Genomic DNA, 57,671 nt, shown 5'->3' on the forward strand with positions numbered 1-57,671 from the left:
ATGAAAGAAAAAACTAAAATTGTAACCCACAGCCACGGATGACTTTTTAAAACGAAAACACCTTCCATAAAATCTTGTTTGTAATCGATTTTTCTCTTTTCAATAGGTTTTACTTTTTTAAACTTTATCTCTCTTAAAAATAATAAACAAAAAAATGATAACAAATACGTTACTGCATCTAATCCAAACCCTATCCCAGCAGATGCAACTGAAACGATCAATCCTCCAAGAGCCGGTCCAATTAATCGAATACCTTGATTACTCATTTGTGTTAATGCATTAGCTGCGTTTCGAATTTCTGGTACAAATACTTTTGCTCTTACAGCTGAATACGCTGGCTGAAATATGCCTTCCATAAGCCCATATAATGCCACTAGTACGTATAGAAATGGAATTGTTAAAACATCCATAAATATAAGTGTTGCAAGTAATAGCATTAATATACAGCGGATTATGTCTGTAAATAACATTAATTTTATTCGGTCAATTCGATCTACAACTAAACCCGCAAACGGTAAAGCAAGAATATTTGGTAGCATGTACATTGCCATTGTCATCCCCATTACAACTGTTGAACCAGTCAATGAATAAACAACGACTGGCAAAATAACCATCGTTATAGAACTCCCTAAAATCGAAAGTAATTGCCCAATCCACAAAAACTTAAAATGTCGTGACGCTTTAACTGGCAACAATAATTTACCAACATACCCCAAAGCTTTTTCTCTTTGTACTTCCCCTTGCATTTCTCTCTCCTCTTTTCAAATGATTATAGACTTTATAATATTTTACTAAAAATTCCTAATATTCTTTTTCAATTATATAAGAAACCATTATGTTATGGTAAAATTATCAAAATAAATATAAAGGAGAATACATTATTATGCCTCAAAATTCTCATAACATCGAGCACCGCATCTATACAATGTGTATGATCCAGCGAAATAATGAAGTTTTACTTATAAAACGCCCCGATCATCGAGGTTTTCCTGGCTACATCGCTCCTGGCGGAAAAGTAGATTTCCCAGAAAGTATCGTTCAAGCTGCTAAACGAGAAGTACAAGAAGAAACTGGATTACTTGTTTCAAATTTAACTTTTAAAGGATTAGATGAATACGTAAATCCGAAAGAAAATGTTCGATATATGGTATTTAACTATTGGACAGATTCATTTGAAGGTGAACTCCTTTTGAATCCTCCTGAAGGCGAATTATTATGGGTGCCAATTGATACAGCATTAAATCTTCCTATGCAAGATTGGTTTAAAGAGAGATTCCCATTATTTTTTGAAATAGGTACGTTTGAAATTCAACGTGTTTGGGACCGAGACTTAGATAAACAAGTTGCTATGACAATTACGCATACGTAAAAAAAGCTTGGTATCTCTCCAAGCTTTTTTCACTTTCCTTCTCTTTTCTTAATCTCATAATCAATTTCTAAAAACTTAACTCCAAATATCCACATTCTATGGTTAGCTTCTAATATGTGATTCGTGTTCTCCTTTATAATAAAAGTCTCTGCTAACGGTAAACGAATTGTAAAGAAACGAGTATGTAAATAAATCCCCTCATCTCCTTTACCATTTCTTCTCAGCTTACTAGTAATGATTAAATCATTACTCTTATTACATAATTTTAAAACCCCCGTCATATTCGAATATGGTAAAGGTAATGCAATATTCATATATGTCTCGCTCTTATATGTGTGCTTTGAGTAAAGAGCTACAAAAATAGATTCTCCTGCTTCATTTTTTCTTAGCCAAGCCCTTACATTCTCCCTTCCATCTTTCTCATCTATTATCCCAACGATAGAGCCATGCATCGTTTCCCACTTACCGCTCATTCCTAAATGTATTTGTCCTACACGCTTACTCATTTTCTCATAGCAAAATGCAAGCGGGCGGAACCAACGATTCCATTTAATATGCGATTGTAACTCATACTCTTTTGTATTTTCATAAAATCGAATAATACTTAAAGGAATCTTCTTCGTGTCAAATACCTCACTATGAAAATCATTCATTTTATCAACTAAACCTTTGTATTCCTTGCTATCTAATAAATGTCTGTTATATAAAAACGCTTCACCAACTGTCGCATTTCCTCTTAACCTGCTCATTGGTTTCCCGTAATATTTATAATTCGGAGCATTCTTTTCAATCATCCAACCGACAAATGCTGGTAACGCTACTCCAATTCCATTGACAACACCGTGAATCCAAACCATTTGAGCAATTGTAATCGTCATTACATGTTTCAAATTCCCATACGAATATATAAGTGAAAACATAATTGTTACCATGAGTGTACTAGACGATATGATTAGGAGAATCTTTGCACTAATAGCATTAAATTTCGTACGCCAAACATAAATCCCATAACTATAAATAGCGCATACATATAGGAACACTGCAAAAAATTCAAATACTCTTGAGTACGTAATTCCGATTGCAACTGTCATAGGTGAAATGACGATGACAAACATAATAGCATCATATACTTTACTTCTCTTTTCTCTTTTCCTCCCAATTAAACCAGCTGATAACGGCAATAGAAATGCCGAATAATGAAAGTGTGCAGCTGTAAGCAAAACAATGTCGGAACTAAAGTGCATAATGGAAAGCTTTGCTACAGAAGCAAAAAACCAGAAACCACCTAAAAACAAATACATAAACGCACTATCGATAGCTGTCTCTTCTAACGGTTTCCATCCTCTTTCTAGCAATCTACTTATACCAAATAACGCAACAATTCCTGTATATACAAACCAAAGTAATGCAAAGAAATAATGATTTGTTACGAAAGCTAACATTGCACTAATTGCTGCAATTGGATATAACAGCAACACAAATTTATAAAAGAATACATACGATCCATTTCTTGTTTTCTTATCAATGATGCAAAATGACATCGGTATAAATAACAAAATAGATAATAAAATAATTGCTTCCACCGGGTTTATATTTGACCACTCACATATTAGAAAAATAATATAACAAGCAAACCTAACTATTATATTTTTCATATCATTTATTTCCTCTCTACAAATGTTCCCTTATATGAAAATAATGAACCAATTAACGGATTGCTTACTTGTACATGAATTCGAAAGCACTGTAGTGTTTCATCATAACTTTCTACAATATTGGCCTCTCCGTATAAAAACCTAGGTAACGGGACTTTCCTTCCAAACATGTAAAACCATTGTTTCTTTGAAGAAATATGCATTGCCCCCACCTCATCAATATGAAAATTCAATGTAGAAACAAGTATTTGCGGTTCACCAAAATAATCTAAAATTTCATTATTCTCTTCATCCATCTGCATAATGGCGTTAAAGTATCTTTTCTTATTATGAAAATAAAAAGTACGATTCCACCGCACAAATTCATTTCCATGTTCATCTCGCTCAGCGGTATTATGTATTGTAAATGGCACTTCCTTCCCCCGCTCAGAGAAAAACATTCTAAACTTCGATGCAATTTTTAATATTAATTTTACGAAAAAAGAACCTCCGTAAATTTCATCCATCTTTCCTTCTCCAGTAAAGCTATTTTCTTCTGTAATCTCATAGCGTTTCTGTAATTTTGGATGAAGTTTTTTATAAGAATCCCCTAATAGTCTTTCATACATATTAGCCATACATTATCCCTTTCTCTTCCTCTTGCAATTTTTTGAGCTTGGCAAATTCGTGCTATTTATATAACCGACAATTGATAACCCCATTAGTAAAACATTTAATGTAATTGGATTAAACGGCTCTGTAAAGCTTGCGACATTCGTAAATCCTGCCGCTATCGTTAAGGCTATTAACATAAAAATATGTACGACAAATACTTTTCGTTTTGGAAATGGCAACAGCCATAGGACACCAAAAATAATTTCTAATAATCCAATTATTTTAAGTACAAAAATACTATATTCCGTTGAACCAATTATCACAGATAGCATTTTTACTTCTTCTGAATGAGTAAACACTAGTTTCGGCACTATTCCTTGATACATCCATACAAAAGCAAATAAAAAACATACAAGCCAATATGTCATTGTTCTTCTAATTAGTAATCTCGGATGAAGTCCCTTTTCTAACCATAATTTTAAAGCATCAAAACTCCAAGCAGTCGCCCAGCCTAATAACGGACGAAACATATAGAAATCTATTACATTTCCTATACGACCAAACCTCGTATCGTAATCATATTGCGTCTCAAAATGAATGTGTTCTTTACGCGGTGTATACTTCCAATAACCACGCCCTATTTGAATAAGTGATAATTTATTATCTGTCCAAAATTTTAAAGAAGAAATCCGTTCACCCGTTTCTTTTCTTATTTCTCCTATCGATTCCCCTTCACCAGCTATTTCAAGTCCAAATCCAATTTTAGTTTTATATAAAAACTTCTGCGGTTCTCCTTCTTTTTTCTCTAAATACGAAATTTCAGTAAAGCGAGCATCCCACTCTGTATGTATATCTGGTTCCTGTGTATATCCCCATAATTTTTCCATTGTTGTGTTCATTTCTGCCGAAACATAAATAGGCTTTTTCCCCTTCATTCTTCCACCTCCTATGCGCTATAAGTTTAATGTACATGCAATAAATTTATTTTGCTACAGTTTTCACAAACTCCTTCAAGAAAAGAAAGAATTTTTAAAATTTATACAAAACACTTGATTCCCCGAAAAATTTAAATTATTATAAAACAAATGTTACCAACAACTTCATAAATCAAACACTCTCGCCTAAAACGTGAGATAGAGGTTGCGATACTTATGAGTATTCTAATGGAGACACAGAGATGTCTATGAACTTAGATGAAAGGGAGTATTGCCGAAATTGATAAATTTCTCTGCATTTATCAATTGGGGCTGTTTTCGAATAGAAACAGAACTGTCATATGTACAGACGTGTACGTATGAAGAGCTATCTACAAAAAAGAGATATCATTTTTTATGATATTCCTTTTTTGGCGGTTTTTTTATTAGCTCCGTTTTCTGTTTCCCTTTTCCTGTAACAGCACCATCCTCACTTATTTGAGATGGTGTTTTTTGTTTGTCTTTCTGGTAACTACAGGAGTATTGGGATTTATATATTTCCTAATCTATTCTTAAAAATAGACGAAAGAAGGAATTTGTAATGGAAACAATTGTTCAAAAATTTGGTGGCACTTCTGTCGGAAGCGTCGAACGCATTCAACATGTAGCAAATTTAATTATTGAAGAATATGAACGAGGTCATAGCATTGTCTCTGTCGTTTCAGCAATGGGAAAAAGCACGGATGAACTTGTCGCACTCGCTAACGCTATTACAGAAAATCCAAGTAAACGTGAAATGGATATGCTTCTATCTACAGGAGAACAAGTAACTATTTCATTATTAACGATGGCACTGCAAGCAAAAGGCTATCATGCAATTTCATTAACAGGATGGCAAGCTGGTATTACGACAGAATCTGTACATAGTAATGCACGGATTACTGACATTCATACAGATCGTATTCAATCTTATCTTGCTGAAGGCACGATTGTTATTATAGCTGGGTTCCAAGGCGTTAGTGAAAATCATGAAATTACAACGCTTGGACGCGGTGGTTCTGATACAACTGCTGTTGCATTAGCTGCTGCACTGAAAGCAAAAAAATGTGATATTTACACGGATGTGACCGGCGTATATACGACCGACCCACGAGTTGTAAAAAATGCTTATAAATTAGATGAAATTTCTTATGATGAAATGTTAGAACTTGCAAACCTCGGTGCTGGTGTATTACATCCGCGTGCTGTTGAATTTGCTAAAAATCATAATGTCGTTTTAGAAGTTCGCTCAAGTATGGAACAAGAAAATGGAACAATTGTAAAAGGAGAATGTAACATGGAACAACAATCAATCGTTAAAGGTATTGCATTTGAAGATAATATTACACGCGTCACAATGAAAGGATTGGAACAAGGTGCACTTTCAACAGTTTTCTCTACATTAGCAGCGGCACATATTAATGTAGATATCATCATTCAAAGTATTACAAATGAAGGAACTGTTCACCTCTCCTTCTCAATCCACTCTAATGATTTAAGAGAAACTTTAGGGGTATTGGAACAAAATCAAGAAACACTACACTATGAATCTGTAGAATATGAAAATCATTTAGCAAAAGTATCCATTGTAGGATCAGGTATGGTATCTAACCCAGGTGTCGCTGCGAATATGTTCACTACTTTAAAAGAAGAAAATATTCATATTAAAATGGTAAGTACATCAGAAATTAAAGTGTCTGTCGTTATTGACCGCCTTCATTTAGTAACAGGTGTGGAGGCACTGCATCAATCATTTATGGCGAAAATTGAGCCTTTGGTTCAGATGAGTTAATTTTACATTTGGATTACAGCTTACAAACCCATATTAATCTATTTCCTTCCTATATAAATAGAAAGCTGTTTGCTTTGTATAGAGTGACAAGAAAGTTATTTACAACAATCGAGCCATTTAATAGCGTACAGGATAGGAATATTTTGTGGGAAACTCGAAGTTATTTTATCGAATAGCAACTACATTATCAAATTCTTGAAATGATAGCATTCACGAAATAAAGTTCGCGCATATTTCAATAGTAGAGGATTTAGGAAGTGTTGTTCGTTAACAAGGTGTTATATACTATACCCGAAAACACTTTGTCACATTTTCCTACACTGTGACAAGGTGTTTTTTGTTTAGAAGAGATTTTAGTATAATTATAAGGATAATTAGATAATAAATTTATACATATAAGGAGATAAAGACTATGACAAACAACAGATTACTACGAATGGACAATGTCAGCATCGTTGTAGAATCCCTTGATAACGCAATCTCTTTCTTCGAGGAGATTGGCTTGAATCTCGAAGGGCGAGCTACTGTTGAAGGTGAATGGGCTGGTCGCGTAACAGGACTCGGTTCCCAGTGCGTAGAGATTGCTATGATGGTTACGCCAGATGGTCACAGCCGAATTGAACTTTCGCGATTTCTCACCCCACCTACTATAGCAGATCACCGGGCAGCTCCTGTAAACGCCCTCGGTTATCTGCGCGTCATGTTCACCGTTGAAGACATTGATGAAATGGTATCCAGACTTACTAAGCATGGTGCAGAGCTCGTTGGCGAAGTAGTTCAGTATGAGAACTCGTATCGACTCTGCTACATTCGTGGAACCGAAGGAATTTTAATCGGTTTAGCGGAAGAACTCGGTAACAAATAAGTAGGTGATGTTTTATAAAAAACCTTTACTGAAGTGAAAATATTTGAAAGAACTTTACGCTTAATAAAACTTAGATTTTGAACCCCGTCCTAGCTTTAGAGCGGGGTTATGCTTGTTTGAACTTTTTAACATACTATCAACATCCCAAAATCATTATAAAACAATTCAATTACTTGTTATACTCTTTCCTAGGAAATATAACGGACTCTTCTCACTTCTTATCATATATATCTTTTCTTTTAAAAAACGATCTGAACTCATTCAAAATAACTTTCTTCACGTCAGAGTAAAAAACCATCATGAATAGTGCAATTCCTAATAAAATCTCTTGCATTCCTTCATAATCAATGAAAGCACTCACAATTAGCAAACCAAACCCAATATAAAAACCAAACTCATTCTCTTTCTCAAAATCCTCATCTTCATCAATATGTATTTTCTCTTTTAAATTTCGGTTCCCTTTTATTAACTCATCGAGCGTAACATTATACATTTCGCTCAATAAAATTAAATTTTCAATATCAGGGCAACTTTTATCATTTTCCCACTTATACACTGCTTGCCTCGTTATACCAATCTTTTTAGCAACATCTTCCTGTGAAAACCCTTTTGACTCTCGTAATCTTTTAAGTTGTTGTCCTAAGCTCATAACGTCCCCTCCTTTAACAAATTATTACATAAAAGGATCCAAAAAAGAAAGAAACCATTAGTAAAACCCACTGTAAACCACTCGTTTACACTATAAAAAAGAGAGAATAACTTTTTGAGCTATCCTCTCTCTTCTATTAAAACAGATGAATGTTTTCTTTCTTGCAAGCTTCACGTAAATCGTCAGGCCATACAGAAGATTGAACTTCCCCAATATGTGCTTTTCGTAAGAAGTACATGCACATTCTTGATTGTCCAATACCACCCCCAATTGTTAATGGTAGTACGTCTTCTAAAATACCTTTATGGAAATCATACTCACGTTTGAAGTCTTCACCTGTTTTCGTTAACTGCTCATCAAGTGATTTACTATCAACACGAATTCCCATTGATGATAATTCGAATGAAGATTGTAATACTGGGTGCCAGAATAAAATGTCACCGTTTAATTTCCAATCATCGTAATCAGCTGCGCGTCCGTCATGCTTTTCACCTGAACGAAGTGCATCACCAATCCCTATAATAAAGACTGCACCGTGTTCTTTTGCAATTGCATGTTCACGATCTTTCGGTGTCAATTCTGGATATTTATCTTCTAGTTCTTGGGAAGTGATGAAAACAACTTCTTCTGGTAAATACTTTCCAAGGAACGGATATTTTTCAAACAAGTGATCTTCTAAATCTTTGAATATTCCATAAATTGTTTGTACTGTTTCTTGCAAGTAGTCTACAGTGCGCCATTCTTTTTGAACAATTTTTTCCCAATCCCATTGGTCAACGTAAATGGAATGTGTTGCATCAAGTTCCTCATCACGACGAATTGCGTTCATGTTTGTATATAAACCTTCACCAGCTTCATATCCGTATTCATGTAATGCGAATCTTTTCCACTTCGCTAGTGAATGCACAATTTCTAATTCTTCTCCTGAATGTAACATATCAAATTCAATTGGACGTTCTACACCGTTTAAGTGATCATTTAATCCTGATTTTTTCGTTACGAATAATGGTGCAGATACGCGGAATAGTTCAAGGCGTTTTGCTAATTGATCCTCGAAAAATGTTTTAACTTCCTTAATTGCGATTTGAGTCTCTCTTACTGTCATTAATGATTGATACATGGTGGTTTCCTCCTAAAATGTTTGGATGTTGTGAAAAGAAGCCAACAAAAAAAGCCCTTCTTTCCCAAAAAACTGGGACGAAAGGCTTTGGTTCCGCGGTACCACCCAAATTAGCAACAGAGGTTGCTCACTTATACAGTACGGAGATGAAATATCTCGATACTGTTCTTCTTGTAACGGCGAAGTTCCCGGCTAAGTCTACTTTCCTATAAAGGATTTCGGTTAGCAACTCCAGGAGGTTCTTCATAATAGGCTTCGTATCAGGCTCGCACCACCCCTGACTCGCTTAGACTACATCCTACTACTACTCGTCCTTTCATAGTCGTTTTGTTGTCACATCTCTGAAACATTTTATTAATGATTATTCTATACAAAAAATAAAGAAAGTCAACAAAAAGTTTTAAAATATTTTTCAATTCTTTATTTTACGGCTTTATTGATTGTTTCCAATATACCCTCTTTACTTCTTTTGCCTTGTTAATCCCAAAAATGTTTCACTAACCGAGACTAACATATACACAACAAGTAATGTAATCGTTCGAAATATAGAATCCGCAGTATTTCGTATTATTTTCATTTTCTTTGTAATTCCTTTCAGTTTACTTGCAAATTCATGTTATACTATAGCATTCAAGCAGTTTATTTTTACTTAAAGTAATCATAGTCATTTATAAAGAGTATCTTCTAAATCATTGACTATTATCAAATAAGATTTTTATATAACGGAGTGATCATATGAGTAAAACGAAAGCAAAACCGAAAAAAGGTGTAGGACAAGGTACAGGAAGTAAAGGATGGAATCGTTGGCAATCAAGTGCAAAGAAAAAGGCAGCTGCAAAGCCATACAAAAGTAAAGGTACAAAGAAGTAAAATAAATAGTGTCTTATTTCTTTACTTTGTTCAAAACAAAATATTATTATTACAACAAAAAGCTATGCTCTCATAAATTTGAAAGCATAGCTTTTTCATATTAAATCATTAGAATATCTCGGATTTCTTCCTCCGTAATAGAAGATAATTTCTCTTCTCCCGGCTCAATCACTTCAGCGATTAAATTTTTCTTACCCTCTTGCAGTTCATGCATCTTTTCCTCAATTGTGCCGTGAGCCACTAATTTAATAACTTGTACCGTATTTTTTTGTCCCATTCGATATGCCCTATCTGCTGCTTGTTGTTCAACAGCTGGATTCCACCATAAATCGTATAATATAACCGTATCAGCACCCGTTAAGTTAAGACCAGTACCACCAGCTTTTAAAGAGATGAGAAATAGATCCCCTTCCCCTTCATTAAACCGATCACATAGCTCTACACGTTCTTGCGAAGGGGTATTTCCGTCTAAATAAAAGTATGGAATTGCTTGACGATTTAACTCACGGCCAATAATGGAAAGCATCTTCGTGAATTGAGAAAAGATAAGAATTCTCTTCCCTGTACTTCTACATTCCTCTAAAATCTCTAACAGTTGTTCAAATTTAGCTGAACTGCCCTTATAATCATCAACAAACAAAGCAGGGTGACAACAAATTTGGCGTAATCTTGTTAATCCCGCTAAAACTCTAATTTTATTTTTGCGTAACGTATCTTTGTCTAAATGTTTTAACGTTTCTTCCCTTAATTTCGCTAAATACGCAGCATACAATCTCTTTTGATCTGGTAACAACTCCGATGATTGTAGATGCTCTATTTTATCTGGAAGCTCCTGTAATACGTCCCCTTTTAATCGTCTTAATACGAAAGGTTTTACGCGCTTCGCTATATCTTCGCGCCTTAAATCACCGAATTCTTTTCTTCCTGGTAATAATTCCGGAAATACGACATGGAAGATAGACCATAGCTCTTCTAATGAATTTTCTACAGGCGTTCCCGTTAGCCCGAAACGATATTCAGCTTGAATTGTTTTCACTGCTTTTGCAGTTTGGGTTGTAGGATTTTTAAACGCCTGTGCTTCATCAAGAAACAGTGTATGAAACGGCCTCGCATACGATCTTATATCTCTTCTCAGTAATGGATATGACGTAATTACGACATCAAATTCCACTATGTCTTTTAATATTTTTCGCCGCTCCGTTTGATTTCCATCTGCAATAACCGCTCTAATATGCGGGGCGAATTTTTTCAATTCACTAAACCAATTATAAACAAGAGAGGACGGTGAAACGACTAATATAGGTAGTTTCTTTTCTCGAATTTCAGGCAACACAGAATCTATGTAAGCAATACTTTGCAGCGTTTTTCCAAGTCCCATATCATCTGCTAAAATACCGCCAAAGCGGTAATAGGCGAGTGTTTTCATCCACTCAAATCCGTATACTTGATACTCTCTCATTACAGCATGTAAAGTATTTGGCACTGTAAACTTTAATTTTTTCGGATTTTGAATGCTTTCCACTAAATCTTGAACAGACTCATCTAAACTTAAAACATTACCTTCGTGAAGTCCGTTCATCCATTTTACACTCCGAATAAGCGGAACATTCACTTCTTCCCCGTGTAAAAATTCTTTTCGAATACCTGATTCTTTTACAAACTGATTAATTTCATTAAACTCTTTGCTCTCTAGTGATAATAAAGAACCATTCGCTAATCGGTAATATTTGCGTTTCTCTTCAAGAGCGACTAATACACCTTTAATCTCCGCTTCTGGTATTCCTTTTATATCAAAACGAAATGATAACCAATCAATTCTTTCTTTTCTTCTCACTCTAATAAGTGGTGCTGTATCCCCTTTATGAATACGTAATTTAATTGCTGTCGTCGCATAAATGTCAACCAAGCCTTTTAACGACGGAACGACGTGATATAAAAAGTTATACTCAGCCTCTTCATTATGCATAAAGTAACCACCTTCTGTTTTCGCGAAGGCACTTTCACTCATAATGTCTAAAATCTCTTTTTCCTTTTTCTCATCACGATTAAAAACAGACGGCTGTCCGTCTTCTTCTAACGGATTGATCATGACGTTTCCATAATGAAATTCAAGACCTGCTAACAAACGATTTTTCACTCGATCTAAATACAGTTTTGCTTTTAGCGACGGCGTTTCAACACGATCTGATATTACTTCATCAATGCGTACCGTTCCCAGTTTCATTAATCCTGGCACAACTTTCGCTACAAAATGTTCCATCTTACTTTCAGGAATATAAAACTGATTGCTATTTGAGCGACTCATCATCTTTTGCAATTCAATAAGTCGCATACAATCTTCCATAGGTAAATGATATAATTTCCCATCGTAAAGAGCGTTGTTATACATTTCCATAACTTGAACACGATTTAGGCCGTCTATATGAAGTGTGAATCCACCATTATTTCCTTTCGTAAACTCAAAATGTAATGGCAATAAACCGTTTGAAATTTGTAAGCCATGAAACAGTTGCTCATGTTGTTTCAGCTGTACATACTCAACTTTATAAAGTGAAGAGAGCATATCTTTCCACGAAGCTGGCGGTATGAATATCATACTTTCATCTTGTTTCGCATGTACTTCTAACGCATCTTCATACATTTTTTCATTATGATACATTTTAATAAGCTGCTGAATAACCGCATCTGTTTCCTGCCTGAAGCTATGTACATCTGGTGTGTATGTAAATTCATTAGAACAATGAAAAGTCTCTCTCTTCTCCACTTTAGAAAGAAATTCTCTAATATGCTTTATAAAATATATTTTCGCAAGTTTTAACTGAATTCCAAGAAGGGCCCCACCACTTTTCGTCGCTACTGGTGAACATATAAACGCAACATCTAATATTTCACGTGTATCAAAACGGTGTTGTTTACTTTTTGGCCGCAGTGGTTTGTCTGCAAACAACTGAAACATTCCGCTCGTTAATTGATCATTTCCGCTCATATTTTCGGACATGCCGCCCGTTTGCTGGTTATAATTTATTTGTATCAGTACGGCTGCAACATGTTGACAGTACGTTTGAAAAGACGCTAACGAAGGACAACTACAGCTCGCAACAACATCACCTTTTTTAGCTTTTTCTACTGTAACATGAAAATCTTCGTTCCCTTTTACCGTCGCTTCGCAAATTTCTTTCATTTCATCATAATGATTCACGATTACTTTATTTGATTTATAATAAGCTTCCCCTCTTTTATATGAGGTCTCTCCGCATACTTCTTTTATAATCGATTTATTTAATGTAAAACTCATTATTTTGACACTTCCTTAATGTAAAACCATTTTCTCTTACTTAACATTTTACATGCTCTACGAGAAAATATAAAATATTGATTTAACAAAAAAAGATGCTTATTTATAAGCACCTTCTTCACTCTATCTCCATCAACCTTTTCGCCTCAAAATATAACACTTGAATAAATTTCTTCGTATTAATTCGTATATGGCCAGAAGTCGCTATTTCATCCTTTGTCATTTCTGTCATTCGTTTTCTAACTACAGTGAAATCAAAAAACTTTGGGGCATAGCTTTCAAATTTCGGATTTGAAAAATCTGTTAACCCTAAAGAGGCCAAATGATTTAACGACTGATAAATCGCTCTTCTTACACGTTGTTCAGATGCTTTTCTCTCCTTATCTATATCTGCATCCGAAGCTATATGATCTAATTTTTTTAATGTTATTTGGTGAAAGATATCTTTTAACGCAGGAAATCCAAATTCAAATGTTTGCGCCTTTTCTTGTCCATATAAATATTCCAGCATACTAAGTAAATCTTTACTGCCATTCTCTCCCGCAATACCGAGTTCAGATAGTAAAAAGCGTCCTGAATCTGATATCTTTTTCCCTTCTTGCACCGGTTCATTGCGCATTTGCGGCTGCTCCCACTGAAACACGTTATTCAATGATTTTTGAATATCATGTATGGAACGCTCCAAGCGAATCCGTTCCATTACTTTTCGTACGACAGATTCAACTTCAATTTTGTTTAGTGGTTTCGTGATATAATACTCCACACCAAGTGTATACGCCTCACCAATGAGCTGTTTCGATTCAACTTGAGAAATCATAATAATTTTCCCATTGAATGAAGGCGCTATATGGCGAACTGTTTCAATGCCATCTCTCATTGGCATGAGTAAATCAATAAATAAAATATCTACTTTTTTATAATTTAGCTGTTCTGCTTCAATATACGCTCCATCTTCCGATTCTCCAATTACTTCCCCTAGATCGCCATCCTCAATAATTTGCGAAAGCATCGAACGGAAAACTTCATCATCATCTACAATATAATAAAACAAATCTATTCCCCTTCCCGCTTTAAACTGCACTCCGGTAAACAAACGATAAACTTACACCCTTTTCCAGTTTCATTGTCTTCTAACCTTACTTCTCCGCCGAGCTCTGTGACCATTTCGTGTATGTAAGAAAGTCCGATTCCTGTGGACGGTGTTCCCGTTTGATCATACTTTGAAGTAAACCCGGGCTTAAATACTAATTTCTTATACTTTTGTGCAATACCAGGGCCATCGTCAATTACTTCAAAGATTACATGTTGCTCTCGTTTATATAACTTAATATGAATGAGACCTCTATCTTCAATTGCTTCCACTGCATTGGCAACTAAGTTATTAAAGATGGATAGCACTGTATACACGTGATATGCAGCGTGCTCACCTTCTATATGTTTAGAAAAACGTATATCTTTCTCTAGCATTTCAGCATACTTTTCATTTATTCTTACAATCATTTCTGTAAGCTCATGTCCTTCTACATACTCAGCAACATTTTTATCTAATAACAGTTTAGATAATCCTGCAAAAATCCTTTGATTATCCTTTTTGATTTCGTGCACTTCTCCTGCTATTTTCAATGCTATTTTACTATTTGAGGCATCGTTCGCTTGTAAATTTCGATATAGTTGATATGCTTCTTGTGTAATCAATTCTGCATTTTGTAACGTTTTTTTCAAATGAACAGATTCTACATATAAATTGGACAAGTGCATGAACATTTTTTCATTTTCTTTTCGAACTTGTGATTCTTTTAATTTTGTTTCATATAAATTCATCATATTTAAAAAGCCGAGCGCAAAGAAACTGCGGAAAATAGCAATAATGATAAGTTTATTCACTTCAGAAACTGTTATTGTTGTACCGAGCACTACCATATGATAAATCGCTAGCTCTGACATACTTGCAATAATTTCAATTGTAATTCCAAGGCATCCAATAACGATTGGTCTCTGATGAAACTTATTCACCCTACAAAGTGAAAAAAGACTTCCATAAATAAAATAATAAAAGAACACAGGATAACGCAAATAAAATGATTCTGTCATATGGAATGAACCTTGCAATACCCAGTCAAGACATACACGGAATAAAACGACACATATACCGACAAGAATACCTGCAGCTGCTGCTGGTATTCTTCTTAAAAAGAGTAATAAAAAGAAGAAAAGTGGTGTCCCAAAGCTAACGCGAAACGTATCGTTGAAAGGATGAAAATTAAGCTCTCCAGCAATTGGAACAACAACCATTAGTATAATTAAAAGGGATATATCTTTCTTCCATAATTGATTCCAATTCAAAAGTGCCACTTCCTATACTTTTTTTCAATAGTAAAAGTGAAAGCCCGTTTATTATGATAAACGGGCTTTATTTCTATATTCTAACCTTTTCTACCGCTTTTATTTGGCGATACTCTGGTTCCCATATTGCTTCTTTCACTGCAATCTTGATATCATTATCACTTAATTTCACTCTAGCAACACCTTCTGCAACTGCAACTTTCGCTACTTCAATCGCAACCATTTCCGAGATATTACGTAACTCTTCGACTTCTGGTAAGATAGGTGCTCCTGGCTGACTTGTATCTACCATGCTTGCAACCGCTTCAGCTGCTGCTGCGAACATTCCATCCGTCATGACGCTTGCACGAACAACAATTGTACCAAGACCCAGTCCAGGGAAAATAAGTGCGTTATTTGATTGTCCAATTACATACGTTACACCGTTATATGTAACTGGTTCAAATGGACTTCCTGTTGCAACTAATGCTCTTCCCTCTGTCCATTCAATTAAATCTGCTGGTTTTGCTTCAGCAAGTGGCGTCGGATTCGACATTGGTAAAATGATTGGTCTTTCTACGTGAGAAGCCATTTCTTTAATAATCTCTTCTTTAAATGCGCCTGCAACAGTAGATGTACCAATTAAAATTGTCGGTTGTACATGTTTCACAACTTCAGCAAGTCCGATTATATCATTTTCTTTCCACTCACTTACTTCTGCTTCTTTTCTTGCATATGGAATTTGGAAATCAAGAAGATCTTCCATGTTATCTGTAACTAATCCGTTTCGGTCAATACACCAGAAACGATTATGTGATTCTTCTTCTGATAAGCCAGCGCGGACCATTGCATCTCTTACTTGATCTGCGATACCGATTCCAGCCGTCCCAGCTCCAAACACAACGACGCGGTGTTCACTTAATGGTACACCAGAAGCTTTTACTGCTGATAATACCGCAGCAAGAGAAACTGCACCTGTACCTTGAATATCATCATTAAATGTACAAATATCATGACGATATTTATCTAAAATTTTTCGTGCATTTCGAGAACTAAAGTCTTCCCAATGTAATAGTGCTTTCGGGAATTGCTTATTTACCGCTTGTACAAACGTATCAATAAACTCATCGTAAGCTTCACCAGTTATACGAGGATGACGATTTCCAATATAAAATGGATTATTTAATAGTTCTTCACGATTTGTACCTACGTCTAGAATTACCGGTAATACACGACTAGGATCGATTCCAACCGCAGCCGTATAAACAGCTAATTTTCCGATTGCGATGTTAATACCACCAACGCCCCAGTCACCAATTCCAAGTATGCCTTCTCCATCTGTTACAACGACTAAATCAATATTTTCTGCTGTTGCACCGATATTGGCGAATGCTTCTTCAATACCTGACGGATCGTTAATTGATAAATATACACCACGTGGTTTACGATATTCATGACTATATCTTTGAATTGCTACACCAACAGTTGGTGTATATACAATCGGTAACATTTCACGTAAATGATTTGTTAATATACGATAAAATAATACTTCATTTCGATCATGCAACGCTGTTAAGTATACATTCTTTAATAAATCATCCGGCTGAGAACAAAATTGCTCGTATGCTCGGCGTGCTTGTTCTTCTAACGTTAAAACTGCTGGAGGTAATAACCCTTTTAAACCTAATTCTTCTCTCTCTTCTTGCGTGAAAGCGACCCCTTTATTTAAAAGTGGTGTTGATAATACTTCTACTCCTCTTAATGTCGTTTCTAATGAACCATTAGAAGCTACTGTAAACTTACTCATAACATCCCTACCTCTATTCATATATAGCATTTCTATATTGTAAACAAAAAAGAGGGGATTGTCCCCCCTCTTTTTTTAATTTTTCTTTAAAAGAGCTGCTCCTGCAATCCCTGGGTGTGTCATTTCGAATGGATCTAGAATTAACTCTAAATCTTCTTGTGACAATACACCATTTTTCACACAAAGTTCTCGAACGGATTGCCCTGTCGCGATTGCTTCTTTCGCAACGCGAGCTGCTGCTTCATAACCGATATGAGGGTTCACGGCTGTAATAATTCCTACACTCTTCTCAACATACTCTTTTAAGCGATCTTCATTCGCTTCAATTCCTTTTAAGCAATTATCTGTAAAGGCACGGAAACCATTATTCATAATGCTAATTGATTGAAGTAAGTTGAAAACAAGTACTGGTTCCATAACGTTTAATTCTAATTGTCCTGCTTCTGAAGCAAGGCAAATTGTATGGTCGTTACCAATTACTTGGAACGCAATTTGATTAATTACTTCTGGCATAACAGGGTTTACTTTCCCTGGCATAATAGATGAACCTGGTTGACGAGCAGGTAGCATAATTTCCGCTAAACCAACGCGTGGACCTGATGCCATTAAGCGAAGGTCATTTGCAATTTTAGACATATTCATCATACATACTTTAAGTGCTGCAGATACTTCTGTGTATGCATCCGTATTTTGCGTTGCATCTACTAAGTCTTCTGCACCAACAAGTGGTAATTCACTGATTGCAGCTAAATGTTTTACAACTGCTTCAATATATTCTGGATCTGCATTTAAGCCTGTACCAACTGCAGTTGCTCCCATATTTACTTCATATAGATGTTGACGTGATTGCTTGATACGTTTCATATCACGTTCAAGTACGCGAGAATACGCTTTAAATTCTTGTCCAAGACGAATTGGCACAGCGTCTTGTAAATGTGTACGACCCATTTTAATAACATGATCGAACTGCTCTGCTTTTAATTCAAATACATCGTGCATATAACCCATCGTTTGTAATAAACCTTCTAATGCGTTTAATGTTGCGATATGAATCGCCGTTGGGAACGCATCGTTTGTTGATTGCGCCATGTTTACATGACTATTTGGACTAATATAATGATAGTCTCCCTTTTCCATTCCTAATAACTCAAGAGCACGATTGGCCATGACTTCATTTGCATTCATGTTCATTGAAGTACCTGCTCCGCCTTGGATTGGATCTACGATGAAATGATCATGCCATTTTCCATCAAGAATTTCTTGAGCGGCTTCTGCGATCGCGCCGCCCTTGTTCAATTCCAATCTTCCTACATCTGTATTAGCAAGCGCTGCAGCTTTTTTTACAATTGCGAATGCTTTAATTAAGCCTTCATGGATTTTGTATCCTGTAATTGGGAAGTTTTCAACTGCACGCATTGTTTGTACGCCGTAGTATGCATAGTTTGGCACTTCTTTTTCACCTAAAAAATCTTTTTCAATTCGAACACCGTTTTTAACTTCAGTTAATGTTGCCATGATTATTCACTCCTTAACGATTTCTTATGCTGCTTTTGTTTCTTTGACTGTTTCTACATATTGTTTTGCTTTCTCATTATCGAATTCGCCTTCCCACTTCGACATAACAATGGCCGCTAATGCATTTCCTAACACATTGACAGATGAGCGAATCATATCTAAAATGCGGTCAATTCCCGCAATTAACGCGATACCTTCTAGTGGTAACCCCATTGAACCTAACGTTGCTAATACAACAACGAACGATGCACCTGGAACTCCCGCCATACCCTTGGATGTTAACATGAGAACGAATAATAACGTTATTTGCTCCGTTAGTGACATGTGCACACCGTACATTTGTGCAACAAACAATGCCGCTAACGCTTGATAAATAGCCGATCCAGTCAAGTTAAATGTATAACCTGTCGGAATAACGAAAGAGGCAACTGCCTTTGGACAACCGAACTCTTCCATTTTTCTCATTATATTAGGTAAAACAGCTTCTGAACTTGCTGTCGTAAATGAAAGAATAAGTTCTTCTTTTAAAATTTTCATTAATGTAAAAATGTTTACGCCAACCATTCGTGCATTAATACCTAATACAATCACAACGAATAGTATAACAGTTACATATACAGCTAGCACTAGTTTTCCTAAAGGAAGTAATGTTGCTACACCAAATTTTGCAACCGTAACAGCAATTAATGCGAATACACCAAATGGTGCAAATTTCATAACTTGATTTGTAACCCAAAACATCGCTTCGAGTACACCTTCAAAGAAGTTAAAGACAGGCTTTCCTTTCTCCCCAATTGCCGCAACTCCTAAACCGAATAATACTGAGAAGAAAATAATCGGTAATAAGTCACCTTGTGCAATCGATTCAAATACGTTTTTCGGTACAATATGAACAATTGTCTCAGCAAAACCTTTCTTCTCTGTAGCATCTGCTGTTTGTTTATAAGAAGAAATATCACTTTGCTGTAAGTTACTCATATCAACGCCAGTACCTGGTTGGAATATATTCGCCGCAAGTAATCCCATTAAAATAGCGATCGTCGTAATAATTTCGAAATAAAGAATTGTCTTACCACCCAGTTTCCCAAGCTTCTTCATATCTCCTACACCTGCTACCGCAACAATTAATGCTGAAATAACAATTGGTACTACAATCATTTTAATTAAGTGAATAAATATATCCCCAATTGGTGTGATATAAGAAATCGCCGTTTTATTGCCGTAAAAGATTGCCCCTACCACAATCCCTAAAACAAGCGCGACAAAAATTTGTGTTGCCAATCCGAATTTTTTCATTTATGTTCATCCCCTTCATGCGAACGCTTTCATTTCGTATTTATAAAAGCTTACTCACACATCTTATAGGCGAACCTACAAAATCATACAAAAACCTACAAGTTCGTCACAAAAAATTCGAATTTTTTTCTTATAATATTCATTGACACATATTCCGTAAAAAGAAATAAAATATACTTGATAAAACATCAGATTATTTCGTATAATCTAAAAGATATATGTATTCAAACTAAAAAGGATGAAAAGGAGTGGATATTATGAAAAATCATGCAAAGAAATCCATTATATCTATTTCTTTTCTATTTCATTTTCATAAAAAGGAACAAAGGCATTCGCCTTTGTTCCTTTTTTATTGCGATCTATATAGGGGGAATTGTTATGAAGCCATATAAACGAGTCTTAATTAAATTAAGCGGCGGCGCACTTGCTGATCAATCTGGAAATAGCTTTAACTCGAAACGATTAGAACATATCGCAAACGAAATTTTATCCATCGTTGATTTAGGCATCGAAGTCTCCATCGTAATTGGTGGTGGTAACATATTCAGAGGTCATTTAGCTGAAGAATGGGGCATTGATCGCGTAGAAGCTGATAATATAGGGACGTTAGGAACGATAATTAACAGCTTAATGCTTCGCGGCGTTCTAACTAGCAAAACTGATAAAGAAGTACGCGTTATGACTTCCATCCCTTTTAATGCAGTAGCTGAACCATACATTCGCTTACGTGCAGTCCACCATTTAGATAACGGTTATATCATCATTTTTGGGGGCGGTAACGGGCAACCGTTCGTTACGACAGATTATCCAAGTGTACAAAGAGCCATTGAAATGAATAGTGACGCCATATTAGTCGCAAAACAAGGCGTAGATGGTGTCTTTACAAGCGATCCAAAACATAACAAATCAGCGAAAATGTATAAAAAACTAAACTATAACGATATAGTTAGGCAAAACATACAAGTAATGGATCAAGCCGCTTTACTACTTGCCCGTGATTATAATTTACCAGCACATGTCTTTAACTTTGATGAGCCTGGCGTGATGAAAAGAATTTGTTTAGGTGAACATGTTGGGACGTTAATTAATGATGATGTTTCGATGCTGGTGCATGAAAAATAATATTTTTTATCGGAAGTTTTGTTCATCTCCAGGAATTATTAGCCTTTTACAAGCAATTGATCTCTCACCTCGCCCCTTTGCTTCAGCCGAATTTTGAGGTGGGAATCTTACTGCTCGTTAATGCAGGATAAATAGTCCCCTACTTTGTATAACAAGGGGACTTAAGTTTTTATCGTAAACTTATCAGGACCATTTATAATTTTAGAATTTATTTACGAAAGCTCTTCTGAATCCCACACTTCAATAAATTCAAATCCTTTTAAATCACTTTGTTCAATAAGATTCTTCAATTCATCTGAAATAAAAACAGCCGTGGGATGAATTTTCCCATTTATATAAACCTTAAAAATCATCTCATTTTGAACAGTATTACTATTAAATGCGAATTTTTCGCATCCTATTATTAAACCTGTAATCAGTTTTTTAAAAATTGCTTTATCACTATCAATTGCATCTAGTACATTCAACACATGGACCAAGTAATATACCTCACTAGTTGAATCGCATAAAAGTGGTAAGAATTCAACATTATCGCCTATTGAAGGTTCTAATAATGCTTTTGCTTTTTCACTAACCATTAGGGCACCAATTTCTCCCCAGAATTGTGGAAAATCACTGGCCTTTCCTTCTTCTAAACATTCAATAGGTAACTTTCTCCATGAATCTTTTAATTTTATTGTAGAGTTAAACTTCCCTTCAAAAAACTTTTTATCTTCTTTATAATTTAATAATTGAAAAGACTTATAGTTATCAGAGGAACTTCTTAATTCCCAAATCTTCATACTTTCCCTCCTACAGGATCTGTTACTTACTCAATTTTTATTACTTTGGTTGATTTAGTTTTATACTGCCATCTAATAATCCTTCTCTGATTGTCTGGAGCGCTGCAACAGCATCAGCTTGAGTACCACCAAACTCTTTAATCTCTGTCAGAGTATTATATACTAATTCTATATACTCAGGTCCATGATTACCTATATGCATTGCCTCCGTAGTTACATATTTACTATCTATTGCTCGATATCCAGGTAAAAATACTCCGTTAACAGCAGAGCCTCCAATAGGCCAAACTATTTTGTAACTATCAATAATAAAGTATAAAACAAGAAAGAACCTTCTATTTTTGAAGGTTCCTTCTCACTTCTCTACTTGTTAAATAAACAATACAACTTCCTATTTACTATATTCTAAATTCCCAGTATCTCAGTTAAATCATCACAAATAAAAATCCACCAGTCCTGCTAATTTCTCCTTACAACGCTCCCAAAAAGATAACTTCTCAAAAAATTCTTTCGTCATTTCTTTTGAATCATGAATATCTTGCGCTAATGCCTCGTTCACTTCTGATACGATAGTTCCACCATGAATATACAAATTCATCTCATCATTAATATAAAAGCTACGTGCGGTTATGTTCATTGTACCGATAACAGTTAATTCATTATCAATCAGCATTAACTTTCCATGAAACATCCCTTTTTTATAACCATATACCGTAATCCCGTTATTAACAGCTTGACGTATGTAAGGATAGGCCGCCTCTTTAATGAGAGGAATATCTGGTTTATATGACCAAAGTATTTTTACTGTAACGCCACGTTTTTGTGCCGCGATTAAAGCGTTCATTAACTCTTTATTTTTCGCTATAAAATAAGGCGTCGTAACGACAACCGAATGCTTCGCTTGGTTTATTAACTCAACATATTTTTCAGCGACGTGATGCCCATTGTAACTAGCCATCGTATGTAATGTGTTCCCTTTACTAGCTTTATTCGTACTTCTCTTTATATCTTCTTTCGTATCTCGTTTCCAATCTAAAGCAAACTGTTCTTCTAAATCTTTTGCTCCTTCTCCTTTAAGCCGTACATGATAATCACGCCAATATCCAAATCGCTTATCTTTCCCTAAGTACTCATCTCCTATATTAAATCCGCCTGTATAGCCAATTTCCCCATCAATCGTCGTAATACGGCGATGATTACGATGGTGAAGTGAATAAAATCCGAATGGCAATTCCGGTTTTCTACTATATGTAAAATGCACGCCACTTTCCCGCAATTCATTTATCATCTTTCTTTCAAATGATAAATCATTAATGCGATCAACTGATAAATAGACGTTTACTCCTTCTTTTGCCTTCTCTTTTAATAAGTTTAAAAAAGTATGGCTACTTTTGTCATCCGACAAAATAAAAAAATACGTGTAAATAGATTGCTTTGCTTCTCTTATGTCAGTAAATAACTGTTTATAAAATGACTTCCCTTTTACATATAATTGAAAGTCACTATAATGAGGAGCGTACTCTGTCGGCATATTTTTCCCAGCTTCCATTTTTCTTCCGAGTGTGACGTCAATATGCATCCAAATTAATATAAAAATAAATATAGCCATAATAATAGAAATAACTCGCAATATTTTTTTAATCATTTTAATTTCCTTCCGCTCGTTTTCTTTCCACCTTTCTATTTTGTCATTCAAATTTAGATTTCATGCTTCATACAAAAAAGGATGCGACTTAACGTCACACCCTTTTTTATATTAAACAAAGTTCCTCGCATCATTATTTCTTCCAAATTTATAAATAGCAATTAAGAAGAATGCTACCGCAAAGGCAAATAAGATTAAAATATTTAAATACAAATCTGAAATTGGAATTCCTTGTTGTAGTTTTGATACCGTATCTAATAGCCATCTTTGCGGAAGAAAATCAGCTACTTTTTGCACTGCTTTCGGCATAATGTCATATGGGAAATAACATCCAGCGAGTAAACATGTCGGTACAATGATCATATTTTGCAGTGCATTTGCCGATGCTGAGTTTTTCGAAAATGCGACAAGCACTAACGATATTCCAATCGCTATTAAAGCAAATAGCATGAGTACGCCAAGCATCACTATGAAAGGCATATTGATATTCGTATGAAAAACATTCGTTAGGAATAGGATTGTAATCAAAATTTGTATTGTGAGTATCATCATATTTACCCCGACATTAGATAATATGAATTTCTTCCCATCTATCGGCGTTGATAAGAGTCTAAAATACGTTCTATTTTCTTTTTCTTTTAAAATATAACCTGATAAGTTCGCTGCTGAAAACAGCATAAACATAATAAGATAACCCATCGTTTGGTTTGTCATATCTTTATTTTTCGAAGTATCTTCTAGCGTCTCAGTTTTCATTTTAAATGAACCTTTTTGATATCCTGCGTACATAGTATCAAATGCACTTTGATCTGTTCCTGCTGCTTTACTAATAGCTGCTACATTATCAATATAATTGTATAAATATGATTTTATAAATCCTGTTACTTGATCACCTTTAATCGATGAAATTTCAATATGATTTGGTTTCCCTTCTCGAACACTTTTTGAAAAACCAGAATCTACTGTAATAACTCCATCAAGTTTTTTGGAAGTGAGTTTATCTTCTACTTCAGATTCTTTAATTTTACTTACCTTTACATGATTTAATCCTTCTAAAAATTTCACCGTATCATTTGCTATAGATTGATTTTCTTTATTAATAACCCCGATATTTAACGTCCCTTGCCCCATATTCCCATACATCGAGAAGGAGATTAGTGTTCCGATTATCGGCAAACTAATAATAATGAATAACCCTTTTTTATTTTTCAAAAGTACAGATAACGTTTTTTGTATGAGCCATAAAATATCTTTCATACTATAGCCCCTCCCGTCTACGTAATGCAATAATCGCAATTAATAAAAAGAGTGCTGAGATTCCAAGATTTAAACATATTACCGGTAGTGCTGCTCCTACATCATTTGCATAAATAATTTTCATAACAGCTGTGTTTGCCCACGTTAATGGTGATAAATTCGTAACGAAATTTTCTTCTATTACGAAATATGCACCACCAAAAATAGAGGCTAATTGCACAACTACAAGAATAATTGCTCTCGATGATTCAGCTGTTTTCGTAATATATCCGATCCCTAAACCGAAGCTAATTGCTAGGAAGATTTGTGTTAATAAAATAATAAATATGATTCCAAGATGATCGCCCCAATTCGCTTGAAAGACAAATTTACTAAATAACATGACAAGTAATACGCAAAGGGCATTTGCTACTAGGCTACCAAGTACTTTTCCAATGAATATTTCAGCCTTACTTATAGGTGCAGCAATGAGACGATCTCCTGTTTTACGTATTCTTTCTCCTCGAATTAAAGAACTCGCTCCCATCCCAGCATATAGTGCAATCATCGTCGTCATTACAACCGCATAGTAATCCATAGAACCTGGCTTTTTCGCAGCTTGTAAAGATGTTTCTTTTATATAATCATTATGATTTCCGCTTGAAATAACCGCGCTCACCTTACTAGGATCAACTTTTGCAACTTCGGCGGCTACATTGTACTTATCAATAAATGTTGTAAGCATGCCTTCCACAATACTTCCCTCAATACTACTTTTGTCACTTCCGTACAATTTTGCGCCATCTTTATTTAATTCTACATAAGCAGCATATTTATTTTGCTTCACTTCTTCTTTCCCATCTATACTGCCGGAAACTTTTTTAAAATGAATACCCGATTTATCGACTTCTTTCGTAAATGCTTCGAACGATTGAGAAAACGTGCTACTCGCTTCATCTTTGTAGAGCACTTGTATATCTTTAATCGCTTGACTATCGCTATCAAATGCATTCGTTAATGCTGTTCCTAACACAAGCATAAGTACAATCGGAAATGCTAACATAAAAACTAAAGTTCTTACGTCTCTGAAATCTCTTTTAATATGCATAACTGCAATATTGAAGATGTTCAATTGATGAACCTCCCTTTACCTTTTCTTCATTTACCTTTTATTTATCTCGTAAGTTTCTTCCAGTCAACGTAAGGAATACTGTTTCTAAGTTCGGGGCCTGCTCCTCTAACGAACGAATTTCAATGTCATGATTAATGAAATGCTGAATAATTTTATTTAAATTATTTACTCCTGCATCCGAGTTTACCTTGATTACGTTCTCTTCAATTTGAACAGCTTTCACACCGTTTATCTCTTTTAATTTTTCTACATCTAAATTTTCTACTGATTTTACTTCAATCCAAATGTCTTTCGTATCGGTAATAATCGCTTTTAACTGTTCTTTCGTTCCTTCTGCAATCACTTTACCGTGATCTACAATTGCTATTTTCGTACAAATCTCTTCTACTTCTTCCATGTAATGGCTCGTGTAAATAATAGTACTTCCCATTTCATTTAATTTTCGAACAGACTGGAGAATATAGTTTCTTGACTGCGGATCAATTCCAACTGTCGGCTCATCCATAATAATTAACTTCGGTCTATGAGCGATCGCACAAGCGATATTCAATCTTCGTTTCATCCCGCCAGAAAAGTTTTTCGGGTAACTTTTATGCTTATCACTAAGCCCTACAAATTGAAGTGCTTCCTCTACTCTCGCTTTTAGCTCAGCTCCTCTTAACCCGTACAATCCAGCAAAGAATTTCACATTTTCATAGGCAGTTAACTCTTCATAAATCGCAATATCTTGCGGAACGATACCGATGTTCATTTTGGCAAATCGATTATGTTTCTTTATATTTTTTCCTAGTATGCTAATTTCACCTTCATTACTTCTTAACAATCCAGCAATCATATTTATCGTTGTACTTTTACCAGCACCATTTGATCCTAAAAAGCCAAATATCTCTCCTTCTTTAATAGATAAAGACATATTATCTACCGCGATGAAATCACCAAATTTTTTCGTTAAATTTTTAATTTCTAATGTATTCATCATTTCACCCCTATTTCGGTTTCTCTGCTTTTAGTATAAACAAAAAAAATGAACCTGCTCAGTGCAGAAGTTCATTCTTTTCACATGAGATTATTCACTTTTTTCATATGAGATGATTCATCCTCGTCATAATTTCCTAAATGGGCAACAGCATCGTTACTGAAAAACCACTTCTTCCGTCTACAATAATTTTTCCGTTTACTGATGCTGTTCGCTCCTCCATCCCCATAATCCCGAGACCTTTCTTAACGAGAGCTGCACCTTTTCCATTATCCTTCACTTGTACTTTCACCATCTTGTTAAGTACATGAATATCGATTGAAATGACTGTCGCATCAGCATATTTCATCGCGTTCGTTAGTGCCTCCGTAACATTTTCACCGATAATCTTCCACTGAATTGGAGAAATCATATCTAAATTCCCTTTATATACGAAAGGAATATTTATATCATGTTTACCGGCAAATTCCTCTATAAATAATTTCATACGATGAATACCAATTTGCTCAGTTGGCGGCTTCATATTTTTTAATGTAACCCGAATACTTTCAATTCCATCTTTCGATATATGAATTGCATTTTGTAATAACTCGGCAGATTTTTCTTTATCTATCCCCATTAACCTCTTTGCTGCTTCCATTTGAATTAGCGCCCCTGTCATCGAGTGGCCAATTTTATCATGAATTTCTTGTGACAACCGATTTCTCTCTTCTAACTTAAATGTGTACTCTGATTGCTTTATGTACTCTTTATTTTCATGTAAGCTTTTCGTCAGCCGCTGCATATCTTTGCGCATCTTATCATTTTGTGATTCCAGCTTTAATACACGAGCGATATAACGATCTGCCATAGTTAATACGATAAAAGAAAATGCAACAATTAATCCATATGTCATCCGAATACTTTCTTCTGTAAAGATAATAGGAATCATCATAATGCTAAAGATCAGCCATTTCTTCTCTATATAACGAAATATAATTTCATATAAGTTCAATGGTAAAAACAAAATAAAAAACGGATGAACCTTCCATGCAAATAATATAACTACTCCAATTGACAGAGAAGTTAATATGTTTTTGTGCGTATCTTTTTTAAATATAGAGATTAGCACGTTTACAGAAAGATATAAAAGCAAAGTAAGTATAATCCATGGTAAGTTCACAACATTTAAATAAATGTAACTAAACACAATATATATAAATACAATTAATTTACTTACAATTAACCAAAATTCCATATCTTTAATCTACTTTCCCTGTTAAGTAATAAATCGCAATTTGTGTGCGATGTTCAAGTCCAGTTTTCCCTAAAACTGATGTAATATAATTTGCAATCGTTCCTTCTGATATGAAAAGTTGCTTTGAAATTTCTTTATTCGAGAAACCTTTCGCAATTAATGCGATAATACTAAGTTCTCTTTCTGTAAAAAGACTTGTATCTATTTTGCATTCTTCCTCTTTGCTCTCCATTAAATTGCTCTTAATTTTATCAAGCACTACATCTTGCATAACAGTTTGACCGTTATATACTCCTTTTATTGCATCACGAATACGCTCTGGATCATTATTTTTTAATAAATAACCTTTCGCCCCGTTCTTCACTGCGTCCAAAATATATTCATCATCATCGAACGTCGTTAAAATTAGTGGTTTCGTTTCCGTTTCTTCACAAATAAATTTCGTTGCCTCTACCCCATTCATATTTGGCATGCGGACATCTAAAAGAGCGATATCAACGTCGTTCTTTTTACAATATTCCACTGCTTCTTTCCCATCATTTACTGTATCTACCACTTCGAACTCTTCATATGTATTTAAAATAATTTTCATGCCTTCTCTAATAAAAGAATTATCATCCGCTATTAATATTTTAATTTTCATGTTTGTTAGTATGGACCTTCCCCTACTAACATTCACATCCTTTCTTCACGTAACATTTCTCACTTGCTCATTATATACTTCTTTTTACCATTTTTTCACACCTTTTTTCATATAGCTTCCTTCCTAAAAATATATTATTCTTTTTTTACAACATGTGTAGGGTGACCTATCATTTCTTACGTCTATATAATAGAATGCGTCAAAAAGGAGGGAGAGACCCATTGAGGAAAAACAATTAATTGAAAAAGCACAGCAAGGAAGCGAACATGCTTTTCGTATCCTTGTGCAAACATATCGTCATTATATTTTTCAAGTTATCTTTTCTATTTTAAGACATGAAGAAGATACAAAAGATGTTACACAAGAAGTATTCGTAAAAATTCACGCCTCTCTCCCTAATTATCAATTTCGCGGATTAAAAACGTGGATGGCTCGTATTGCCACCAATCACGCTATTGATTATAAGAGAAAAAAAGCTAGAGAAAACGAAGAACTCTCCTTATGTAAAGAAACTGAGGAAAATATAAAATCCTCTCATAATGTTGAGGCTTTATTATTGACGAAAGAGCAAAAATTACTCATTGCTCAAAAACTGAGAGAACTTCCTGGAAATTACCGTGACGTCGTTCTCGCACATTACTTAGAAGAAAAAAGCTATCAAGAAATTGCTTTACAGGAAAACATCGAAGTGAAAACAGTCGAAATGAAACTGTACCGGGCAAGAAAATGGATTAAAAAACATTGGAAGGAGGAAGAGTTTCTATGATGCATTATTCAAAAGAAGATTGGCGCAATTATACTTTAGATTTTATAGAAAGCAATGAACGTGAATCTATGGAAGAACACCTTTATGAATGTGATCATTGTTTAGCACTTTATATGGAAAGTATCGATGAACAACAGGAAAACCTTCCAATGATAAATGATGATTCATTTACGAACGAAGTTATGGCGAAAATTGATTTTGAAACGCTACAACCTAATGAAAATATAAAAACAAACTCACTAAAGCGAACGATTATTCACTACATAATTGCTACGGCAGCTACAATTATTTTTATGGTAAGTGGTTTATTCCAGTATATTTTCACAGCGACATCAAATTTCGAGAAATCTTCAAAACATAACGAGTCTTCTATCTCACAACAAATTGTAAACAAATCGGTAGATACATCAAAAAAGGACGGAGGTTCAAAGCATGAATAAAAATCCCTTTTTAGCACTTGTATTAGGGCTAATTCCCGGGCTTGGACATTTATATTTAAAGAAATTTGGAAGGTTTATTTTATATAGCGGAGGGGCTGTATTTCTATTTATCTTTGCAGCATTTTGTACAATAGCATTAGGAGCGCGTGATATTGCTTTTCTTTCTCTATTTTTACTCTTCGTATTATGGGCGATCAATTTATTAGATTTAGTCATCACTATTATTAATCAATCGAAAAAACAAGCAACCAGAGAATTTACAGAGTCCTCTAAAGAGAGCGAACGATTTTATATCATTCTTCTATCAATCATCCCTGGACTTGGACATTTTCAATTAGGACTTATGCAACGTGGACTTACATTTTTAGTAGCTTGCACAGGAATCGGAAGTATGATTATTTTCGTTGCACTTTTAACATCGCAAGAAAGTTTCCTTATCTTCCTTATTACATTACCTGTTTTATGGATTTACAATTTCTTCGATGTTGTTCAGCAACTCCAGAAAAAAGAACGTGGCGAGCAACTAGATGATCGTACTATTTTCGAAGAGTTTGAAGAGCATCGTGAACAAGGAAAGAAGAATAAAACATTCGCTTCTATTTTAGCGATGTTCCCCGGAGCAGGACATATGTATTTAGGTTTACAACGCCGCGGCCTTCAGCTTATGGCAGCCTTTTTACTATCTATTTATTTGCTCGACTTATTAAGACTTTCTGCGTTTTTATTTTTAGTACCAATCATTTGGTTCTATAGCTTTTTTGATGCGTTACAGCAAACTGCAAAATATGGAAAAGAACGTGTTAATGACGAACCTATCATAGATTATTTTATCAATCATCAAAGATGGATCGGTATCGGATTAATTACACTCGGTGGTTACTATTTATTAGATCAAACAGTCCTTCCTATTTTGAATGACTATTTTGCAACTATATTTAATATTCATCTTAGCGAACTATATTATCGCTATTTCCAAACATCTATCGTTGCACTCCTCTTAATTGGTGGCGGCTTTAAATTGTTACTTGGAAACAAAGAAAACAAAGGTGGTACAAACGAATGAGAACATGGCGCGTTGGAACATTCTCAATGGGGCTTTCCATTATTACATTAGGTTGTTTCTTACTATTTTCAGTCATTAAAGGCACTCAAGTATTGGATACACTAACTGCATGGTGGCCTGTTTTACTTATTATACTTGGCGCTGAAATTTTACTATATCTTCTATTTTCTAAGAAGGAACAATCATTTATTAAATATGATATTTTTAGTATTTTCTTTATCGGCGTTTTAGGAAGCGTTGGAATTGCTTTTTATTGTTTATTATCAACTGGATTGCTAGATGAAGTTCGTCATTCTATTAATACCACTCGCCAAACGGGTAATATCCCAGGTGGACAACTTGATATACCTGAATCTATCAAAAAAATTGTAGTGGATGCAGGGCATCGTCCTCTAACAATAGAGGGAAATAATACAAATCAAATTCACCTTCTTGGAACATATGAAATGACAACAAAAGCTAATGAAAAACTCAATTTAAAACAAGAAGATTTCCTTTCCGTTCAAACAGCTGGGGAAACGATGTATGTAACATTAAAATCATTACCCGTTCAACATAAATTCTTTAACTCAACACCACAAGTGACACGGACACTTGTACTTCCGCAAAATAAAAATGTAGAAGTTCGTGCTTCAAATAACGAACTATCCCTTTATCCAGGTCAATTACAAAACAATTGGTTTGTACAAGAAAGCTCAAGAGTGTCTGTCCATCTTGAAAAAGAGAGTGATGTGTCTTTAACAGCAGTAACAAATCAAAAAAACACACATGGAAACACACCTTGGGAACAAGTAGAAGATTTAACGAAAAAAGAAGATAATACTTCAGCAGAAAATCCAAAATTCAACGAGCAAGAACATTGGTATAAAAGTTCGATTAAAACAGGAAATGGGACTTACAAGTTAAATATTGAAAGAGCTTATAATATAAATATGAGTATTATTGAAAAATAAAAAACCTTCCACAATTGTGGAAGGTTTTTCTCATATAATTGCTTTAATTCCTTCTAACACTAATCCAATCATAAATCCGCAAACAGCCCCGTTTACTCGGATCCACTGTAAATCTTTACCTACATTATTTTCAATCATTTCAATTAACGTTTTATCATCTAACTTATCAAGATTTTCTTGTACAAGTTTTCCGATTTTCGAATGATTCTTTTCAACAAGTGTCACAACTTGTTTTTGTAACCAACCTTCTATTTTTTGAACAGTCTGTTCGTCTTCTTTTATTTTATTCATTTGTGTTTGTAAAAATGGAATAACATATTTATCCGTAAATTCTTCATTTTTCACAAAAGTAATTGCCATTTGTTGTACTTGCTCCAGCATCTCTTTAATTTTGTCAGTAGCATCCCAATTGGCAATCCATTTTTCTTTCCAATTTTCTAATTCCTTCAGTAAAGCTTCATTTTCTTTTACATTTATAATTTCTTGACGAATTTTGGCTAATACAAGTTGTCTTGTGCTATTATCTGCATCTTGTAAGCTGTTAATATTGCTAATAATAAACTTCTGCAAAATGCCGCCAATTTTATCTTCATCTACAATATTCATAAACGATTTCAAAGTAAACTGTAAGAATCCATCTACTTTTATATTTTCCATCGCCTTCATACCTAAGCTTCCGAGTTGGTAACGCGCTTCATCTTGCGCTGTCCAATCTTTCACTTTTACTAAAATGTAATCAAGTGCCTTTTCATCATATTCTTGCACAACTAATTGATCAACAAGCACTTGTAAAATGTTACTTGTATTAATTGTATGCAAATATGTTTTCATTTCTTTTTCAATAATAACCGCTAACTTTTCTGTATCTATTGAAACAATTGCTTTCTCAGCAATCGTTACAATTCCTTTTTTCACAGCATCAGACTGCATTTCTCTCTCAGCTATTTGCAGCACCATTTGCGCTAGCTGCATTTCTTTTACTTTATTCGTAATACTTTCTTTCGTTAGCCACTCATTTTCTAACGTATTGATGAGCCCTTTCGTTACTCTCTTTCGATTTTTAGGTAACAAAGCTGTATGCGGAATTGGAATTCCCATCGGATGACGGAATAATGCTGTAACTGCGAACCAATCTGCAAGCCCGCCAACTAACCCAGCTTCAAATCCCCCTTGAATAATCTCTCCAGCTACCGTTCCTTGAAAAGGGATAGAAGCCGCAAAGCCTACTCCCATAACCCCAAGCGAAATACCCGCTATATATTTAGTCTGTAATGACATCGTATACACATCCTCTTATTATGTAAAATAAAGCTTTTTGTTGTATTTATTCCATATTAGTTATCCTTTATATATACTATAAAGAACTATTGTGAAAATAACAAAGATTTTTATGTACATGAAAAAATGAGGCTACAATTAGCCTCATTCTTCTTATTGGTGCTTATTCCGAACCTTTCTTATAATATCCATTCATTACATCTTTCGGAACCATACTACCTCCAGTTCCCCACACAATATGAGTACTGTTCTTCATCATCTCCATTAACTTTCGCTTTTGTAAATACTCATCTTCTTTACATACTTTCACTGGCCCTATCATACCCGCTAACGCAGAAGGCTCTAAATAAATATTTTCCGTATCCGCCAGTTCTTTTAACAACTTATATAACTCTTCATCACTTACTGTATAATTCCCACTCAAAAATGGTTCCATCGTTTTACCGACAAATCCTGATGGTCTTCCTACTGCAAGTCCGTCTGCATCTGTTACATTATCAATACCGATATCTTGAACGGCAATTTTATCATGAAGTCCTGTCATTAATCCGAGTAGCATACATGGTGAATGTGTCGGCTCTGCAAAGAAGCAATGTACGTTGTCTTTATACAATAACTTTAAACCAAATGCGACTCCGCCAGGTCCGCCCCCTACTCCGCACGGAAGGTAAACGAATAAAGGGTGCTCTTCATCTACTACAATCTCTAACTCTTCTAATTGCTTTTGTAAACGCGATGCTGCTACTGCGTATCCTAAAAATAAATCATGTGAGTTTTCATCATCTACAAAATAACAGCTAGGATCTGCATCTGCTTGCTGACGCCCCTCTTCTACTGCTTTACTATAATCAGCTTCATATTCAATAACGTTTACACCTTTACGTCTTAATAAATCTTTTTTCCATTCTTTTGCGTCCGCTGACATATGAACAGTTACGTTAAAACCTAGTTTCGCACTCATAATCCCAATGCTTAGCCCTAAATTACCTGTAGAACCTACCGCAATTGAGTATTTTGCAAAAAACTCTCTACAAGTATCACTGTCTAAAATAGAATAATTATCTTCTTCTGTTAACATCCCATGCTGCAAAGCTAATTGTTCAGCATGTTTCAGCACTTCATAAATCCCGCCCCTAGCTTTAATTGATCCTGATATTGGAAGCTGACTATCACACTTTAATAGCACTTCTCCTAATATAGGTTGCCCGTAATTTTTCTCTAAAGACCTTTTCATAGAAGGTATCTTCACTAAAGGTGATTCTATAATACCGCCTGTTTCTTTCGTTTCAGGAAAAACTTTCGCAATATATGGTGCAAAACGCTTTAATCTCTCTTCCGCATCTTGTACATTCTCTTCATTCAGTGGCGAATCTATTATTGCCATTTCATACTTTTCCATGTTCGGATTCATCCAAAACACTTCTTCTGTTGCGATCAATTTATTTATTAGTGGATATTGCTCTTTTAATTTCTCTATTTCCTTCATTTCTCTTCCTCCTCATAACCTTGTAGCTTACGATTCAATAAATTATAATTAAATTAATTTTAATATAGTTTAACATAAATTATTCACTTCAGTTAATTTTAATTTAATTTAGTTAAATATAATTTAATAATTAGTAAGGAGATTTTCATTATGGAAAATATAGATATTGGTAAAAAGATTGAAAAACAAAGAAAAGAAAAAGGTTTAACGAGTAAAGAACTAGCAACGATGGCAGGTATTACACCATCTATGTTAAGTCAAATTGAGCGTGGGTCTGCTAACCCTTCTATTCAAACATTAAAAGTACTCGCTAAAGCTCTTGATGTTCCAACATTTAGCTTTTTACTTGAAGATACAAATACAGACGATTTAATTGTACGTTCTCATAAACGAAAAAAAATGATTATCGATAATTTATCATATGAATTGCTCTCACCTGATTTCACAGGAAATTTAGCAACAGCAATTATGACTGTTCCGCCGAATACAGCTTCATCAGAAAATGTACTAGAACATAAAGGTGAAGAGTTAGCATACGTATTAGACGGGAAAATTACATTACATTTAAATGAAGAAGAATACATATTAGAAACGGGTGATAGCGTAAAAATACCCGCTTATTTAAAACATAAATGGGTAAATCAATTTGAGAAAAATGCAATTGTTTTATTTTCTGTTACTCCGCCGATTTTTTAATACATAATAAAAAGATAGCCACGCATGGATACACTCCATAGGTGGCTATCTTTTTATTTTTTCGGCACGAACATAATCCCTAAACTAATAACAAAAAAGCTCATTATTTGCTGTACTGATAAACCAAATAAAACCGAATTTTGTTCACTGACAAGCGAAAGAATGATATGAGCAAACCCTTCAATAATTAGAAAAACACTTATATTCTTTCCATTTCCGAGCCTTTCATTTTTCATCCATAACAAGCCGATTATACAAAGGGCAAGGACGATCTCGTATGCGAAAATGGGATGATATAAAAATTTAGATTCATATATTTTCACACCCCAAGGCAATGTCGTTTGTACACCTATTTTGTGGTTGAATAGAAAATAAAAAATAATACTCATACATAGTCCAATAGGTAATGCATCAAGTAAAATACGAAGCGAAAATTGTCCCTTTTTACTTTTCCAAACAATGTATATACTCGCAATTATGCATCCTACTATCATATGCTGCATACTTCCTACAGCTAATAGTGCCTGCAATGGCGACCTAAAGGCCCATACTGGATTTAAAATTGCCGGTGCAAATTTCCATACAAATACGATGATAAGAAAAGCATTTGTTACTGCATCCATCATTTTTTCATATGGTACACTTTGTTTCTTCATCTTTCGTTTCATCAACATAAATCCAAATAAACTTCCAATTATAAGAGATACGGGTTGTAACTTCACGATCCACTCCATCACTATGAAATCCCCTCTTTAACTCTCAATTAATTTCTTAAATTTCTCTTCTAATTGATCTGGAGGTAATACGCCTCGTACTTGCTCTACGATAATTCCATCTTTATTAACAAAAAATGTCGTTGGTAATGAAAATACTTTATAATCTAATCCAGCTACTCCGTCCATATCTAGTAAAACAGGAAACTTAAATCCGTGACGATCTGCAAATGCACTCGCTTCTTGTACTGGATCTCCAATTGTCGCATTTACCGCAAAAATTTCAACATCCTTTTTATATTTATCATACATACGAACTAAGTCAGGTGCCTCCATTTCACATGGGCCACACCATGATGCCCAAAAATTAATAAGGTATGGCTTTCCTTTTGCATCATTTAACGAATACAGCTTCCCGTCTAACCCTTTTAATGTTATGTTTGGCGCTTTAAATCCTACTTGTGGTAATACTTCTGTTTCTTGTAACTCCGCTTGTTTTGCTTTTCTTTCTTTTTCTTCTTTCTTTGTATTATAAAAATTAACTCCGGCCCAAATTAATGCCCCGGCCAGTATAATCGCAATTAGCTTCTTCACTTTTCTTCCTCCTCATTTTTAAAAGCCTGTAAATCCACCGAATAGACGAATAAAGAATGCGGTAATTTTCGTCATTTGATTTGTATACAATAAAACCCCTGTTACAATCATCATTCCACCGCCAATTTTCATCATGACATTGGCATATGTAACAATCCATTTTACCTTCCCAATAAAGAATGCCATCACGAAAAATGGAACCGCAAACCCAAGAGTATACGCGGTAATATAAAGAAGTGCTCCCTCTGGATTTGTTGCACCAAGCATGAGTACAGCTGAAAATATCGGTCCAACACATGGCGTCCAACCCGCTGCATATGTCATACCGACTAAAATTGAGCGAATATATCCAGTCGATTTACTGCTGTATTGTACTTTTTTCTCTGCCATAAGCCACTTAGGTTGAAACAAACCTGTCATAAACAGTCCCATCAAAACAATAAAAACCCCACCAATTTGTTGAATCAATTTTTGGTTAGATGAAAATGTTATTCCAATCCAACTTACCGATAAACCTAACGCATAAAATATAACCGAAAATCCGATCATAAAAAATACGGTATGTATAATCGCTGATTTTTGCATCATTCCACGATTCTCTTTTAAATCTTGAATAGACACACCTGTAATATATGATAAATAAGATGGATATAGCGGTAAAGAACATGGTGATATAAATGACAATACCCCTGCCCCAGCTACAAGCCAAATTGTTAAATCTGCTGCATTCATTTTACTCCCCCTAAAGCACTACAATAAGTAGTGTTAATTCTTAAAAAAAAGAGGCTATATGCACTCTCCGACAATAAGTACAATCGACATACAGAATAAACCTAATGTTACATATACCGAATTCGTATGTAATGGAATATTGAGCTTAACAACTTTTTCATTTAACACTTGCTCGATTCGTAAATTTATTGCTGTTTTTGCAAATGAAGCTGTCACACATCGATTTTCCATTGTCTTTATTTTAATTAATTTTAATAACGCACTACCTAATTCGAATGAAGATTTCATCTTTTGCATTGCATATTTATCAGCAGCTAGCTCCTGATATACATGATAGCGCTGCAATAACCCTTTTAATATCGGGATGTACATCATTCCTTCTGCTAATAGCGTAAAACAAAATAATTTTAACGGATCACGATTATTTTGATGATATTCTTCATGGAAAATAATTGCATCCATTTCTTCATCTGAAAATGTTTGAAGCATCCCTTCTGACATGACAACTTTCGGACGAAATAACCCAATTGTAAATGCTGCAACTTCCGCGTTCGGCAATATATATATTTGTTTTCCTTTTCGAGTGAAAGGGATAAGTACTTTTTGTAATTTTTTACTATAGAAAAATTGTCGCCAAATTCTTTTGCACACTATGAGTACTGTAAGTAATAGTAATCCAGCAATTATAATACGAATGAGCGATAATTCCTTCATATGTTTTTCTAATTGAAACAAGCAAAAATTCGAAAAAAAGAACGCCTTATTTTGAAACAGAAATGGATATGTAACGTAATACACTAACATACTGAAAAAGAGGGTACTAACAATTACTGCTAACAATACGATTTTACGCATTTGCCATTTCATTTCATTGATCCTCTTTTTTTAACTGACTCAATTTGTCTTCTAATTTTTTTATTAAAGTCGGATCAGCCTGCTCTAACTCATCTAGCATATGATTTACAACTAAATCTCCAAATTCCCCCATCAATTCCTGTGTCATTTTCTTCGTTTGATTGGATAAGAATTCTTCTTTTGTTTGTACAGTACGATATATGCCACTTCTTTTCACCGTCTGTTTTTCTAAGTGTAATTTCTCTACTAACCTGTTCATAACTGTCATAACAGTGTTAAAATTCACAGGTGATTCTTCACTTAATTTCTGCTGCACTTCTTTAATCGTAATACCCTCGGTAGACCAAACAATCTCCATAATTTTTGCTTCAAGAGGTCCAAAAAAGTGATTTAATCCTTGCTCATTTAATTTATAGTTTTGAGTAAACATAGTATGGCTCCTTTCACACTACAAATTGTAGTACAAATTAAATGAAAGGTCAAACAAGAATGATATACACTAAAATTCACTACCTATAAATACGTAGGCCATTCCATTCATTTTAAACCTAATTTCTCTCCAAATGTCTCAAAGAGATACTGCTCTAATATTTGTACATTAAACTTCTCATTGCGCCCAAGTGCAAATAATTCCCGATCCTTTGCTACGATAGTATCTAAAGGAATAACGACATTATCCACTATTTTTGTAATTTCAATGATGTTACTTTTTACATTTACCTCTGTTTTAAATTCAACATTTTCTAATACGATATGTGAACGTCTTCCTGATGTAAAAAAAGTAAAATTAGGATTTTTAACAACGCCAATTTCAGCCTCTAACGCATATAAATAGTGAAAAATTATATCTCTATGTCCATCTTTTATTATTTTTTCATCCTTCTCATCATCTAAGTATTCTTTCACCTTCGCTGCAAACTCAAATCGAAAATCCACCTTTTTCACGCTCCCTCTTTGTATTTTTATATTAAATAAATATACTGAAATAATTTTACCATATTGTAATACAAGTTCCTATTAAAAGTAAAAAACGATTTGTGAAATCTCTACTATTTCCGATTCCTTTTTAAAGTATAAACACTAATTCAATTTGAATTAATGCTTCGTTATATCCATTTAAACATATTGTTTCCATATTTTGAAACAATAGTATGAAGTATTATATATCGATAAAGTGAAACTTTAATCAATGGGGTTTTGTTCATCCCCCACTGATTATCAACCCTCACCAATCAGACTTTTACAGGCAGCCCGCAAATAGCGGGGTAAATTGTTTCAAATTCATTTTTCTATATAGTTATCACTACCTTTACTATTCCGATATACTTAAACTATATTTTCTACTTATTCATTACATGAGAGAAGGAATGTAACTCTCTTCTATCGAATTTTTTATATAACAAAAATGATTAGGTGGTGCTTTACTATGAAATTAGCTGTCATTGGTGGCGGTGATTTACAAGATTCAAATCACTTGCCTATTAATGAGCGACTTATAGAATTAACAAATAAACAGTATCCAAAAGTATTATTCATCCCTACAGCTAGTCATGATGATGAAAGCTATATAAAGTTATTTTTAGACACGTTCGAAAAACAATTACACTGTGAAGTACAAATTTTACGTACTATAGCTGATACACCTTCTAAATATGAAATAGACGAAATGATTCAGTCTGCTGATTTAATTTATCTCGGTGGCGGGAACTATATTCACATGCTTACAGAATGGAAAGAACTTAAACTCGATGAAAAATTACTATTGGCTCTTGAGCAAGGAACACTCATTGCAGGCAATAGCGCTGGTGCTATGTGTTGGTTCACATCTAGTATCCGATCAAATTATGAAGGTTCTGGTTATATAGAGTGTAACGGTTGGGGGATTGTTAACAAAAGGTTTTGTCCACATTATAATCAATTAAATAGAATGAACGCCTTCCATTCCTTTTTACAAAATCATCAAGGTAATATAGAAGGAATTGCACTAGAGGATAATTGCGCTTTATATATTACAGAAGAATCTTTTGAAATTATCGGTGAACCTGAAAAAGCGTGGGAGTTTTATATGAGCGATAACAAGCTCATTAGACAACATTTTGATATCACTTTAAAAAGCTATTTGTAAACATACACTTACAAAAAATGTCCCTAAGTATAATAACTTAGGGACATTTGCATGATTTAACTCACTAATCGTGTAATTCGTTTCTTCTGCCATGAAAGCTTATAATATGCATACTGTAATATTAAGCTAACAATAAATGCTGCTGGGTACCCAATCCATATCCCTTCTATGCCAAGACTTGTATGGTAAGAAAGGTAATACGCTACAGGTACTTCAACAAGCCAAATTGATACAACTCCGATAACAGTTGGCCATAATACTGTACCACTCGCTCGCATTGTCGCACTAATAATTTGCGCATGCCCGAAAATTAAATAACTCCATAACGTAATCATAACTAGGCTATGAGCAATTTCAATTGTAGTTTGACTCGTTAAAAATAGTGATAGAATGTCTCTTGAGAACAAGTAAATAAGAGATATTAGCACACCACCGATGACGTAGTTCATAATAATTCCGGCCTTCACAACTTTCTGCAATCTATCAAATTGATTCGCACCAATTGATTGTGCTGCAAAAATGGAAACTGTAATACCAAGGCTAACTGCTGGCATTTGTACATAACTTGCAACCTGGTTCACAACGCCATAAGCTGCTGTTGCATCCGAACCATAACGATTCACAAACGCGATTACCGCAATTTCAGATAATGAAACTAATATCATATTAATACTCGCTGGAATTCCGAGTCGTAACAATAGCTTCAATAACTCCCTATCCATGCGAAGATATTTCCTTACCGTACTATCTAATTGTAGTGGGTGATTTTTCTTCTTTAAATACACTAGCATGACAATAAACGTAATCACTGTAGATATAACAGAAGCATAGGCTGCTCCATACACATCTAATTTCGGAGCTCCTAACCATCCAAAAATAAGAATTGGTAATAAGATCATATTTAGCGCTGTACTTACAATTAAAAAGTAAAATGGCGTTTTAGAATCTCCTGTACCTCTCATAAATGTTGTGTATGCAAAATATAAAAATAATACTGGCATCGATATAAATAAAATACGTGCATAATGAACACTTATATCAATAATATTTTCTGGCGTTCCCATTAGGCGCATAATATCCATCGCAAAAATACTACCTATTATCGCCAACACAACTCCAATAATAAATGTAAATGTCAGTGTCGTACCAACGATAGCTTTTAAACGATCTTCGTTTTTAGCACCAAACGCCTGACCAATTAAAATAGAACTCCCTGAACCAATACCAATTACAAATGAAACGAGTAAGAAAAATAGTGGAAAGAATGCTGATATAGCTGCTAAATCATTAACGCCAAGCCATCTTCCTACTACTACCATACCGAATAATTGTCCAATCGATTGTAATACATTACTTAATAGTAACGGTACTAAAAACATGGACATCGATTTCCAAATCGGTTTACTCTCACTTTCTAACTTATGTGACTCCGCACCTTCTTTATTGTTATCTGTAGGTGGTTTCAAATTTCATTTCTCCTTTTATTAAAAATCTGTTTTTCAACTTCTATTTCTTTGTATAGTTGTTATAATAATGTGCCTCTATTTATTTTCTTTTCCATATTATCATAACTTTACCCAATATTGGCTTCCATCTGCTGTTCTATCTAAAAACCCATATTCGATTAAATACCTTCTTAAAGTTACAAAATCCGGGTATACTCTTTCTATGATAGTATTTACTTCTTTTTCAGTGTACTTTTTATTACTATCAAACTTCGTTACTAAATGGCGTAATATAATTAATTTACGCTTTTGCTTTTTCGGAAATGTAGAAAGCGGTCCATCTAATCCTTCTGTAAAATGTGCTTTTAATACTTCATCATTTTCTTCTTCCGTAATATTGTAACGATCATCTACCATCGTTGCTGTTCTATGAATGGGTACAAATTTCGTTTGTACTTTTGATTTTTCTTCTGACAGTTCCATTAACGCTAAAAACACTTTCGCTTGCTTCATTTTCTCTCGAAGTGTAAATCGATGATTACGAATGGTTGATGTACTTCCGCCATCCATCTCTTTTACAATCTCTTTATCATTTAGCCCCATATAGAAAAACTGAACCATTTTCTTTTGCAAATCCGTTAAACCAGTATACTTCTTATCAAGGTTTAATAAATAATCAAACATAGACGTATGTTCATTTTGCACATGCAATTGTACAAACTTCTCTGCTTCATACAAAACCTGATTATCTTGATAAATAACCCCCTTAATAAACGCTTCTCCACAAGCTAAACAAATATACTCCTCTGCTTCCGCTTCAAATACATACCCTTTCTTCAATTCTTCTACCGAAGCATCCCAAAACTTCTCTGAAATATCATTCATACTAAACACTCCTTTAAAACGTTTATTTAAAGACCAAACAAATCACATTAACGTTTATCACCACTTCACCATCTTAACATAACATAAATAAACATTTCAACGTTCCGTTTACCCATTTTATAAACTTTTATAAAAAAATCTATTAAAAAACTAAAAAAGGGACTTAAAACAACGAAAAGCGAATGTATTTAATAAATGAATTACGATAGGGTGTGAAACAAAACATGACTATTCTGCACGACCCTTGGTTTACTGTTAAACAAATCGCTCAAAATACATATGCAATTAGTGAATATGGACATTGGGAAAAAGTACATTCCTTCTTACTTATAGGCGATACTGCTGCAATTCTTATCGATACTGGACTAGGTATCGATGATCTGAAGCGTATAACTGACCAACTAACAAACTTACCAATTACTGTTGTCACAACACACGTCCATTGGGATCATATCGGTAGTCACGCACAATATGAAGAAATCTATGTACATGCTTTAGAAGCAGATTGGCTCATTAACGGCATAAAAGGACTTCCTATTACTCAAATTAGGCACGACATCGCTCGTGATATTACTTTACCTACACCTAAAACATTTCAACCTGAAACATTCAAACCCTTTCAAGGAACACCAACAAAATTACTACAAGATGGAGATATGATTGATATCGGAAATAGGAAAATTCAAATTATACATACGCCAGGTCACTCACCGGGGCATATTTGCCTATACGATTATGAAACTGCTTTTTTATTCACAGGAGATTTACTGTATGAAGGCACGATTTTTGCATTTTATCCATCAACAGACCCTGTAGATTTAGTTCAGTCTCTAAATAAAATTACAAGCCTCTTTCCTATTAAACAAATTTTTGGTTCACATCATACCCTCGGCCTTTCACCTGTTATATTGAAAGAAGTGAAATATGCTATTCAATATTTAAATGATAAAGAGCTGATTAAACATGGGACTGGTATTCACATATTCCAAAACTTCAGCCTTCAATTTTAACTACAAAAAAGGTGTTTCCGTATACGAAAACACCTTTTACTCATTATATATTCTATTTACAACCTCTACTAAAGCTTTACTTACCTGTACAAATGTATGCTTTCGGTTTCCATCCTCAATAATTTTATTAGCACAACTACCCATAATTATCATACAAATAATTATGACTAACGCTACCTTTCTATTCTTGTAAGTCACTTCAGGCCACTCCACTATTACAAAACTTCTTTTGAATTTATCCCATCAAGAAATTTTACATGAATAATAAGCCGAAGGAATATGCAATTCTGCATATTTACACGTTTTATCACGATGTTATGATTTAATTTAGTTAAAGAACACGTATACCGGGGTGACTAACTTGAAATTTAAAGCGAAAAAAAATCCATTTCACGTCATTTTTATTTCATTATTTATAATCATTTTTTTCATTTCGTTATTCTTCCAAAATAAAAATTCTATTTTTTTCACTCTCATGATGCTGTTAAATGTCGTAAATCTTTCTTCCTTCTATTTTTCTCATTACCATATAACTGCTTCATCTCTTATTGTAAAACACGGTTTCATATTTCGTACTGAAATTCCATTTGAAGACATTCGTCACGTTACATACTCTGGTAAAAAACTTCATTCAAAAAAATGGACTAGACAGCAATTAGAAATCCATTACAATTTATTTGACTCAGTAACTGTTTTTATACCCCAAGAAGAAGAAAAGTTCATTTCAGTCTTAAAAGAAAACTGTCCGCATATGAAAGTATTGAATATGCCTGCTAACAAATAATATATTGTGGCACAGTAATACAAATAGATAAGATAAATAATAAAAAAGCCAAGATTCTAAACAAAGAATCTCGGCTTTTTTATTACTCTTTCGGAGCAATCATTTTTTTCGGATCGACAATTTCATCAAATTGTTCTTCTGTTAGTAGTCCAGATTGCAATGCTGCCTCTTTTAAAGTTAACCCATCTTTATGAGCATGCTTCGCAATTTTCGCTGCATTTTCATATCCGATATGCGGGTTTAATGCTGTAACAAGCATTAATGAACGATTCACATTCTCTTTAATTACTTCTTCATCTGCTTCAATACCAACTGCACAATTATCATTAAATGAAACAATTGCATCTGCCAATAAGTGAGCGGATTGTAAGAAGTTATATGCAATAACTGGTTTAAATACGTTTAACTCAAAGTTACCTTGGCTCGCAGCAAATCCGATTGTTGCGTCATTTCCCATCACTTGCGCTACAACCATCGTTAACGCTTCACTTTGCGTTGGATTTACTTTACCTGGCATAATAGAGCTTCCTGGCTCATTTGCCGGAATAATAATTTCTCCTAGACCACTACGTGGACCACTTGCCAACCAGCGCACATCATTAGCGATTTTCATTAAATCAGCTGCTAATGCTTTTAATGCACCATGCGTATATACAACTTCATCATGGCTCGTTAATGCGTGGAACTTATTTGGTGCAGAAATAAATTGCTTACCTGTAAATTTGCTAATTTCCTCTGACACCATCTCACCAAATTTAGGATGAGCATTAATACCTGTTCCAACTGCAGTACCACCAATTGCAAGCTCTTTCATATATGTATTGCTCTCAGCAATCATACGCTCTGTTTTTTCAAGCATACGGTGCCATCCGCTAATTTCTTGTCCTAATGTTAACGGTGTTGCATCTTGTAAGTGTGTACGACCAATTTTTATAATATGTTCAAATGCAGTTACTTTTTCTGCTAGCGTTTCTTTTAATTTCGTAATTGCTGGTAATACGTGATTTTCCACTGCAATTACACATGCTACATGAAGCGCCGTTGGGAATGTATCATTTGAACTTTGAGACATGTTCACATCATCATTCGGATGAATATGTACGTCAGATTCCTTCTCTTTCAAAATTTGATTCCCTCGATTTGCAATTACTTCATTCACATTCATGTTTGACTGTGTACCGCTACCAGTTTGCCATACGACAAGTGGAAAATGTTCATTCCATTTCCCTGCAATCACTTCGTCAGCTGCTGCCACAATTGCTTCTGCTTTTTCTTCTGATAGCTTTCCTAATTTTTGATTACTAAGTGCTGCACTTTTCTTTAAAATGGCAAATGCTTTTACAATTTCAAGCGGCATTTGCTCTGTTCCAATTGGGAAGTTTTCTTTACTACGTTGCGTTTGTGCTGCCCATAATTTATCAGCTGGAACTTTTATTTCTCCTATTGTATCTCTTTCAATTCTGTACTCCATTTTTTCATCCCCTTGAAAATAAAATACCTACATTTCTCATTTTAACAGAATCTCACCCAAATGATAAGAATTCTCACTCGTATATATAAAAAAAATACCTCCTGCCATCGCAGAAGGTATTTTTTATGATGCTTGCTTTCCTTTTTCAACGTCATCTACATACCAAATGAACTTGCCTGTGTATCCGTAAATAACTGCTAAAATTAATGAAACAAAGCTTAACCACATAAACGGAACGTATGAGAACGTTGCTACACCTAAAATACCAGCCATAAAAATACCATTATCTGACCACGGAACCATACCAGAAGTTAACGTTCCACCTACTTCTGAGTTACGCGCTAATACACGTCGGTCTATTTTTAATTTATCATAGCTATCTTCCATAATTTTCGGTGTTAAAATTAATGATACATACATCGCACAACCAAATATATTAGCTAAGAATGCTACGATTAATGTAGACAATGTTACATTACCTGCAGAATTTAATTTCTTCTCAAATTTTGATACAATCACTTTTAAAACACCTAGTTTTTCAAGTAATCCACCAAATCCTAAACCGAAAATAATAACGGCTACTGAGCCAAGCATACCGTTAATTCCACCACGGTTTAATAACTTGTCAACAAACTCAACACCTGATTGAATTGAGAATCCGTTATACGCTGTTCCAATCGCCTCTCCAAAGTTCATTCCTTGGAAAAGAGTTGCCCAAATTGCACCAATTAAAGCTCCCATTGCAATTGTTGGCATAGAAGGTTTCTTCATCGCTAATAAAGCGATAACAATGACTGCCGGAACAAGCATCCATATTTTAATATCAAATTCCTTTAATAAAGCTTCTTTTAAAAACTCTACTCGATTCAAATCTACATTATCGCCGCCATACATCCAACCAGCTACAGTAAACATAATGCTAGTAATAATGTAAGCCGGAACATCTAATACGAGCATAGCTCGAACGTGAGCAATAACGTCTACTTTCGCCATAGAAGCTGCAAGGACTGTGCTATCAGAAAGTGGTGATAATTTGTCACCGAAATAAGCTCCTGAAAGAACTGCACCAGCAACAAGCGGAAGTGGTAAGCCAAGTCCTTCACCAATCGCCATCATAGCAATACCTGCTGTTCCAACTGTTCCCCATGATGTTCCTGTCGCAATAGAAGTTATCGAACAAATAATTAATGTTGCTAATAGGAATATGCTAGGGTGAATAAACTCTAATCCATAATAGATTAATGTTGGTACAACGCCACCAGCAATCCAAGTTCCAATTAAAGCACCTACCGCAACTAAAATCAGTATTGCTTCTAATCCGTTAGAAATCCCTTTCGTAATTGCATCTTGCAATTCTTGATAACGAAATCCTAATCTTAATCCAAGCGCAATTACTAAAAACCATGAAATAAATAGCGCTAATTGAATTGGGAGATCAAAAATCGTTTGGAAGGAAAAGACAACAGCAAGAAATAGTAATAAAAGAACTATGATTTCTAGCATCGATGGTAATCTTACACTTTTCATTTTTTTCTCTCCTTACAAGTCGATAACATGACGTGTGTCGTCTTACATGTATGTAATATACAATTAGCGAAGACAAAACAAAATTTTCATATTATTTCGATTTATTTTTCCAGTATAATATAACACCTTTTCTATTGTAAAAGTAGATGTTACTTTTCGCAATGGAAAATATAAAAAATGTTACATTTTTATATAGAACAATCTAAAAATAACTTTTTTAATATTTGCCACAACAAAACTTTTTACTATTATCCTCCCCTTTTATGGAATACCATTTTTCTCCACAAAAAAGCACACATCATTAAAATGATGCATGCTCTACTTTTATTTATACATATTTTGTATTTCTTCTTTATTTTTAAGTATTTCCACAAACTGATCGCTACAGCCTTTCGGAAATAACACTCCGAGCCCATAGGAATGCTCAAACTGAAAATGAGGGTACTTTGCCTTGACCTCATCCCAAAATTTATACACACCGAAGTTTCGATTTTTCACCTCAATATCATGAAATAACACAATACCGTTATTCGCAAGTTTCGGTAGCCATGTTTTATAGTCATGAGAAACTGCTTCATACGTATGATAGCCATCAATATGCAACAAATTTATCGTTCCATCTTGAAACTGATCCACGGCCTCATCAAAAGTAGACCGAATTAAATTCCCTATTTGAGGATAACTCGTGCTCACAAATTTACTCACTATTTGAAAAACACCTTCTCCATATGGACCTGTGTGCTCATCTCCTGCCCAAGTATCTACAGCAAAGCATTTTGTAGATAACCCTTCATCTTTTACCCCTTGGCAAAAACTGAAAAAAGAAGCTCCTAAATGTGTACCTAACTCAACTAATATTTCTGGCTTTTCAAATCTTACTAAATCATAAGCGAAGTTTAAATGTCCCACCCAAGCAGAATTCATACGAATATATGGACTGTATTGATCAAATTCAAATGTTGGTTTATGAGTAACCCAGCTCATCACATTTCTCCTTCTACACATATTTTTAACAAACCAAATTACTCTTATCTTTATTTTTTTATCCTCTTGATTATGATTTATTTTTATAATTTTATCTCGCTTTATTTCACCTCCTCACTTGTATCGTAAACATAACTGGAACTACTAAAATTCCCACCTTATAACACAGAAATTTCAGTTTATTTTTTATTCATTTTGTGATATATTGCATATTGTATCCGAAACGAATTTGTAGAAAAGGAGAATAAAAACTATATGGATCCAAATCGTTTAAAAGGAATCATTATGGTTGTAATTGGTGCTTGTTTATGGGGATTGTCCGGAACAGCTGCACAACAACTTTTTCAATATGAAAATGTTTCTACTGAATGGTTAGTTACAATTCGTTTGCTTATATCTGGCATTATCTTGCTCATGATTTCATCATTCGGAACGAGAAAAAAAGAAATATTCGGCATATGGAAACAAAGATCTGATGCTACTAAAATAATATTGTTTGGCCTATTCGGTATGCTTGCTGTACAGTACACGTACTTCGCTTCTATTAAAGAAGGGAATGCTGCCGTCGCAACATTATTGCAATATTTAGCTCCTATATTTATTACTGTATACTTACTTTTCAAATGGAACGTTCGACCATCAAAAATTGATTTCATTTCCATTACCCTTTCATTAGTAGGCACTTTTCTCTTACTAACAAATGGGTCTGTTCATAACTTGGCTGTTTCTACACCGGCTATTATTTGGGGTATTTTATCTGGGGTATCTCTTGCTTTTTATAGTTTATATTCCAAGGAATTACTAGAAAGCTGGTCTTCCTCTGTTATCGTTGGATGGGGCATGATTATTGGGGGTATTGGCGTTACGATTCTACACTTTATTTCTACAAACGAATTCATTTTATTATCGACTATGAAATATGTAAAACTAAGTACCCTACCGCTCATCACATTTGTCGTCATTTTCGGAACACTGATTGCATTTTATTTATACTTAGACAGCATACGATACCTGACTCCGAAAGAAACGACATTATTCGGTTGTACTGAACCACTCGCAGCTATTATTTCTTCTGTACTTATATTACACGTACCCTTTCAATCTTTTCAGTTATTAGGGGCTTTTTGTGTCATTGTAATGGTGCTCATCTTAAGCCAAAAACCGGATGAAGGGAAACAGGAATTAAAGTTTGTTCATGAGAAAAAAGAAAATATACAATGAAAGGATTGAATTCACTATGCCTATCCCTCAAAATTATAAAAAACAAGGAAGAGTTTCGGCAAAATCACTCGTTTTAAATCAACTACAAGATTGGATTATTGAAGGTGTACTGCAGCCTGATGAAAAAATTAATGATGGGGAGTTGGCTGAAGCACTAGGAGTAAGCAGAACACCTGTAAGAGAAGCACTTCAAATATTGGAGCTTTCTGGATTAGTGGAAATGGTACCTGGGCAAAAAACAAAAATTGCTCCTATTAAGTTAGACGACATTCCTATCATTTATGAAACGATGGCTGGTCTTCACTCTATTATAGGAAAGCAAGCACTTCAAAACATTACAGACGCTGATTTGAAACTACTTTCTGAAATAAATGCTGATTTTCAGCGCTCTATAGAGACGAAAAACGCAAAACAAGCTTTAAAACTAGATATACAATTTCACAATACAATTTCTTCTATTGCTAAAAACCAATATATTGAACCCTTTCTAGAAAATATGCAACTTCACGTTTTACGCCTTGAATATTTGTTTTTCCAAAACTTTGTTCCAGCAAGTCAATCTATTGAAGAACATCACTCTATCATTCAAGCATTGCAAAAGCAGGACGAAAAACAAATGGAACAAATGATGTCTCAAAACTGGCTCCGTCCAATGAAAGAAATATCAAAAATAATGTCTACGAAATAATAATAGAGCTGGTTACACAAAATCGTAACCAGCTCACCTTTTACTAATCTATATAGTTATGCCTGAATATCTGCATATTCTTCCATATCTTCGTACTCTTTTTCCAATTCCTCTAAAGACAGCTCGTATAATTGTCGGTCGCGAATTTTAAACACACCTGCTCCAATTAACTCATCAATTAAATGCCTCTTACGATTTTCAACAGCAAAACGGAGTTGACTACTCATCTTTTAAAAAACTCCTTTCCACGATCATTGAAAATGATAATCTTTATCAATTACCACTTTTGATTATAAAAGATGACTCTTTATAAGTAAAGTAATTTCATGAAATATTTACCTTACAAAGTATTTGTGGCCACATTATATATATGTATGCCGTGCGAAAAATGTTATGACACATTTTCTTATCCTTTTTCTTTCATACTTTGCAAGTTGTCTCACTATGATTAAATTCACCATCTATTTCCACTTGAATGGTGACATGTTCTACATGAAACTTCTCCTTTAATACATCCGTAGCCTCTTTTAATACATTTTGCGTTTCATCACCTTTAATAATCAAATGGCAAGTTAATACTTGAAAATCAGATGTGACAGACCATATGTGCAAATCATGAACTTCTTTTACAACCGTAATATTTAATAATGTACTTTTTACCTCTTCAACATTTATGTGCTGGGGTGCACCTTCCATTAATATATGGACCGTATCACGTGTTACACGCCATCCACTAATAATGACTAAAATAGACACAAGAATACTAGCAATCGCATCTGCAACAGTCCATCCGAAAAATTTAATAAGTAGCGCAGCAATAATCGCTCCAACTGATCCTAATAGATCGCCTAATACGTGTAAGAAAGCACTTCTTAAATTCAAATTCCCCTTCACATCTCCGCCTCTCATTAATATCCAAGCTGATAAAATATTAATAAGCAGACCAAGTACAGCAATAATGAGCATCCCATTACTAGCAATCTCAACTGGCTCTTTAAAACGGCGAATTGCTTCAATAAAAATGTATACTGAAATGACAATAAGAACGACACCGTTACATAATGCCGCTAACATTTCGACTCGCTTATACCCATATGTTTTCGCAGTTGTTGCTGTTTTTTCTCCGAGCTTGAACGCAAGTAAACTTAACGCTAAGGATACTGCATCACTTAACATATGCCCCGCGTCAGATAATAGTGCTAAGCTATTTGTTACAAATCCCCCAATAACTTCAGCAATCATAAAACTTGTCGTTAATACGAAAGCGATTAGTAGCGCTTTTTTATTGTTAGAATGACCATGATCATGTGAATGTCCCATACGAATGCTCCTTTAAGTGCAATATCTGTATGTTAGTATGAAACAAACTCCCCCTCTTTATCCCCCATTAACTGCCCATAAACGTCCGCTTCCTCTACCTACACACTTCGATATTTTTCAAACAAGTCCTTTTTCTCAACAAAAAATAAGACTACTTCTTTTTCAGCTTCATATTGTTTACTAATGAAAGAATTTTTAAGGAGGTTACTAAAATGAAACGTTTATTTCTCTGTATGGAGCGAGAACTTGTTGTAGTGAAAGAACAATATGGTCACTTTGAAACAGCGTGTCACTTACAAAATATGCAACCTACCTGTATCGCTGTTGATCCATTTCAAAAGAATCGTGTATACTGCGGAACATTTGGACGAGGTTTATGGTTAAGCGACGATGGCGGAGATTCGTGGAAACCGATTGGAGATTCATATCGTTACTTTGATTTCCCTAAAGAAGATGGTATTTTACACTCTTCGATAACTTCCATTACGATAAGTCCTAATGAACAAGTTAACGGCTATGGCGTCGTTTATGTCGGCACAGAACCGAGCGCTTTATTCCGTTCTGAAAATGGTGGTGAAACGTGGACTGAACTTAAAAATATGAAATCATTATTATCTTCTTATACGTGGGCTTTCCCGCCTAGACCTTTTACCCATCATGTTCGCTGGATTACAGTTGATCCAAACAATCCAAATACAATCCATGTTTCAATTGAAGCTGGTGCTGTTATTCAAAGTAATGATAGAGGGCATACTTGGATTGATAAAAAATTCGGTGCTCCTATCGATGCGCATCAATTGCTTATGCACCCTGAAGCTCCAAATCGCCTTTATGCATCATGTGGTGATGGTTTTATGGGCGGACCTGATCGCGCATACCTTGAAAGTTATAACAGTGGAAACAGCTGGATCTCATGCAGTGAAGGACTTGAACACCATTATTTATACAGCATGGCTATCGATCCGGCTGATTGCGATACAATTCTCGTTTCTGCCGCACCGAGTGCTGATCTCGCTCATCACCGTATACCTTATGAATCTTTTATTTATCGTAAAACGAAAGATACTCCGTTCCAGCAAGTACAGCAAGGACTACCATCAGCAATCGGTACAGTTATTTCGATGTTTGCGACAAACGAAGCAGAACCACATACATTTTACACTTTAAATAACAATGGCGTGTTTCAATCCACTACTAGCGGCGAATCGTGGGAACAACTAAACATTCCGTGGAAAGATGAGTATAAAACGCAGCATCCGCATGCATTGCTCGTTACTAGTTCTTAACGAAAAAAAGACTGCCTAATGGTTTTAGGCAGTCTCTTTTTTATTTCTTTAAGTCAATTACAATATCATCTAACGCAATACCCTTATTGCCTCCCAATCTTCGAGGCACAAAACGCTCCTTTACTTCTCCTCCAACTATTGTTACCGAGCCGTAATTTTCAGGAGTGTGAATTCTTAAATTAACGTAAGGCGTTATTATTAACTTAGTCGCATTCTCATTAAGTTGTTGGAATGTTTCACTCCAATTAAAATTATAAGGATCTTCACCTGAGCCTCCATTTCCTTCTCCATAATACTGATTACCTATATCATCTCTCACTTTTAAATCAACATCCACTCCATCCCATACACCTCTTATTTCTTGAGCTACTTCTTGGTTGTAATATAGAATAAACGACATGGGTGTTATTTCCATTCTCTCCATATTAACTTTTACACCATCTTTTTCTGCACTACCTCTAATCAATTTCTCTTTATTTTCTATTCCTTTTAGATTAATATTAAAATTCCAATCTCCTTTTATCTCTTCTTCTGTTTCTAAAATGTTTATACTTTGTATACTCCATTCAACATTCACTGTAGTTCCTTTATTACTAACTAGATCACTACTTGTTTTTATTAAACCTTTATATTTCCTATCAGCGACCTTAATAATTTCATTGCTTCCTGATTGGGCACCTGCTCCTTTAATAGTTAAAAAATCCAACGTACTTGGATTTTTGCCTAAATCTCTGTTACTTTCTATAGAATAGTTTATTGATACTGTCTTACCATCGAAAATCGCATTATTAATCGTTATCTTAATTCCATTTCTTTCTTTTGTCATATTTAGTACTGTGGCGTATTGTTGATAATTATTATGAAGCCCCGTTTTCTTCTCTGCGTCCGCTTTATAATTTTCATATAACCCTGTTCTACCATTATCTAAAAATCGGAATATATCACCTACAATTGGCAATCCCCCTGCATATGTAGGAAACCCAATACCAAGCGTTGCAACTGATAACCCTACTAACATAGATGCAACAGCAACACCTTTTTTCCAATTTTTCATCTTTTTCTTCATACGTATCGATTGTTTTACATTACGTTTCACTTTTTCTTTTTCAATTTCAGAAGCCTCAATTTCCTCAAGTTCTTTTTCATCTATATCAATATCATTTAATAATTCATAAATGTCTTTCATATTGCACTACCTCCAAAACTAATTTTCGTAGCATTTTGTTGTAGTTTCTTTTTTCCACGGTACACACGATTATCGATCGCTGCCCGAGTTAACCCTAACTTGTCTCCTATTTCTTCTGTCTTCATACCGAGAAGATATTTCATAATGAACACTTTTTGATCTAACGGTTCTAATTGATTAATAAGCTTCAATAACTCTTCCCTATCTTCCATAACGATTAATTCGTCTTCCGCTGACTTTTCTGTACTAATATGAAACTCATCTGAAATAATTTCTACTTTTCTAGCCGCTTTCCGGTAATAATCAATCGCCTTAAATTTTGCAATTGCCGCTATCCATTTTTTAAAATCACTCGGCTCTCCATGAAATTTATTTGCGTTATTCCAAATGGAAAGAAATATATCGTTTACACATTCCTCTATGAGTCCATCATTTTGAACTGGAAGAAGAACTTTGTGCGTTATTCCTTTTATGAGTGGTAAGTATGTATCGACAACGAATTCTAGCGCATCTTCTTTTTGCCGTTGTAATCTTTTTATAAAATTTTTCTCATTTGATTTCATGTAGCGATTCCCCTTATTTTTTTGTAAAAGCTTTTACACCCTATATAACGTCTTACAAAAAATTTTCTCTCATCTTTTTTTATTTTTTGTATGTTATGGAATACTTTCCCTACGCCATTGTCTCACATAACTATGTATTACAAGAAAATTTTCTCAAGTCTGCAATTTAATTCATGTAGTACACTATTTATATGGTCATCCTTTAACTAGATGTACATTTTATTTCGTTAATCTACTTTTCAACATTTTAAATTAGGAGATGAGATGTGTATGTGTGGAATTACAGGTTGGGTAGATTGGAAGGAAAACCTTTCAAATCAACATGTTATTTTAAAAAAGATGGCAAATCGTATTCAGCATCGTGGGCCTGATGCTGAAGGGTTTTGGTTTTCACCTCGTGCGGCCTTTGCACACCGGCGTTTAATTGTTATTGATCCAGAAGGCGGGACACAGCCGAAGACATTTCGTGCTGGTGATTATACGTATGCTCTTACTTATAATGGAGAAATTTATAATTTCCGTGAACTGAGAGAGCAACTTCAACAGTGTGGTCATGCATTTGAAACGCATTCAGATACAGAAGTATTACTACATGCATATTTAGAATGGAAAGAAGACTGTGTACAACATTTAAACGGAATTTTCGCTTTCGCCTTATGGGATGATCAGAAGCAACAACTGTTTTTAGCACGTGATCATTTAGGCGTAAAGCCACTCTTTTATACAGAAAGAAATGACAGTATTATTTTCGGATCTGAAATAAAAGCATTATTAGCTCATCCATCTGTTCCTGCTGAAATTGATGCGGATGGCATAAATGAAATATTTGGATTAGGCTTATTTCGAACTCCAGGATGTGGCGTCTTTAAACATATTCAAGAAGTACGTGCTGGACATTCTATAACGTTTACACGTGATAAAAAAGTAGTTAAGAAGTATTGGAATTTAGAAAGTAAGATTCATACAGACTGTACTGAAGATACATCATCACATATTTTATCTATTTTACAAGATACAGTAAAAAGACAATTAATTGCCGATGTTCCTCTCGTCTGTATGTTATCAGGCGGATTAGACTCTAGCGGTATTACTGCACTTGCGGGTAAAGAATTTGCTGCGGAAAATAAAACACTTCATACGTATTCCGTTGACTTTGTAAATAGTGCAAAAGATTTCGAGCTGACATTTGCTCGCACTGGTTTAGACGCTCCTTGGGTAAAACGTGTTTCTGAACATGTAGGGACATCGCATCATGACATTATTGTGAATGCTGAAGAATTAGCAAATCACTTATTCGTTCCCCTCCGTGCAAAAGATTTACCAAGTGCTGGCGAAATGGAAACTTCACTATATTTACTATTTTGCGAAATGAAAAAAGATGCGACTGTAGCTTTATCTGGAGAATCTGCTGATGAAGTATTTGGTGGGTATCCCTGGTTTCACCAAGAAGAATTACTATATGTCGATAAGTTTCCTTGGCTAACAAATTGGAAAAACACTTCTCCTCTTCTATTAAATGAAGTAAATAACCAATGTAACTTAGAAGACTATATTGATACACGATTCCAAGAAGCAATTCTTGAAGTCCCTACTCTTGAAGGTGAAAGTAAAAAATCCGCAAAACAACGTCAAATGTTTTATTTATTTTTAACGAGATTTCTCCCATTCTTACTTGACCGTAAAGACCGTATGAGTATGGCTGTAGGATTTGAAGTTCGTGTACCGTTTTGCGATTATCGATTAGTTGAATATTTATGGAACGTTCCTTTCGATATAAAAAGCATTGATAATATTGAAAAAGGCATTTTACGTAGAGCACTGCAACCTGCTTTACCTGACGATGTACGCAATAGAAGAAAAAGTGCTTACCCAACTTCACAAGATCCACATTATTTACAAACAATCCGTCATTTATCACTCGACTTGTGCAGTAATAAAAACAATCCTATTTTCTCACTTATTAATCATTCCACATTACTTGCCATTGCCGATGAAAGCAATAAAGAAATTAACAATTTTGAAGCAAGAAGTGCTATGGAATATATGCTACAAGTAAATGAATGGTTGAAAACGTATCATATTCATATTGCTTAACAAAAAGGAGTTCAAGGATAAAAACCTTGAACTCCTTTTATATTAATTAGCACATTGTTTATTTTCAGTGTCAATAGACCACCCAATAATAGTGGCACAATCTCTACCTTTCCACTGCAGTACATTTGTTAATACTGGCTCAATCTGTAAGCAACTTCCGTCGTGCAATATTTCTACTAAAGATTGATCATCATCAAACCTTCGTTTATCACACTCTAAAATACCGTCCGTTGCCATTACAATGTGATTCATTCCTTTTTCTAATCCTCTGACACCTGACGTAAAGCAAGGTGTATTTGCTGCGAAAATATTTTTCCTACCAATATATTCGTAATTCTTCCGTTTATTTAACCGCCCTTTACCATTCTTCGTTTTTTCAGAATGGAATAAATATGCGAAGCAATCGCCAACTGATAGCCAATATAAAAATTCGCCTTTTCGCAAACAAATTAAGCATGCAAGTTCCTCATCATCTTGATCACATTTTTCAATAAACAACTCATCTGTAAATAACGCTAATAAGTACATATGTGTATGATGAAAAGCTAAATGTATCGGGTAGGAAAATAACTCTTTTAATTTCTCTTTTCTTTCTGAAATTGCTTCTATTATATAATTTATATTTTTTGTT

At 34.6% G+C, this 57,671-nt stretch carries 55 protein-coding genes, 1 pseudogene, 1 riboswitch and 1 other annotated feature (2 of these 58 only partly in view); of the genes and pseudogenes, 17 read left to right on the top strand and 39 right to left on the bottom strand.

Annotated elements, in window-relative coordinates:
* Window positions 1-746, bottom strand: partial view of an MFS transporter gene (locus QEP67_RS19060; protein WP_353706376.1) — the 5' portion only. 517 nt of this gene lie to the left of the window's left edge; the window shows 746 of its 1,263 coding nt (coding positions 1-746); its start codon is at window positions 744-746; the stop codon falls past the left edge of the window.
* A 137-nt stretch (window positions 747-883) separates the two neighbouring features.
* On the opposite strand from QEP67_RS19060, the gene QEP67_RS19065 reads away from it, so the two are divergent.
* Window positions 884-1,369, top strand: a complete 486-nt coding sequence (locus tag QEP67_RS19065) for an 8-oxo-dGTP diphosphatase (RefSeq protein WP_001136061.1) — start codon at window positions 884-886, stop codon at window positions 1,367-1,369.
* 29 nt (window positions 1,370-1,398) lie between these two features.
* Here the strand turns inward: QEP67_RS19065 and QEP67_RS19070 are convergent, their stop codons facing one another.
* Genes QEP67_RS19070 through QEP67_RS19080 form a run of 3 tightly spaced genes read right to left on the bottom strand, consistent with a single transcriptional unit; the run spans window position 1,399 to window position 4,553 of the window.
* Window positions 1,399-3,024 carry a YndJ family protein gene (locus QEP67_RS19070; RefSeq protein WP_064460298.1) on the bottom strand — a complete coding sequence of 542 codons (1,626 nt, stop codon included), beginning with the start codon at window positions 3,022-3,024 and terminating at the stop codon, window positions 1,399-1,401.
* A gap of 5 nt (window positions 3,025-3,029) precedes the next feature.
* On the bottom strand, window positions 3,030-3,641 hold the full coding sequence (locus QEP67_RS19075; protein ID WP_000002636.1) for a DUF4166 domain-containing protein: 612 nt from the start codon (window positions 3,639-3,641) through the stop codon (window positions 3,030-3,032).
* Between the two features lie 3 nt (window positions 3,642-3,644).
* The gene (locus QEP67_RS19080) at window positions 3,645-4,553 is read right to left on the bottom strand and encodes a DoxX-like family protein (protein ID WP_000676662.1); all 909 of its coding nucleotides are present in this window, start codon (window positions 4,551-4,553) and stop codon (window positions 3,645-3,647) included.
* A 191-nt stretch (window positions 4,554-4,744) separates the two neighbouring features.
* Window positions 4,745-4,931, top strand: a riboswitch (Lysine riboswitch).
* Between the two features lie 202 nt (window positions 4,932-5,133).
* On the opposite strand from QEP67_RS19080, the gene QEP67_RS19085 reads away from it, so the two are divergent.
* Both QEP67_RS19085 and QEP67_RS19090 read left to right on the top strand, forming a co-directional pair.
* Window positions 5,134-6,363, top strand: coding sequence for an aspartate kinase (locus QEP67_RS19085; RefSeq protein WP_064473360.1), 1,230 nt, complete (start codon window positions 5,134-5,136; stop codon window positions 6,361-6,363).
* Between the two features lie 412 nt (window positions 6,364-6,775).
* A complete protein-coding gene (locus QEP67_RS19090; RefSeq protein ID WP_000184018.1) occupies window positions 6,776-7,228 on the top strand; it encodes a VOC family protein in 453 nt (150 codons plus the stop codon).
* A 211-nt stretch (window positions 7,229-7,439) separates the two neighbouring features.
* Here QEP67_RS19090 and QEP67_RS19095 read toward each other — a convergent pair whose 3' ends face one another.
* Together QEP67_RS19095 and asnA are read right to left on the bottom strand one after the other, a co-directional pair.
* Complete coding sequence (locus QEP67_RS19095) at window positions 7,440-7,877, bottom strand: helix-turn-helix transcriptional regulator (protein ID WP_061673200.1); 438 nt, start codon at window positions 7,875-7,877, stop codon at window positions 7,440-7,442.
* A gap of 136 nt (window positions 7,878-8,013) precedes the next feature.
* The gene (gene asnA / locus QEP67_RS19100; protein ID WP_000284900.1) at window positions 8,014-8,997 is read right to left on the bottom strand and encodes an aspartate--ammonia ligase; all 984 of its coding nucleotides are present in this window, start codon (window positions 8,995-8,997) and stop codon (window positions 8,014-8,016) included.
* A 70-nt stretch (window positions 8,998-9,067) separates the two neighbouring features.
* Window positions 9,068-9,326, bottom strand: a binding site (T-box leader).
* Window positions 9,327-9,732: 406 nt separating this feature from the next.
* Here asnA and QEP67_RS19105 point away from each other — a divergent pair.
* On the top strand, window positions 9,733-9,867 hold the full coding sequence (locus tag QEP67_RS19105) for a DUF3934 domain-containing protein (RefSeq protein WP_000047588.1): 135 nt from the start codon (window positions 9,733-9,735) through the stop codon (window positions 9,865-9,867).
* 100 nt (window positions 9,868-9,967) lie between these two features.
* Here the strand turns inward: QEP67_RS19105 and QEP67_RS19110 are convergent, their stop codons facing one another.
* The 6 genes from QEP67_RS19110 to QEP67_RS19135 form a co-directional block, all read right to left on the bottom strand.
* Window positions 9,968-13,162 (bottom strand): DEAD/DEAH box helicase, encoded by a 3,195-nt coding sequence (locus tag QEP67_RS19110; RefSeq protein WP_048566880.1) that lies wholly within the window; start codon window positions 13,160-13,162, stop codon window positions 9,968-9,970.
* Window positions 13,163-13,280: 118 nt separating this feature from the next.
* Window positions 13,281-14,213, bottom strand: a complete 933-nt coding sequence (locus QEP67_RS19115; RefSeq protein ID WP_000500331.1) for a response regulator — start codon at window positions 14,211-14,213, stop codon at window positions 13,281-13,283.
* Between the two features lie 2 nt (window positions 14,214-14,215).
* On the bottom strand, window positions 14,216-15,514 hold the full coding sequence (locus tag QEP67_RS19120; protein ID WP_087947109.1) for a sensor histidine kinase: 1,299 nt from the start codon (window positions 15,512-15,514) through the stop codon (window positions 14,216-14,218).
* Window positions 15,515-15,578: 64 nt separating this feature from the next.
* On the bottom strand, window positions 15,579-17,291 hold the full coding sequence (gene malS, locus QEP67_RS19125) for an oxaloacetate-decarboxylating malate dehydrogenase (RefSeq protein WP_002108581.1): 1,713 nt from the start codon (window positions 17,289-17,291) through the stop codon (window positions 15,579-15,581).
* Window positions 17,292-17,366: 75 nt separating this feature from the next.
* On the bottom strand, window positions 17,367-18,806 hold the full coding sequence (gene aspA / locus QEP67_RS19130) for an aspartate ammonia-lyase (protein WP_000224182.1): 1,440 nt from the start codon (window positions 18,804-18,806) through the stop codon (window positions 17,367-17,369).
* Window positions 18,807-18,830: 24 nt separating this feature from the next.
* A complete protein-coding gene (locus QEP67_RS19135; protein WP_048566879.1) occupies window positions 18,831-20,102 on the bottom strand; it encodes a cation:dicarboxylase symporter family transporter in 1,272 nt (423 codons plus the stop codon).
* Between the two features lie 378 nt (window positions 20,103-20,480).
* On the opposite strand from QEP67_RS19135, the gene pyrH reads away from it, so the two are divergent.
* Window positions 20,481-21,224 (top strand): UMP kinase, encoded by a 744-nt coding sequence (pyrH, locus tag QEP67_RS19140; protein ID WP_000806137.1) that lies wholly within the window; start codon window positions 20,481-20,483, stop codon window positions 21,222-21,224.
* 212 nt (window positions 21,225-21,436) lie between these two features.
* Here the strand turns inward: pyrH and QEP67_RS19145 are convergent, their stop codons facing one another.
* The 8 genes and pseudogenes from QEP67_RS19145 to QEP67_RS19180 all read right to left on the bottom strand — a co-directional run bounded on the left by QEP67_RS19145 (window position 21,437) and on the right by QEP67_RS19180 (window position 28,875).
* Window positions 21,437-22,006, bottom strand: coding sequence for a DUF1629 domain-containing protein (locus QEP67_RS19145; protein WP_048566878.1), 570 nt, complete (start codon window positions 22,004-22,006; stop codon window positions 21,437-21,439).
* A gap of 40 nt (window positions 22,007-22,046) precedes the next feature.
* Window positions 22,047-22,277, bottom strand: a pseudogene (locus QEP67_RS19150) (AHH domain-containing protein); the annotation flags it as partial.
* Between the two features lie 162 nt (window positions 22,278-22,439).
* Window positions 22,440-23,651: a cardiolipin synthase gene (gene cls / locus QEP67_RS19155; protein WP_000591894.1), complete on the bottom strand. Its 1,212-nt coding sequence runs from the start codon at window positions 23,649-23,651 to the stop codon at window positions 22,440-22,442.
* A 111-nt stretch (window positions 23,652-23,762) separates the two neighbouring features.
* Window positions 23,763-24,908 carry an ABC transporter permease gene (locus tag QEP67_RS19160; RefSeq protein WP_000651864.1) on the bottom strand — a complete coding sequence of 382 codons (1,146 nt, stop codon included), beginning with the start codon at window positions 24,906-24,908 and terminating at the stop codon, window positions 23,763-23,765.
* Window position 24,909: 1 nt separating this feature from the next.
* Window positions 24,910-26,019, bottom strand: coding sequence for an ABC transporter permease (locus QEP67_RS19165; RefSeq protein WP_341056113.1), 1,110 nt, complete (start codon window positions 26,017-26,019; stop codon window positions 24,910-24,912).
* A gap of 37 nt (window positions 26,020-26,056) precedes the next feature.
* The gene (locus tag QEP67_RS19170; RefSeq protein ID WP_064449823.1) at window positions 26,057-26,995 is read right to left on the bottom strand and encodes an ABC transporter ATP-binding protein; all 939 of its coding nucleotides are present in this window, start codon (window positions 26,993-26,995) and stop codon (window positions 26,057-26,059) included.
* A gap of 136 nt (window positions 26,996-27,131) precedes the next feature.
* Window positions 27,132-28,232, bottom strand: coding sequence for a histidine kinase (locus QEP67_RS19175; protein WP_000397644.1), 1,101 nt, complete (start codon window positions 28,230-28,232; stop codon window positions 27,132-27,134).
* A gap of 4 nt (window positions 28,233-28,236) precedes the next feature.
* Window positions 28,237-28,875, bottom strand: a complete 639-nt coding sequence (locus tag QEP67_RS19180) for a response regulator transcription factor (protein ID WP_048566877.1) — start codon at window positions 28,873-28,875, stop codon at window positions 28,237-28,239.
* Between the two features lie 283 nt (window positions 28,876-29,158).
* On the opposite strand from QEP67_RS19180, the gene QEP67_RS19185 reads away from it, so the two are divergent.
* From QEP67_RS19185 to exsE, 4 genes are read left to right on the top strand one after another with little or no spacing between them, the layout of a single operon-like run.
* Entirely contained in the window at window positions 29,159-29,641 is a 483-nt protein-coding gene (locus tag QEP67_RS19185) for an RNA polymerase sigma factor (protein WP_001195480.1), read from the top strand.
* A complete protein-coding gene (locus tag QEP67_RS19190) occupies window positions 29,638-30,081 on the top strand; it encodes a hypothetical protein (protein ID WP_000972354.1) in 444 nt (147 codons plus the stop codon). Before QEP67_RS19185 ends, QEP67_RS19190 begins: the two co-directional genes overlap by 4 nt.
* Window positions 30,074-31,144 (top strand): hypothetical protein, encoded by a 1,071-nt coding sequence (locus tag QEP67_RS19195; RefSeq protein ID WP_353706377.1) that lies wholly within the window; start codon window positions 30,074-30,076, stop codon window positions 31,142-31,144. The genes QEP67_RS19190 and QEP67_RS19195 overlap by 8 nt, the downstream gene beginning before the upstream one ends.
* Complete coding sequence (gene exsE, locus QEP67_RS19200) at window positions 31,141-32,097, top strand: exosporium protein ExsE (protein WP_001261435.1); 957 nt, start codon at window positions 31,141-31,143, stop codon at window positions 32,095-32,097. The genes QEP67_RS19195 and exsE overlap by 4 nt, the downstream gene beginning before the upstream one ends.
* A gap of 30 nt (window positions 32,098-32,127) precedes the next feature.
* Here exsE and QEP67_RS19205 read toward each other — a convergent pair whose 3' ends face one another.
* The gene (locus QEP67_RS19205; protein ID WP_000058330.1) at window positions 32,128-33,375 is read right to left on the bottom strand and encodes a DUF445 domain-containing protein; all 1,248 of its coding nucleotides are present in this window, start codon (window positions 33,373-33,375) and stop codon (window positions 32,128-32,130) included.
* A 163-nt stretch (window positions 33,376-33,538) separates the two neighbouring features.
* Window positions 33,539-34,861 carry a D-serine ammonia-lyase gene (locus tag QEP67_RS19210; RefSeq protein ID WP_000658360.1) on the bottom strand — a complete coding sequence of 441 codons (1,323 nt, stop codon included), beginning with the start codon at window positions 34,859-34,861 and terminating at the stop codon, window positions 33,539-33,541.
* Window positions 34,862-35,011: 150 nt separating this feature from the next.
* Between QEP67_RS19210 and QEP67_RS19215 the strand changes: the two genes are divergently transcribed.
* Window positions 35,012-35,557, top strand: coding sequence for an XRE family transcriptional regulator (locus QEP67_RS19215; RefSeq protein WP_000427657.1), 546 nt, complete (start codon window positions 35,012-35,014; stop codon window positions 35,555-35,557).
* A 53-nt stretch (window positions 35,558-35,610) separates the two neighbouring features.
* On the opposite strand, the gene QEP67_RS19220 is transcribed toward QEP67_RS19215, so the two are convergent.
* The 6 genes from QEP67_RS19220 to QEP67_RS19245 form a co-directional block, all read right to left on the bottom strand.
* The gene (locus QEP67_RS19220) at window positions 35,611-36,291 is read right to left on the bottom strand and encodes a prolipoprotein diacylglyceryl transferase family protein (protein ID WP_353706633.1); all 681 of its coding nucleotides are present in this window, start codon (window positions 36,289-36,291) and stop codon (window positions 35,611-35,613) included.
* Between the two features lie 18 nt (window positions 36,292-36,309).
* Window positions 36,310-36,864, bottom strand: coding sequence for a TlpA disulfide reductase family protein (locus tag QEP67_RS19225; protein ID WP_000733169.1), 555 nt, complete (start codon window positions 36,862-36,864; stop codon window positions 36,310-36,312).
* 18 nt (window positions 36,865-36,882) lie between these two features.
* Window positions 36,883-37,596, bottom strand: a complete 714-nt coding sequence (gene ccdA, locus QEP67_RS19230) for a cytochrome c-type biogenesis protein CcdA (RefSeq protein WP_000990449.1) — start codon at window positions 37,594-37,596, stop codon at window positions 36,883-36,885.
* 54 nt (window positions 37,597-37,650) lie between these two features.
* A complete protein-coding gene (locus QEP67_RS19235) occupies window positions 37,651-38,463 on the bottom strand; it encodes a M56 family metallopeptidase (protein ID WP_000871947.1) in 813 nt (270 codons plus the stop codon).
* A 1-nt stretch (window position 38,464) separates the two neighbouring features.
* A complete protein-coding gene (locus tag QEP67_RS19240) occupies window positions 38,465-38,881 on the bottom strand; it encodes a BlaI/MecI/CopY family transcriptional regulator (RefSeq protein ID WP_000495070.1) in 417 nt (138 codons plus the stop codon).
* 107 nt (window positions 38,882-38,988) lie between these two features.
* A complete protein-coding gene (locus tag QEP67_RS19245) occupies window positions 38,989-39,387 on the bottom strand; it encodes a DUF3942 family protein (RefSeq protein ID WP_002108594.1) in 399 nt (132 codons plus the stop codon).
* A gap of 490 nt (window positions 39,388-39,877) precedes the next feature.
* On the opposite strand from QEP67_RS19245, the gene QEP67_RS19250 reads away from it, so the two are divergent.
* The gene (locus QEP67_RS19250) at window positions 39,878-40,576 is read left to right on the top strand and encodes a peptidase E (protein ID WP_000762124.1); all 699 of its coding nucleotides are present in this window, start codon (window positions 39,878-39,880) and stop codon (window positions 40,574-40,576) included.
* Window positions 40,577-40,632: 56 nt separating this feature from the next.
* Here the strand turns inward: QEP67_RS19250 and QEP67_RS19255 are convergent, their stop codons facing one another.
* Window positions 40,633-42,042: an MATE family efflux transporter gene (locus QEP67_RS19255; protein WP_000804152.1), complete on the bottom strand. Its 1,410-nt coding sequence runs from the start codon at window positions 42,040-42,042 to the stop codon at window positions 40,633-40,635.
* A 99-nt stretch (window positions 42,043-42,141) separates the two neighbouring features.
* Entirely contained in the window at window positions 42,142-42,906 is a 765-nt protein-coding gene (locus QEP67_RS19260) for a DUF2087 domain-containing protein (RefSeq protein WP_000997954.1), read from the bottom strand.
* A gap of 224 nt (window positions 42,907-43,130) precedes the next feature.
* On the opposite strand from QEP67_RS19260, the gene QEP67_RS19265 reads away from it, so the two are divergent.
* Window positions 43,131-43,916, top strand: a complete 786-nt coding sequence (locus QEP67_RS19265) for an MBL fold metallo-hydrolase (protein ID WP_000153818.1) — start codon at window positions 43,131-43,133, stop codon at window positions 43,914-43,916.
* Window positions 43,917-43,952: 36 nt separating this feature from the next.
* On the opposite strand, the gene QEP67_RS19270 is transcribed toward QEP67_RS19265, so the two are convergent.
* The gene (locus tag QEP67_RS19270; RefSeq protein ID WP_002108596.1) at window positions 43,953-44,114 is read right to left on the bottom strand and encodes a hypothetical protein; all 162 of its coding nucleotides are present in this window, start codon (window positions 44,112-44,114) and stop codon (window positions 43,953-43,955) included.
* Window positions 44,115-44,277: 163 nt separating this feature from the next.
* Between QEP67_RS19270 and QEP67_RS19275 the strand changes: the two genes are divergently transcribed.
* On the top strand, window positions 44,278-44,700 hold the full coding sequence (locus QEP67_RS19275) for a PH domain-containing protein (protein ID WP_000669059.1): 423 nt from the start codon (window positions 44,278-44,280) through the stop codon (window positions 44,698-44,700).
* Window positions 44,701-44,782: 82 nt separating this feature from the next.
* Here the strand turns inward: QEP67_RS19275 and fumC are convergent, their stop codons facing one another.
* The 3 genes from fumC to QEP67_RS19290 all read right to left on the bottom strand — a co-directional run bounded on the left by fumC (window position 44,783) and on the right by QEP67_RS19290 (window position 48,682).
* Window positions 44,783-46,171 carry a class II fumarate hydratase gene (fumC, locus tag QEP67_RS19280; protein ID WP_000456596.1) on the bottom strand — a complete coding sequence of 463 codons (1,389 nt, stop codon included), beginning with the start codon at window positions 46,169-46,171 and terminating at the stop codon, window positions 44,783-44,785.
* Window positions 46,172-46,294: 123 nt separating this feature from the next.
* Window positions 46,295-47,698: a Na+/H+ antiporter NhaC gene (gene nhaC, locus QEP67_RS19285; protein ID WP_000843982.1), complete on the bottom strand. Its 1,404-nt coding sequence runs from the start codon at window positions 47,696-47,698 to the stop codon at window positions 46,295-46,297.
* Window positions 47,699-48,022: 324 nt separating this feature from the next.
* Window positions 48,023-48,682, bottom strand: coding sequence for a class I SAM-dependent methyltransferase (locus QEP67_RS19290; RefSeq protein WP_000119206.1), 660 nt, complete (start codon window positions 48,680-48,682; stop codon window positions 48,023-48,025).
* 255 nt (window positions 48,683-48,937) lie between these two features.
* Here QEP67_RS19290 and QEP67_RS19295 point away from each other — a divergent pair, with 255 nt between their 5' ends.
* Both QEP67_RS19295 and QEP67_RS19300 read left to right on the top strand, forming a co-directional pair.
* Window positions 48,938-49,903 (top strand): DMT family transporter, encoded by a 966-nt coding sequence (locus QEP67_RS19295; RefSeq protein WP_000371448.1) that lies wholly within the window; start codon window positions 48,938-48,940, stop codon window positions 49,901-49,903.
* 16 nt (window positions 49,904-49,919) lie between these two features.
* On the top strand, window positions 49,920-50,591 hold the full coding sequence (locus QEP67_RS19300; protein ID WP_002108598.1) for an FCD domain-containing protein: 672 nt from the start codon (window positions 49,920-49,922) through the stop codon (window positions 50,589-50,591).
* A gap of 56 nt (window positions 50,592-50,647) precedes the next feature.
* Here the strand turns inward: QEP67_RS19300 and fbpA are convergent, their stop codons facing one another.
* Together fbpA and QEP67_RS19310 are read right to left on the bottom strand one after the other, a co-directional pair.
* Window positions 50,648-50,818, bottom strand: a complete 171-nt coding sequence (gene fbpA, locus QEP67_RS19305; RefSeq protein WP_000098304.1) for a Fur-regulated basic protein FbpA — start codon at window positions 50,816-50,818, stop codon at window positions 50,648-50,650.
* A gap of 193 nt (window positions 50,819-51,011) precedes the next feature.
* Window positions 51,012-51,911, bottom strand: a complete 900-nt coding sequence (locus tag QEP67_RS19310) for a cation diffusion facilitator family transporter (protein WP_000510062.1) — start codon at window positions 51,909-51,911, stop codon at window positions 51,012-51,014.
* A gap of 212 nt (window positions 51,912-52,123) precedes the next feature.
* On the opposite strand from QEP67_RS19310, the gene QEP67_RS19315 reads away from it, so the two are divergent.
* Window positions 52,124-53,197, top strand: coding sequence for an exo-alpha-sialidase (locus QEP67_RS19315; protein WP_000825325.1), 1,074 nt, complete (start codon window positions 52,124-52,126; stop codon window positions 53,195-53,197).
* 40 nt (window positions 53,198-53,237) lie between these two features.
* Here QEP67_RS19315 and QEP67_RS19320 read toward each other — a convergent pair whose 3' ends face one another.
* Both QEP67_RS19320 and QEP67_RS19325 read right to left on the bottom strand, forming a co-directional pair.
* Window positions 53,238-54,383 carry a DUF4179 domain-containing protein gene (locus QEP67_RS19320; RefSeq protein WP_000653114.1) on the bottom strand — a complete coding sequence of 382 codons (1,146 nt, stop codon included), beginning with the start codon at window positions 54,381-54,383 and terminating at the stop codon, window positions 53,238-53,240.
* Complete coding sequence (locus tag QEP67_RS19325) at window positions 54,380-54,946, bottom strand: sigma-70 family RNA polymerase sigma factor (protein WP_000840021.1); 567 nt, start codon at window positions 54,944-54,946, stop codon at window positions 54,380-54,382. Before QEP67_RS19325 ends, QEP67_RS19320 begins: the two co-directional genes overlap by 4 nt.
* Window positions 54,947-55,216: 270 nt before the next feature.
* On the opposite strand from QEP67_RS19325, the gene asnB reads away from it, so the two are divergent.
* Window positions 55,217-57,040, top strand: coding sequence for an asparagine synthase (glutamine-hydrolyzing) (gene asnB, locus QEP67_RS19330; protein WP_000333947.1), 1,824 nt, complete (start codon window positions 55,217-55,219; stop codon window positions 57,038-57,040).
* Between the two features lie 42 nt (window positions 57,041-57,082).
* Here the strand turns inward: asnB and QEP67_RS19335 are convergent, their stop codons facing one another.
* A protein-coding gene (locus QEP67_RS19335; protein ID WP_002108602.1) for a protein phosphatase 2C domain-containing protein crosses the window boundary here: on the bottom strand, window positions 57,083-57,671 show its 3' portion. The gene runs 239 nt beyond the window's last position; the window shows 589 of its 828 coding nt (coding positions 240-828); its start codon lies off the right edge, out of view; its stop codon occupies window positions 57,083-57,085.

The sequence above is a fragment of the Bacillus cereus group sp. MS39 genome (assembly GCF_040448665.1).
Lineage (GTDB): Bacteria > Bacillota > Bacilli > Bacillales > Bacillaceae_G > Bacillus_A > Bacillus_A wiedmannii.

Bases quoted from the DNA above. Each gene is read 5' to 3' on its own strand.
- QEP67_RS19065 (WP_001136061.1), top strand. From the start codon at position 884: ATGCCTCAAAATTCTCATAACATCGAGCACCGCATCTATACAATGTGT.
- QEP67_RS19070 (WP_064460298.1), bottom strand. From the start codon at position 3,024: ATGAAAAATATAATAGTTAGGTTTGCTTGTTATATTATTTTTCTAATA.
- QEP67_RS19075 (WP_000002636.1), bottom strand. From the start codon at position 3,641: ATGGCTAATATGTATGAAAGACTATTAGGGGATTCTTATAAAAAACTT.
- QEP67_RS19080 (WP_000676662.1), bottom strand. From the start codon at position 4,553: ATGAAGGGGAAAAAGCCTATTTATGTTTCGGCAGAAATGAACACAACA.
- QEP67_RS19085 (WP_064473360.1), top strand. From the start codon at position 5,134: ATGGAAACAATTGTTCAAAAATTTGGTGGCACTTCTGTCGGAAGCGTC.
- QEP67_RS19090 (WP_000184018.1), top strand. From the start codon at position 6,776: ATGACAAACAACAGATTACTACGAATGGACAATGTCAGCATCGTTGTA.
- QEP67_RS19095 (WP_061673200.1), bottom strand. From the start codon at position 7,877: ATGAGCTTAGGACAACAACTTAAAAGATTACGAGAGTCAAAAGGGTTT.
- asnA (WP_000284900.1), bottom strand. From the start codon at position 8,997: ATGTATCAATCATTAATGACAGTAAGAGAGACTCAAATCGCAATTAAG.
- QEP67_RS19105 (WP_000047588.1), top strand. From the start codon at position 9,733: ATGAGTAAAACGAAAGCAAAACCGAAAAAAGGTGTAGGACAAGGTACA.
- QEP67_RS19110 (WP_048566880.1), bottom strand. From the start codon at position 13,162: ATGAGTTTTACATTAAATAAATCGATTATAAAAGAAGTATGCGGAGAG.
- malS (WP_002108581.1), bottom strand. From the start codon at position 17,291: ATGAGTAAGTTTACAGTAGCTTCTAATGGTTCATTAGAAACGACATTA.
- aspA (WP_000224182.1), bottom strand. From the start codon at position 18,806: ATGGCAACATTAACTGAAGTTAAAAACGGTGTTCGAATTGAAAAAGAT.
- QEP67_RS19135 (WP_048566879.1), bottom strand. From the start codon at position 20,102: ATGAAAAAATTCGGATTGGCAACACAAATTTTTGTCGCGCTTGTTTTA.
- pyrH (WP_000806137.1), top strand. From the start codon at position 20,481: ATGAAGCCATATAAACGAGTCTTAATTAAATTAAGCGGCGGCGCACTT.
- QEP67_RS19145 (WP_048566878.1), bottom strand. From the start codon at position 22,006: ATGAAGATTTGGGAATTAAGAAGTTCCTCTGATAACTATAAGTCTTTT.
- cls (WP_000591894.1), bottom strand. From the start codon at position 23,651: ATGATTAAAAAAATATTGCGAGTTATTTCTATTATTATGGCTATATTT.
- QEP67_RS19160 (WP_000651864.1), bottom strand. From the start codon at position 24,908: ATGAAAGATATTTTATGGCTCATACAAAAAACGTTATCTGTACTTTTG.
- QEP67_RS19170 (WP_064449823.1), bottom strand. From the start codon at position 26,995: ATGAATACATTAGAAATTAAAAATTTAACGAAAAAATTTGGTGATTTC.
- QEP67_RS19175 (WP_000397644.1), bottom strand. From the start codon at position 28,232: ATGGAATTTTGGTTAATTGTAAGTAAATTAATTGTATTTATATATATT.
- QEP67_RS19180 (WP_048566877.1), bottom strand. From the start codon at position 28,875: ATGAAAATTAAAATATTAATAGCGGATGATAATTCTTTTATTAGAGAA.
- QEP67_RS19190 (WP_000972354.1), top strand. From the start codon at position 29,638: ATGATGCATTATTCAAAAGAAGATTGGCGCAATTATACTTTAGATTTT.
- QEP67_RS19195 (WP_353706377.1), top strand. From the start codon at position 30,074: ATGAATAAAAATCCCTTTTTAGCACTTGTATTAGGGCTAATTCCCGGG.
- exsE (WP_001261435.1), top strand. From the start codon at position 31,141: ATGAGAACATGGCGCGTTGGAACATTCTCAATGGGGCTTTCCATTATT.
- QEP67_RS19205 (WP_000058330.1), bottom strand. From the start codon at position 33,375: ATGTCATTACAGACTAAATATATAGCGGGTATTTCGCTTGGGGTTATG.
- QEP67_RS19210 (WP_000658360.1), bottom strand. From the start codon at position 34,861: ATGAAGGAAATAGAGAAATTAAAAGAGCAATATCCACTAATAAATAAA.
- QEP67_RS19215 (WP_000427657.1), top strand. From the start codon at position 35,012: ATGGAAAATATAGATATTGGTAAAAAGATTGAAAAACAAAGAAAAGAA.
- QEP67_RS19220 (WP_353706633.1), bottom strand. From the start codon at position 36,291: ATGGAGTGGATCGTGAAGTTACAACCCGTATCTCTTATAATTGGAAGT.
- ccdA (WP_000990449.1), bottom strand. From the start codon at position 37,596: ATGAATGCAGCAGATTTAACAATTTGGCTTGTAGCTGGGGCAGGGGTA.
- QEP67_RS19235 (WP_000871947.1), bottom strand. From the start codon at position 38,463: ATGAAATGGCAAATGCGTAAAATCGTATTGTTAGCAGTAATTGTTAGT.
- QEP67_RS19240 (WP_000495070.1), bottom strand. From the start codon at position 38,881: ATGTTTACTCAAAACTATAAATTAAATGAGCAAGGATTAAATCACTTT.
- QEP67_RS19250 (WP_000762124.1), top strand. From the start codon at position 39,878: ATGAAATTAGCTGTCATTGGTGGCGGTGATTTACAAGATTCAAATCAC.
- QEP67_RS19260 (WP_000997954.1), bottom strand. From the start codon at position 42,906: ATGAATGATATTTCAGAGAAGTTTTGGGATGCTTCGGTAGAAGAATTG.
- QEP67_RS19265 (WP_000153818.1), top strand. From the start codon at position 43,131: ATGACTATTCTGCACGACCCTTGGTTTACTGTTAAACAAATCGCTCAA.
- fumC (WP_000456596.1), bottom strand. From the start codon at position 46,171: ATGGAGTACAGAATTGAAAGAGATACAATAGGAGAAATAAAAGTTCCA.
- nhaC (WP_000843982.1), bottom strand. From the start codon at position 47,698: ATGAAAAGTGTAAGATTACCATCGATGCTAGAAATCATAGTTCTTTTA.
- QEP67_RS19290 (WP_000119206.1), bottom strand. From the start codon at position 48,682: ATGAGCTGGGTTACTCATAAACCAACATTTGAATTTGATCAATACAGT.
- QEP67_RS19295 (WP_000371448.1), top strand. From the start codon at position 48,938: ATGGATCCAAATCGTTTAAAAGGAATCATTATGGTTGTAATTGGTGCT.
- QEP67_RS19300 (WP_002108598.1), top strand. From the start codon at position 49,920: ATGCCTATCCCTCAAAATTATAAAAAACAAGGAAGAGTTTCGGCAAAA.
- fbpA (WP_000098304.1), bottom strand. From the start codon at position 50,818: ATGAGTAGTCAACTCCGTTTTGCTGTTGAAAATCGTAAGAGGCATTTA.
- QEP67_RS19310 (WP_000510062.1), bottom strand. From the start codon at position 51,911: ATGGGACATTCACATGATCATGGTCATTCTAACAATAAAAAAGCGCTA.
- QEP67_RS19315 (WP_000825325.1), top strand. From the start codon at position 52,124: ATGAAACGTTTATTTCTCTGTATGGAGCGAGAACTTGTTGTAGTGAAA.
- QEP67_RS19320 (WP_000653114.1), bottom strand. From the start codon at position 54,383: ATGAAAGACATTTATGAATTATTAAATGATATTGATATAGATGAAAAA.
- QEP67_RS19325 (WP_000840021.1), bottom strand. From the start codon at position 54,946: ATGAAATCAAATGAGAAAAATTTTATAAAAAGATTACAACGGCAAAAA.
- asnB (WP_000333947.1), top strand. From the start codon at position 55,217: ATGTGTGGAATTACAGGTTGGGTAGATTGGAAGGAAAACCTTTCAAAT.